Genomic DNA, 57671 nt, shown 5'->3' on the forward strand with positions numbered 1-57671 from the left:
AGTTCATCAAGCTTTTCAGCAATAATCAGTTTCTGTCTTGTATTCAATTTACATCCAGGAACCTGTTCTCCATCGCGCAACGTGGTATCAAAAATTTCAATTTTTTCGGAGTTCATAAATAAAAGTTTTTTACTTAATTTTGGCTCAAAACTACAGCTTGCTATATTTTTTCATTTTCATTTTTTCAGAAAATTACAATATTCAACTGTTGAAGACATAAGCGTATATCACTGATATTTAATTATTTAAATTTTAAAAATTTACAATGGCAGAATTGCAGAAAGATTTCTTGTTCGTACTGGTAAAGTCATTGACCACTTCCGAAAAGCGACAGTTCAAATTGTATGTTAACCGTCTCGGAATTAATGTAGATGCCAAGTTTTTACTTCTTTTTTCTGAAATGGATAAAATGAAGGAATATGATGAAAGTATTATTATTGAAAAAAAGATATCTACGAAGCAACAACTTTCTAATCTTAAAGCACACCTTTACAAGCAAATTCTGGTAAGCCTTCGAATGAACCCAAGCCATCAGAACTACAGAATCCAGCTTCGGGAACAATTGGATTTCGCGAATATTCTATATCAAAAAGGGCTTTATAAACAAGCTTTGAAGATACTCGATAAAACCAAACATTCTGCCCTGGAATTAGACGAAAAGAGCATTGCTTCCGAAGTGATAGACCTTGAAAAAGTAATTGAATCCCAGTTTATTACAAGAAGTATTGAAGGACGTGCTGAAGAACTCATCAGACAATCTCAGGAATTAAGCAAACAAAACCGTTATACTACAAAATTATCCAACCTTTCTCTGAAATTGTACAGTGAAATGCTTACCCATGGGTATGTAAAAAATGATGCAGATCGTGAAGAAGTTTTGGAGGTTTTCAATGCTCAAATTAAAAATATACGGTTTGACAAATTAAATTTCACCGAAAAACTATGGTATTTTAAGGCTCATGTCTGGAAAAATCAATTGTTACAAGATTATAAATATACTTTGAAATATGCCTATCAGTGGGTAGATTTATTTCATAAAAATCCGGAGATGATTTTCAGCCATCCGGTTTGGTATATTAAAGGAAATACTTACCTGTTGAAAATCTTGTTCCTGTATGGAAATATCGACATTCTGGAAGAGAATTTTGAGGAATTCAATATGAGAGTTAATGCTGAAAACTTTGCCCAGAATGAGAATCTTCAATCTCTTATTTTCCTCACTCATTACAATACATTGATGAATATTCATTTTGTAAAAGGTGAATTTTTTACAGGAACAAAACTCATTCCGGAGATCGAGTTGAAAATGGAAAAATTGAGGGAAAGAATTGATGAACACCACTTTATGATTCTTTATCTTAAAATGGCTGCGATGTTTTTCGGAAGTAAAATGTATAAAAAGGCAATCGAATATTCGATGAGAGTCATTGAATCGAAAGGTAATGTGCAGGAGGACTTGCTATTTCATACTCGGATTCTGATTTTAATGTCTAAATATGAATCCGGAAATGATGAAGACTATGATGAATTCATTGCTTCTACGCTGAAATTTGCTAAAAAGATGAAAAAACCTGAAGAATTTCACTTTGAGAGCATTCAGTTTTTCAAAAATGTGAATAACCAGCTGCCGGATCAAAGACATAAAGCATTTGAAATGTTTGATAAAAAGCTTGAAGAATTTTCAGAAAATGAATATTACAGAAGATCATTATTTTATATTGACATTCATGGATGGATTAAGTCTAAAGTCCAGAATGTAGATGTGATTGAGATCATCAAGCAGAAAGTAAAGTATAAAAGGAAGCATTAAATAAAATTACATAAAAACATGTTTAATAGTATTTTACAATATTTTATTTCATGTAAAATAAAACATACAAATCTATTTTCTTTTTAATATAATTTCTCAGATTTAGGTATTAACAGGTCGCTCCTCTGGAGCTTTCTTTTTAAAGGCACTTCATTTTTCTAATAACAGTAGATCCCGATGGGATCAAATCCAGCCCCAATAGGAGCTAACCGTCAATAGGAAGTATTTGGTTTTAAAATTAGAGCTCCAGAGGAGTGACTTGTTGTAATTATGCATTGATTTAATCAGATAAGAATAATTTTATTTATACATATTCTCTATGAAATCCAATGCATTCTTATGGCTAATCTTTTCTACAAGTTCAGCAGAGAATCTTTTTTCAATTTCTTTATTGATAGCTGGATAAACCGATGCATTGGAGTGTTCTTCAAAGAAAAACGGATGACGGGAGGTATCCGGATGATCTTTCCAATAAAAATAATCAGCACCATAGGCAATGTTGTTCTCGCCACCTAAATCAAGTCCATATTGAATATGCTCATAAAGTTTTTCAGGATTTTCAAGGTCAACATAATCTTTGATAAAGTTCAGGCCAATTAAGCCATTTCTTTTAATAACTTCTTTAGCCAATTCGTCCGGAAGATTCCGATTGTTTTTATAAATTGTTCTATAATTGGAATGGCTTGCCAGAATAGGAATTGAATAGTTTCTCTGATCTATATAGCTGAAGATATCATAAGCCAACTGATCACTGGTGTGAGCGAGATCTATGGCAATTTTTCGATCTGCAATGTAATCAATCAACACTTTACCATCTTCTTTAAGTCCGGCAGCAGCATTATTTCCACCTCCGAAACGATTTTCTAAATGATGGGTAATTCCGATATAAAGTACTTTCTGTGTATTTTCAATAATAGTTTCCAGCTTTTTAAATCCAGAGTCCAGACTTTCATGTTCATCACAGAAAGCAGATGCATTTTCAATAGAAGCAATAACTCCTACCCGATTCTCATTTTCAGGATTTTTATAATTTCCATTTTCGAACAGGAAAAAGTTTTCATTTTTGATAAGTTCTGAAAATAATTGACTTTGCTTCAGTCCATAACCCGTACTTCCTTCCCCTGTTCCGGCATACATAGCCATTACCTGAAGTTTTACATTCCCTTCCTGCAGATAAGGCAATGAGCATCCCAGTTCTTTATCATCAATAGTTGAATTTGACCCTAGCAGATAATATAAAAGGTCGCAGTGTAAATCAATGTTTATCGTATTCATAGTAGGATGCAATTTATAATTTTTATTTCTTGTTCTGATCCAATGCATTATTGATAAATTCAATGTTTGAATTTTCAAAAACCTTCAGTAATTGAGGAACAAAGTCTCCAAATTTCTTGTATTTTTTTCTATTGGAATTATACTCTTTTACTTTTTCTTCTAATAAGGGAAGGAAGATGAAATTATTTTTTAAATGATATTCTTCCAGTCTTTTAGCTCTTTCAAAATCTTTCTGAATTCTTGCAGTCTGAATTTCACCCAATCTCACCAAATGTTCAGCAACACAAGTTTGATAGTCTCCATACCCTCCTGTTTTGATCATGACTTCTTTTAAATTTGATTTTTCAAACAGATCTTTAAACTTTTCAAGCTTATCTTTATGCTGATATACTTCCTTATTGACAAAAGAGTGTCCAAATTCATGTACACTTAAAAATCTTGCCTGAAACTCTTCGTCATATCCAAACTGCCCTTTCTTTTCAGCTTTCACAAATGGACTTGCTATTTCATAAATATCTGTATTGCCTGATTTTGAGATTACATTGGCTCCAATTCCTCTTCCTTCTCCATCTGATATAGGCCACATCATCATCGGAGAGATCAAGATCGTATAGGAATGAAAACCTTCTCCATAGAATTGCTCCATAGCATCAGTAAATCCAGCAGGAATATGTTTGTTATACTCATTTTCGCCCCCTTTATAAAAGTCTTTATTTTCATTAAAAAACTGGCTAATATTTTCTTTAGTATAAAATTTTGAAAGTTCGGAGAGGTAATTTTTAATTAATTGAGTAATTTCTTTGTTCTGCACTTCAGTCAAATTATTGCTGCTAAACTGATAATCATTGATCCATTCTGTGGCCGGAAATTCCTGATGATATATTAAAGGAGTCATGAGCATATCATTCCCCTGACCATATTTATCCATTAAAATATCATTAATTTTTGCCGTTTCAATGGCAATATTTGAGTCTTTTAAATACTCATATTTTTTCAACGCATTATTTACAATAGGCTGATAAACAGAACATTCTTTTATTTTATAAAGTTCAAAATCTTTATTATTTTTTCTGTGTTCTGCTGAAAGAATTTCCGCGAGAAAATAAGTCTCAATATTCTTATTGTAATTAACCGAAAACTTGGATGTTTTTTTTTGTGAAAAACCCAATGTAGAACTTAATGAAACTAAAATGAACAGTACTTTTTTCATGACTAATATTAATTCTCATTCTAAATAGTTGCTAATATAGTATTTTATGTAAAAAATGCGTATTTTTGCATCTTAAAATTTCTTAGTAAACAATGATAAAAATTACACTTCCAGACAATAGTGTCAAAGAATTCGAGGGAGCAGTTACTCCCCTTGATGTGGCAAAATCTATAAGCGAGGGATTGGCTAGAAACACCATTTCCGCAATTGTTAATGACAAACAAGTAGAGACAACCACGCCTATAACCACGGATTCTACGATACAACTTTTGACCTGGAACGATGATCTTGGAAAGAAAGCTTTCTGGCATTCTTCTGCCCATCTTTTGGCGCAGGCTATCCTTGAATTTTATCCTAATGCTAAGCTGACTATCGGGCCGGCCATTGAAAACGGATTCTACTATGATGTGGATTTCGGGGATGAAAGTTTATCTGAAAAAGATTTTGAAAAGATTGAGAAGAAAGTTCTTGAAAATGCAAAGAAAGGTTCTACTTTCTCTTTATACCCGGTTTCTAAAGAAGAGGCTTTAAAAGCATATGCAGATAACCCTTACAAAGTGGAATTGATCTCTAATCTTAATGATGGAGAAATCACTTTTGTAACTCATGATAACTTCACCGACTTATGTCGTGGAGGACATATTCCTAATACAGGAATTGTAAAAGCTGTGAAGATTTTAAATGCAGCAGGAGCTTACTGGAGAGGTAATGAAAATAACCCTCAATTAACAAGAGTATATGGTATTTCTTTCCCTAAACAGAAAGACCTTACTGAATACCTTGAAAGATTAGAAGAAGCTAAAAGAAGAGATCACAGAAAACTAGGTAAAGAACTTGGAATTTTCGCGTTCTCTGAAAAAGTAGGTGCTGGTTTACCACTTTGGTTACCAAAAGGTACTGCTTTAAGAAGAAAACTAGAGAATTTCCTTTCTGATGCTCAGAAAAAAGGGGGGTATGAATTCGTTATGTCACCTCATATCGGTGCTAAAGAATTGTATGTAACTTCAGGTCACTGGGATAAGTATGGAGCGGATAGCTTCCAACCTATCAAAACACCTAATGAAGGAGAAGAATTCTTATTAAAACCAATGAACTGCCCGCATCACTGTGAAATCTATAAGACTTCACAATGGAGCTATAGAGATCTTCCGAAAAGATATGCGGAATTCGGTACTGTATACAGATATGAGCAAAGTGGAGAACTTCATGGATTAACCAGAGTTCGTGGATTTACTCAGGATGATGCTCACTTATTCTGTACTCCGGATCAGCTTTCTGAAGAGTTTGAAAAAGTAATTGACTTAACACTTTATGTTTTCAAGTCTTTAGGATTTGAAGATTTTGTTACTCAGGTATCTTTAAGAGACCCTAACAATAAAGAAAAGTATATCGGATCTGATGAAAACTGGGAAAAAGCTGAAAATGCAATCATCAATGCGGCAGAAAAGAAAGGTCTTAAAACTGTAATTGAATATGGTGAAGCAGCGTTCTACGGACCTAAGCTTGACTTTATGGTGAAAGATGCATTAGGAAGAAAATGGCAGCTTGGAACGATTCAGGTAGATTATAACTTACCAGAAAGATTTGATCTTCACTATATCGGAAATGATAATGAGAAGCACAGACCGGTAATGATCCACAGAGCACCTTTCGGTTCTATGGAACGTTTTATCGCTATCTTATTGGAGAATACTGCAGGAGATTTCCCATTATGGTTAAGCCCTGATCAGTTTATCATTCTTCCAATTAGTGAAAAGTACGTAGATTATGCAAAAAAAGTTTCACAATTTTTGGAAAATCACGATATTAGCGGTCAGATTGATGACAGAAACGAAAAAACGGGTAAAAAGATCCGTGATGCTGAATTAAAGAAGATCCCTTTCATGCTTGTCGTAGGAGAAAATGAAGAGAAAGAAGGCACAATTTCTGTAAGAAGACGTGGTGAAGGAGATCTTGGAGTGATGAATTTAGAAGATTTTACAGCTTACTTCAAAAAAGAAGCAGCCATTTAATAAAAAATAAAATTAAAGTATTGAGCGCTTTATTATTGATCTCTCAATACTTTAATCAAATAAATAAGTAGTTAACCAATAAAATTATAATACAATAGCACAAAGATTTAACAACAGGGGCCCACAAAGACGTCCTGTACAGGAGGACTTACACTTGATCAACGATAAAATTCGTGTGAGAGAGCTTCGTTTGGTGGGCGATAACGTAGAGCCGGGAATTTATCCAATTGACAAAGCAAGACAGATTGCCGCGGAACAAGAATTGGATCTAGTAGTAATTTCTGACAAGGCAGAACCTTTTATTGCAAGAGTATTGGAATATAAAAAATTCTTATATGAGCAAAAGAAAAAACAGAAGGAACTTAAAGCTAAGCAGGTAAAAGTGGTTGTAAAAGAGATCCGTTTCGGGCCTCAGACTGATGATCATGATTATGAATTCAAAAAGAAGCATGCTGAGAAATTCCTTGAAGAAGGTTCAAAATTGAAAACCTACGTATTTTTTAAAGGACGTTCGATTATCTTTAAAGACCAAGGAGAAATCTTGCTTTTAAAACTAGCTCAGGAACTAGAGCATGTTGGTAAAGTAGATCAGCTTCCTAAGCTTGAAGGAAAGAGAATGATTATGATGATGAGTCCTAAAAAACCAGCAAAATAATTCAACCATTATTTTATATAAAAAAACCTCAAATTACTTTGAGGTTTTTTTTGTACACGTTTTCATGGTCTTCATCAGAAATAGAAAGAGGGGTTGTTCAGATTTCATTTGTATTCGAATAATTTTCTTTCATCACTCCCTCTGTCTACAGGTTATTTTTTATTATTAGTTTCTACCCTTCAAATTCGCCACACTCATGTTCCTTAAAAAGAGGTAATGCTTTTTTTGTTGTAAAATATTTGGTGACTCTTTTATTATTTAATTCCAGTTTCTGACCTTCTATCGTCAACTCATAGACCGGTGCTTTATCGATTTGAGTTAAGATATAAGTCCTTTCTGATGTTTTCAAAATCGTTTTGTTTTCTTCGCCGGATACAGAGAAATCATTAATTTCAAAGGCATCCTTTTCATCACAGATATTCTTCCATACCATTTTATCTTTTGTTACGGATAAGCCTGCTAAATCACATGAGTAACAGTTTCCGGAAAACTCTATTCCATACTTTTCATATACATCTGTACTTTTGGTATCTAAAATATCAATAGGAACCAATGCTGAGAAATCGCCTGGTATCTCTATTTTTGAAATAGTTTTACTTTCCGGTACAGGTTTAGAAACTCTATCTTTTACTACAGCCGTAGAATCTGTTTTATCTGTTGCTGGTGAACAGGAAGAGAGTAAAACAATCGCGACTGAAAAGCTGGTTATTAGTTTTTTCATCTACTATCAATACTTAGTTTTATCATGGGCAAAATTGTCGAAAATATAGCTTTTAAAATATCCCTGTTTTCAGCTATTTATTGCCCATATTCAGGGGTTTTGTTGGCCACCGTTTTGAATACTGATACATTTGCCAAAAAATATAAAATGAAAGTTTTAAATCAATTTTTTATATCTTCTATGATTGTTTTTGCAGGATGTAATTCTAAAAGTCAAACCTCGGAAACAAACAAGGTAAAAACTGAAGCTACGCAGAAGACTATAACATTTGCTGATTTCAAAAAGATCAAAGGAGTAGAGAATGTACAGGATGTACCTTTTGAATTATCTACCCAACTGGATTCTGTACAATTTTTTGTGTCCCCCAATAAGGATGCCGCCCATCTGAAAATAGCTTATAATAAATTTGATAATTATTACGGATTTGAAGAGTTTGATGGCTTCTACTCTATTCATTACAGCATCAATAATACTATTTCGAACAGCATTGAAGCTTTTGTATTGAAATCAGAATTCACTGCAGCATTTGACATGACTTTAAAAGGTGTAGATCTTGATGAGATCAGAAGCAGTACCTTCAAGGGAGCTCATGATTCAAAAAATAAATCATTCAGTAAATATGGAACAATAACTGAAGTTTCTGAACAGGAATTTGTGACAGCTTCTAAAAATAGAATTAATGAGGTTTTGGTAAAAAATCCTCAGGTTAAATTAAAAGGAGCCAACTGGATCTCTACAGAAAATGCCAAAGAGACCGTGATTACACAACATGAAAATGTATCTACAGAAGACGGAACTTTATCCAATGAATATATTGGACAGTCGCCTTATTTACATCTGGAGGTTTTCAGGGAAAACTCAGTAGAGACTACAGATGTATACTACTCTTTTTATACTGTAAAGTCAACAGCAGATTTTGCTTTGTTTACAGGAGGATACCCACAGATTATTCCCAATAAGAATTGGATCTCTTCTATCTCTTCAAATAGTGAGGTAGGAAGTAATTTTGAAATCAATCAATATAAAGAGCAAAGCCATAATCAGGAAAACCTTTTGTATATCAACTTTACTCATTTCAAGATTGCTGATGAAACAAAAGCTTTCTGGGCGAATAACGAAACGTTCTATGCTGAAGTGTACCCTGTAAATTCAGCTCCATCGAAAGGTAAAAAGCAAAAGACAGCTTTCATAAAAATCCAATTAAAGGCTAATCTATTATAAAGTTGGCTTGGGATGAGATAAAAACCCCTGAAACCAGCCAGTGTGAATACTGGTAAAGACCGATATCTTTGCAGCAGTTATTTAAAGATATACCATGAGAAAAATAAGCTTAACATTTCTTTTTTGTTTACTAAGTTTTATGTCTTTTGCACAAGCATTAAAAGTAGTGATTAAACAGGACGGAAAAGTAATTGAACCTGTAAATGATGTTTATGATCTTAAAAAATCACCTTTTGTATTTGAATTTACGACTACCAATCTTGAAGGTTTTTTAGTAGGAGCAACAACAAATAAAGATATCTATGCAGGAGCTTTAGGGCTTTTCAATACCGAGGTTCCATGGTTTCAGAGCACAGGAATGGCAGAGGAACTTTATAACAAGGATAAAGAACTATTATTAATGGATTCTGCACCATCATACTGGTATTTTACAGATGTAAAAGATCACAGGTTTGATAAAAATCCTAAAGGCAGCTTAAAACAGTGGACAGCTACGCGTACCATTACAAGGTTTTATGATGTGATGGTAGATCAGCCTGTTAATTTAAAAGACTTTGACGGGAGCGTTTATCTATTGATGTATCAGCCAGAATATAACGCTGAATATGATTTAATTGGAAAGAAAAACCTGTTCCAGGCTGCGTTGAGATTCAAAGACTAAAGATTACACACCTAATTATTTGATTATATATAGAAAAGGTCTGCTTTTACGATGTAAGCAGGCCTTTTTGTTGTATTAATACTCTGAATATTTTAACCCATTAAGGTCTCTTTAAGAGGATAAGAAAAGGTAAGGGGATCGCTAAAGCTATTTATCAATCAGTACTTTAAATTCAACTTCGATAAAACTTACCTTATCTGCATGATCTGTGGGAGCTAAAAAATGTTGTCCCTACTCAATCAATTGCTTATTTTATTCTATTATCAAGCCGTATTCTATAGCCAGCTTAATGGCTGAGCTAAGGTTAGAAGTCTGAAATTTTTCGATAAGGTTTTTCCGGTGGCTTTCTACGGTGTGAGGGCTGATAAAAAGCTTTTCCGCCATCTGATTGGTAGTCAATCCCTTCGCCGCTTCGGCAAGAATTTCCTTTTCTCTACGGGTTAATTTAGGAACTTGGCTTAGCCCATCTGATGATTTTTTTTCCAAAACGGTTTTAGTCTGTGAACATAAAAATTTGTTTCCAGAATATACAGCATGAATACCTTCCAGGATCTCTGAAACTGAAGCATTTTTTTGAATGTAACCCAAAGCACCTTCCGCCAAAGTACTGTTGATGACAGGCAGTTCGTTATGAACACTCAGCATAATAATCTGAAGGTTCTCATATTTCTTTTTAAAGGCTTTATCAATTCGATGCTATTAATGTCTGCCAGATTGATATCTAATAACAAAATATCGACAGCCTGCTTTTTCAAACCTGCATTCATTTCTGCAACGTTTTTAAAGCAATCTACAACGTCTATATTATCGTTATTTCCTAAAATATTTTTCAACCCTTCCAATAGAAGCGGATGATCGTCTGTTATGGCTACTTTTATCATATTTAATGGGTAGGAATCTGAAGTTCTATACTCGTACCAATATTCAATTGGGAGTTGATATTCATTGTTCCTTTTAAAAATTGGATTCTTGATTCTATATTATGAAAACCTGCTGTTTTTCTAAAGTCTAAGCTTGCGAGATCAAAACCTTTCCCATCATCTTCTACTGTAAGGTTTAATATATTTTCTTCTTCGCTGATCTGAATAATGATTTCAGAGGCTTTGGCATGCTTGATAGCATTGTTAACCAATTCCTGAATGACTCTATAAATAAGCAACTGTTTCTCTTCTGATATGGAGTTACTATAATTGATAAATTCGGTATGAATGTTTAAAGCACTGTTGGACATTCTGGAAGCAAACTCCTGAATGGCTGCCACTAAACCGTATTTCATTAATAAATCGGGCATTAAATTATGGGCTACGCGTCTCAATTCTTCTACAGCACCATCAATTTGATTAATTGATTTTGAAATCCCTTCTTCTATGTTTTCAGATTGATTAGGATTCAAAATAGACAACTGAAGTTTCGTTCCTGAAAGCAAGCCTCCTAATCCGTCGTGAAGATCCCGAGCCAGACGGCCACGTTCTTTTTCCTGACCTTCCAGCAATGCAGTAAGCGTAGATATTTTAGAGTTTTGTTTCTCCTTTTCCATGGCCAGAGCATGCAGTTCATCTCTTTGCTTAATTGATTTTACACGTTGTTTATTAGCATATAGCAACAGGAAGATCAATATGATAAAAATGAAAATAAAGACAATATAATAGGTGTTGATCTTTTCTTTGAATGCCAGTAGCTTTTTATAGCTGTTGATATCGTTATTTTTCTGTTGGGTTTCCAGTTTTGCTAAACGAAGCTGTTGTTCTTTTTTCTCGGATTCAAGTTCTGAAAACTTCAATCGTTCCCGTTGGTTTTCTTCTACCAGCTTTAAGTTATTGTATACCTGTTCGCGCTGTGCACGAAGAATGTTGATCAGCTTAATCTGTTGTGCTTTTTTATCACTTTCCAGCTGCAATTTTATATACTTTTGTTCCTGTCTTTCTTTCTCAAACTGAGATTCTAATCTTTTGGTAATATCCAGCTTTTCCTGATCATAAACACTTTTGTATTTATCTACATAGCTTTTATAATACGTTAATGCTTCTTTATAGTTACCCTGCTCTTCACTCACTCTGGATAAAGACTCAAGAATAGAGAGTTCTATATTATGATTTCTAACAGGACTTTTCCCGATTTCCATAGAGGCTTTCAGGAAATAAGACTTCGCTAAATCGTAATTTTTTTCCTGAATGGCCAGCTCTGCCAAAATCCCAAACGAAGATGCGATATGAATAGCATCACCAGTCTCCAGGCTCACCTTGTTGGCTAATTGAGCATATTGCATGGCTTTATCCGGATCAAACTCAGTATACAAATTGGCCAGATTAATGGCCGCATAAGAAAGGTTGCTCTTATTAAGCATAGACCCTTTATTTTTATTGAAAGTTGTGATCGCCTGCACATAATATTGTTCTGCTTTATTTCTAAACTGTATATCAGATGGATTCTGAACATATTTTTGTTCATACATATACCCCATTCTCATATAGGCATCGAAGATCAGGTTGGGATCATTTTGTTTAGATGATAACAGCAAAAATTGCTTGCTGTATTTTTCTTCCAGCTGATATTCGTTCAGGTCAGCATAAATCGCAGATAGTTCTTTAGCTGTATTTCCATATCTTCCGTAGAGTGTAGAAGTTGTGGGCGAATTTTCGTAATAATTAATCGCTTTCAGATAAGCAGCAACGGCATCAGTAATTTTATTATTACGGGTAAGAATCCAGCCTTTTGCATATTCCATATATCCTTTCGCTTCATTGCTATTCGTTTTTAAGCTATAGATTCTGGCCATATCCAGACTTTTTGAGGATTCAGCTTGTTTATTGTCAAGTCTGTAATTCATGGCCTGAACTGCATACAGAATAGTGGCGTATTTTCCATCAGCCTGTTTTGTTGCAGTGGAAATATTATAAGCTAAAATCTGATAGGATTTCGGTTTAGAATTATGGAAAAATAAAGCCGTAGCATATTTAGGAGCCAGATTCAGCTGCTCTGTTGTTTTGTCTGAAGCATGGCTGTATTCTTTCTCTAATTTGCTTAAAACATCTTGTGCCTGTACAAAAAACGGACAAATAAATAACGTAAATATAAATAATAACCTGTGCCTCAAACCCTTCTCTTTATTAAGTTTTAGTATCCTAAAGAACGTAAATATAGGTAAAATACTTTCTATTTAATTTCTAAGCCCTATCAGCAAAAATTCCCATTTCTGATTTTTTCATTTTAAATGTCAGATCTTTATTATTGTAATATCCTTGACAAGGATAGGTTACTTAACTATTAATCCCAGTATTGAAAACTTTCTATTTTGATACACTATTCTCCTATGAATTAAAAGATATTTCTGTATACAGTATCTATTTTTATTTTTAATCGTATAGATTACGTGTATTCTAAACAAATGACCGCTTTTTTAAGTTCTTTGTCATAAAATAAAAATACTTGGTCTGCTGAATTTTGTTGAAAATCATAGCCTTCCAAACATGCAATATAATCCATCAGGGTCCCGTCAGGTTTAAAGGGTTTTTCAATGAGGTTTTCACCTCCGAAATTGCATTCTTCTAAGGGGAGCGAATTGGTATTAAGTTCTTCAAAAATACCGAAAATCTTCTTTTGCAAACGTTCCTCCAGGTATTCCGAGTAATCATCTTTCTCCAGATCTTCAACCGTAAGCTTACGTAAACGCTCTAAGCGGCGAATGTCGTAAACCTCTAAACCAGGCCGGTTGAAATCTTTATCATAAAGCTTATTATGTTTTTGGTAGTATTCTTTTTTCAGTTGATACATAGCGGCATTCATGTTGTATTCAATCTCTAGATCTGAATATTTATTTCCATAATCTTCAGGAGAAATCTCGGTATGTGCTGAGAAATAGTTCCAATCTGCATCAAATTTATATTTACCATCAATCACATCAAAACCAAACATATCCGCTTTTGTATATTCTGTATGGTATTCCGGTGTATCTTCTCCAACACAGCCATCGTAAATCTCCTTTACAGAAACAATATGCAGCCATTGATCTTCTAATGGATTCAGAAGTTTTAAATTAATTGAACAAATCGGAAGAAAATATTTTTTATGATTTTCAATATCATCATAGAATACATCTTCATATTCCGGAAAAATTTTTATTAAATCTGTCATTTTATTTTCTTATTAGTTTTAATTGCTTTCCTTCTTTTGTAAGGTCAAAAGTCATATTTTTTGATGGTTTGAAAACCTGTGTCGGTGCATCACAAAACTCAGACTTCCTAATACTATCTATTTCCATTTGTATTTGGTTCTTTCCTGTAAAATAATACTTTCCGCATATTTCTGTAAAACAATCGTTTCCACATTCCCAGGAATCATAACTGTTAAAGTGCTCTGCATCTGAAAAGTTCATCCCATGAAAGTTGAAGATCAATGCCGTATCTCTTGGAGACAGATCATAGTTTTTCCCACCATCCGGAGTGATAAGTCCGCCTTCATTCACAATCCACTCCGTATTTTTCAGATAATTCGGAAAATTTGTTTTTTTTCGTTCAGGTTCTTTGCAGCTGAATACCGCAATTAAAACAGCATACAAAAATGGGAAGACAAAAATCTTTTTCATTGCCATGGTCTTTATAGGTGTTTATTCAAGGTAATCGAATTTTTCGTTTAATTTTTCAAAGGCAATTTCCTGATTAATAATTTTTTCAAGTTCATCAAAAGTCAGTATACCTTTAGCTTCAAATTCTCCACCATTAGGCGTTTTATAGGTGTATTCAAGAATATCCCGTGTATAAATCTCTTCTAAAATTTCAACTTGTTTTGGAGTTAAATATTTCCGATGTGTGCTTAATTGGTTTCGCAGATGAATCTTAATTTCTTCTTCAGAATCTCCTTCAAACATAGAATATTCATCCATTTCTGTCAAAGACTCCAGAAGTTGTCTGAAAATAAAGTCCTGAAGATTTTTAGCTAGAATTTCAGCTTCTGAATCATGACCAAAAAAAGTAATGGGAACTTCACCACGGAACTCCATATCGAACTGAAAAACATACAAATCCCCCGCCCCATTTTTAGCAAAAGGAACCATCCTGTATTTAGGGTGAATATCATAAACTTCATGGTTGATGATTTCTCTGATTCCGTGACGATAAGCAATGGGATCCCAGATCTCAATATCGTTTCCAAATAAAAGCAAAGGTGGGTTTTCCTTGAGAGTAGGAAAAACATTCGTATACCATCCATTCCCTTCTGTACCCCAATCGAGCATTTTATCATCATACAATTGCTTATAGAGTTCGGGATAGGTAAAATTATATTCTTTTTCTAAGTCTTCTAAAGTATTCATATTCATTTGTTTTAAACAGGCATCCTGAAGGTTTTGGGTATTTCCCATACCGTCTTTTTATTTTTATAATCTACTTTTTCATCAGTTTGAGGGTTGTAGCTCAGTATTTCGGGATAATGATTGTTTTCAACCTTATTAATAATTGCCTGTAACATTGTGTTTGTACAGCTATAAAGAGAACACTCGGTATACAATCGCCAGAATACCAGTACTGCAGTTCCTTTGTCACATAGCCGATTCTGTAATATCAATGCTGCATGTTCCGGTTCTTTCATGAAATAAGCGATATTGAAGAGTTCAATTGTAGATTTTGCCCACCTGATATTGTTTTTCCACTCCCTGTCAAACCATACTTCTAGATCATCTTCTTCGTAATATATATAACTTTCTTCACCTTTTGTTTTTTGAAAGATCCAGTCTGGAATGATAAATTCACTGTCACAAAATGATGTAGGATCAAACTTAATCGCTGTTTTTTGATAAAAGTGATTAGGATAATTTTTCAGAAGTATTTTCAAAAGAGTAAATACCTCATTTTGGGATTCATTCTTGAGTGTTTTATCGAATGTATATTGTTGAAAATCCTGCGGCTGTGCCAACCAAAATAACTCCAAAGCAGTTGCTTCAGAGCAAGCAGGGCTTTCTGCAATCCATTGTAAAACTTTCATCCCATTATCCCAGTTATGTTGAGTAGCAAGATAATGCAATTCTTCCGGGGTTTTTAATTGTTTGAATTTTGACTCATCCAACTCATCTTGCAGAATGCCTTCATGGAAATTATTATTAATGAAATTTTGTTGTTCTGAAGTAAGATTAATCATTACATCTTATTTTTTTTAGTGACTGACTACTGTAGCCAATTTTTTTAATCAGAATTCATTTTTCAGGTATTGGAATTACAACTTCATCGCTTCCAAAATCGTTTTCCATCCAGCCATGAAACCCTATGCACATTCCATCGCCATCAATAGTGTTCAGTTCTTTTATTATTTCATCTTCTTTATACAGGACAATATGAGATTCTAAGGCCAGACGATAGTTTTCATTTTCTAAAGGATTAAAAATTCCGTCCATTTGCATCATCATTCCGTAAATGGTATTGTCAATAGCCTTCAAATGAGCTTCACGAAGGGTTTCATCTATCTCTGACGGTATTTTACCGATTGCATATTTCCGGATATTTTCAAAAACAACATACCCTGCTCCATGCTGCATCCACAGTTCACGTTCACGCTCATCTGATGGTGGATTTGATAATTCTTTTTTCATAATATTAATGGATGTGTACCTAAATTTGATTTAATATTCTTCAATAAGAGCGTTCCACTCCGTTAAAAGATAATTCTCGAAATTGGGGAACAGTGTTGAACTTCTCTTTTTTGAGAACATCTCATAATTGTAAATGATTCCGCAATTGGTATCTAAAACCAGAACATCAGACGGAAATTGGAATTTATAACCAAAAAATTATCCGGTAATTGAAATTCCTGTCGTGCATAAACAGTAGCCCCATAAAGCGTGTAGATATGGTCACTCAAGGGATTTTCTGACAAAATCCCATTTGTGTGTAGTAGATCAGGAATTCCGCCACCACCAAATTCCAGGAGATAAGCTTTCAAAAAGACATCAAACTTCAGCTGTAAAGCATGTTCTACTTTGCTGATATTTTCTTCTGAATTGGATCCGTAAAACTCTGGCTTTTCTTCCAGTTTTTCAGCTTTTTTGATCAGTTCTTTAAATTGTTCAAGCATAGTCTTTTCTTATTTATGTTCCGTAATTCGTGTTCTCCTCACTTAAAAAACACGACTTCTTATCAAATTCGGATTTATTAATTCAAATACATCCATGACTGTCCTTTATTTTCAGGATTTCAGATCTTTGCAAAGAAATTAAAAGTTTTTTGAGCAATAAGCTGGGGATGGGTGTCTGATACACCATTGATCCGATCTTCATATACTTCAACTCTTATGATTTTTACATCATTTGGTATTTTGTACGTCTCCTCTTTTGTATAATTATACCCTCTTATATTGGCGCTTTCCTTACCCGGGATCCTCTTGATCTCTACATAATATTTCAGTGTAGTGGTATTGCCATCTTGTTCTCCTTTTTCAAAACGAATTTTTTTCACCTGCTGAATGGTATGACCACCGGAGCTGATATTTCCTTGTATACGGAATTTCAATATTTCAGCGTTTTTGGATAGCATGAAAACTCCGGGATCAAGACGTTCCGTAACTTCCTTTCTGGTTGTAAAAGTATGGATAGATCCCGTTTCCGGTACCTCTTTAGTCACCCTTTTTGGCTCAGTGTAAATGGTAGAAATATTCAATTCCTGAACATTGTTTTTGCATCCCGACAGTGCTAAAACTGAAGTTAAGATCATAAAATGTTTCACCCTCTTATTTTTATATAAATCTTCGAATTAAAGATAACAAAAGACAATGGATACAGATATCCCTGATAACGGTGGTTTTTATAGATGATTTTCACCTAATTCATAAGCATCGTAGAAAAATAAAAAGCTGCTAAACTTAGAGCTATAGTTCCTGAAATCAGAAACAAAAAGAAGTAATAATGTCCACTTTTATTTTTCTTTTGAATAGAATTAATAATAAAAACAAGAAACATACAGAAAAATCCTACTCCGAAGAATATCATTAAAGCAACAATTAACAATGCTCTTTCTAAATGTAAATCTGCAGATGAAAGCATATTTTAAATATTTAAAGTTAGAAGTTAAAAGGGCTGGAAGCTGGGTGCCTGAAGTGGGAAGTTATGGAGGTCATAAAATAACCATTTATCTTTTTAAGTAATTTAATAATACATTTTTAATCAATAAATTATACCCCAAAAGAAACTTCCAGCTTCTATCAGTATTTATTATTCTTTATATTCTTTTCCGGAATACAAATCAATATAGTAATACACAGTTTCTCCTGAATTATTTTTGACACTCACCAGCCCTTCAGAATTAATAGATTTATAAGCTTTTGATCCGATACTCTTCTTAGTCTTATTGTCCAAAAGTGTATACAATCCGTCTTGCTCTTTTTGAAGTGCATAGATTTGTTTTCCTGTATCCAATACTGAAATATCATAATATTCAGGCTTTATCTCCCAGCGTTTTTCATGACTGTTCCACAAGCCCATGGTTCTCAATTGTTTTTCGTTTTCAATCCTGATAAGGTATTGATCATTCATTCCGGTATAAGAATTTATTTTTCCGAATTTCCAGTTTTGGTCAATGTATTGATCGGGGATTATCATTTTTCTATCGGGCCAGACCAGATAACCAACCTGATCCAAAACCTTAAAATCATAAAAACCAATGGAATCTACAACATTACCTTTAGTATCAATATAAAGCCAATCGTACGCCCAAATGTCATGATCATAATTAAATACACCCAGTAAGAAATAAGGTGAATTGGTGATAGAATATACCAAAGATGTTTTCTTTATGAAATCAATCTGTGAAGCTGTAGCTTTTGTAATTTCTTTTGGAAATATCTTTTCATATTGTGGAAAAGGATAAATATTGTTGGTTTTGCTGTCTTCTAAAAGTTTAGGAATTTCCGGCTCATACCTTTCTTTATTGATGTCTTTTAGAGTAATGATTTCCTTACCAAACTTTATTGAAAGAGTTGCTGTACCTTTTAAGCCATTGTGAATTGCTTTTTTTTGATTCAATTCATACATTGAAAATTCTGGATTCGAGCCTTTGAGCCATCGTTTATTTTCTAACAGCTCTGCAATTTTGTTTTCAATTTTATGTAAGCGGTTCTTTTTAACTTCATAAAGAGTTTCGTTCCAAAATACATGGGTCTCGTCCACAGAAATGAAGTTGAGATAATAATTATCTTCTAAGTAGGGAACATCTTCGTTGAGCAGCACTTGTAGACTTTCTACTACTCCAATTTCTATTTTGTGATAGGTCTGTTCTTTTTTAATGCCACTTCCCATAATATTCCAATCCCATTTCCAGACCGGCATTTTCTTCTCATATTCAATATCTTTTTTATAAAATGTAAGCCCGTTGACAACATTTAAATTGATTTCCTCAGCTGAAAAGCCTATTACGATCTTTCCGTTCCCGTCTATGACTCCATATTCGTTTTTTTCATTTATAACAATGGCAAAACCTGTTGGAGTAAACATTGATGCGCTTTTGAATTTTTGATTGATAACAGGTTTCAGACTTATTTTATCTGCGTAAATAAAAAGTTTCTGTCCGGTTAAAAATGGGACACTATTTATGTTTATCATTTTTGAAGGATTGGGTGAAGACTTGTCTGTTTTTTCCTGTGTACAAGCCATAACCGAGGTTAACATAAAAAAGACACTATATACTATTGTTTTCATACTCCGAAATATTCATCAATATTAAAGAGGTGTAAAACATAATACAATCCCGATTATCAGCCATATTTTACAACAAGTAAGGGGATTCCTGTTTCCCTTTTTTTTTACTTTGCTTCTTGATGGCTAGCGTGTTAAATTAACGTTAATGATAGATTTGTCTGCTTTTTTTATTCCGATCAATTATTATCTTAGATCAATGTATTCTGAAGATTTCCTATCTACATTTGTGAATATAAAAAGTTGAATAAACTAATCTAAAAATAAAAACAATGAGCACACTAAAACTAAAAGACGGAACAGAAATCTATTACAAAGACTGGGGGAAAGGCGAAACCTTATTTTTTCATCATGGCTGGCCATTATCCAGTGATGATTGGGATGCACAGATGTTCTTCTTCCTGGAGCAAGGTTACAGGGTTATTGCCCATGACAGAAGAGGACATGGAAGATCTGAACAAACCCCTTATGGCCATGATATGGACACTTATGCTTCAGATGTAGCAGAAATTGTAGAAGCATTGGATCTGAAAAACGTTATCCACATCGGACATTCCACAGGTGGTGGCGAAGTGATCCGATATGTTGCCAAACATGGAAAAGGAAGAGTTTCCAAAGCGGTTTTGGTAAGTGCGGTAACGCCCATTATGGTTCAGAATGAAAACAACCCTAACGGAGTTCCTATTGCTGTTTTTGATGATATCCGAAACAATACCGCCAACCACAGACAACAGTTCTTTATTGATATTACCTTCCCTTTTTACGGGTACAACAGAGAAGGAGCAAAAGTATCTGAAGGAATCCAGAGAAACTGGTGGAGACAAGGAATGAGCGGTTCTATTAAAGCACATTACGATTGTGTAAAAGCTTTTTCTGAAACTGATTTTACAGAAGACCTTAAAAGTGTGGAAATACCTGTATTGGTGATGCATGGTGAAGATGATCAGATCGTCCCTTTTGAAACCACGGGAAAAGTGGCTGCTACTCTACTTAAAAATGGAAAATTAATTTCTTATCCAGGTTTTCCTCATGGAATGCCTACTACAGAAGCTGAAACGATCAACAGAGATCTTTTGGAGTTTATCAAATCTTAAAGATTTATATCACACAAATTTATCCTATGTCTCTATGTTGTTTATTTTTTTAACAACATAGAGACATAGCTCTTTTATTGTATATAAATTATTTAGACATTCCTGGCATCGATAATTACAGACTTCCTCTGAAACTTAAAAAATCCTTTTGGGTGTCACTTTTTTTTCGTACTTTTGCACACTATTATTCCTAACGTCTTTAGGAGTAGCCAAAACAGATATTGATAACAAAAACAATAAAAAAGCAAAACAATGCCAAAATTAAAAACGAAATCAGGTGCTAAGAAACGTTTTGCTCTTACTGGAACAGGTAAGATCAAAAGAAAAAACGCTTACAAAAGCCACATCTTAACTAAGAAAGAAACTAAGCAGAAGAGAAATCTTACTAGCACTTCTTACGTAGCTAAAGTGGATGAGAAAAGCGTTCAACGTCAATTAGCAATTAAGTAGTTTTTATAAATCTATATTCGGTTTATAAGAATTCAAAAACAAATTCAAAATTTTAACCCTGAAACGGTGCAAATAAGAGTAACATCAGTTGCCGCCCTTTTCAAAAAAACAATTTAAATTATGCCAAGATCAGTAAATGCAGTAGCTTCAAGAGCTCGCAGAAAGAAAATTTTTAAGCAAGCTAAAGGTTTTTTCGGTAGAAGAAAGAACGTTTGGACTGTAGCTAAAAACGCGGTAGAAAAAGCAATGCAATATGCTTACCGTGGTAGAAAAGAGAAGAAAAGAAACTTCAGAGCACTTTGGATCACTCGTATCAACGCGGGAGCTAGAGAGCACGGAATGTCTTACTCTCAATTTATGGGAGCTCTTAAAAAGAACAACATTGAGCTTAACAGAAAAGTTTTAGCAGATTTAGCAATGAATCACCCTGAAGCTTTCAAAGCTGTTGTAGATCAAGTAAAATAATGTAGAATACAATTTTTGTTATCAATATAGTCCTGGGCTTTGCTCAGGACTTTTTGTTTTACTGAGATTTCTATTGTAAAGACAAAGAAATTCAATCCCCTCTCCTTTTATTATGCCATACTATTTGGCAAGTAATCTTATTTGTTATTAAAATAGGAAGTTTAATTTATTTATTCCCAATTCTGTGAATTGAATACGATCTCATTTTATATCATTCCCTTTACTTTTAAATTAACAACACTGATTATCAACTAATTACATGTATTGACGGATTTTTGTAGGATCTGTTTTTTTCTTGTTTATAAAATAAATGATGAATTTTACACCATCATTTTATAACTATAAAAACATAAACAATCTCAATCTATGAAAAAAATTATTTTATCAGCAGGTATTATAATGATAGCTGTCTCAAATGTAAATGCCCAAGCAGGGATCAACACCAGCAACCCTAAAACAACAATGGATGTAAGTGCTAAAAGGGATAATACTGGTAATATAACAGATAATACACAGCTTATCGGATTACAAGCACCACGATTAACCCTTGGAGAGCTTACCGCCAATACCGGTACTTATGGAGTTGATCAAAAAGGAGCTCTTATCTATATTACTGATATCAGTACCGGAAATAAAAATGGAACTAGAGTTAATATTGATGCTATCGCTTATTATTTCTTTGATGGAGCATTATGGCAGAAAGTAAATAATGGTAATCCTAATAATATTTATACATCCAACGGTACTATTACGACTAACAGAATCGTTACTATGGCAGATAAGACATTAGCGTTTACCTCTGCGGCAACCACGGGAACCAGTCATTTTACAGTGGATGGCTCTACATTGAATGTAGATGCTGTCAATAATCGAGTGGGTGTTAATGCTTCTTCTCCTAGTTCTATTCTTAATACCATAAATCCTACTGGCGGTGATCTAACAGACGTAATAGCTGCTGGAATCAATAACTGTGGAGTTCCTTGTGGGCAAAATAATGCCAGAAATGTTGTCATTTATAATAATAATCCAACCAATAGCAGTGCAGGCTCCATTGATTTTGTTTCATCGTCTGCTTCAACCGGATTGTCTGGAGCATCTATTAAAGGAATTGACAGAGATGTTACCAATAATTTCAGTGGTATAAGCCTCCAAACCCGTGGTGATACCAATGGTCTACAAGACAGAGTGATTATTAAATCTACTGGAAATGTAGGGATTGCAACAACTGATGCTCCTACAGAGAAATTAGATGTGAATGGCAATGTCCGTATCAGAGGATTAATAAACGGTAGTGATGCTGTTACTTTCCCTAGATCTATTGTTGCCAAAGCAGATGGTACTCTGGGGTACTCCTCTATTTCTGTGTCTTCCTTTCAGTTAATTATTCCGCCACATAACCAATTCGTTAATGACTTTACCAATCATTCCAGTACAGCTTATGATTCTGATGGTTGGTGGGTCATTTCTAAACGTCTACAGCAGCAAGTGCTACTTTTACCACGACAGGAAGTGGTTTTACAGGGAGCAGTAGTCCTTACACAACAACAGCTACTAACCTTACCCCAGCCAGAATGACTGTTGTGTACGAATATCAGGGAAATGCTTTTGCTGATCCTGGAAAAATTTATCCACAGCTAACAACAGGAAATAACCTAAGTTATCCTGATGTATATAATCCTTCTTTTATAAAGCTGGAAACTGTAGGCGGTAAAACAAGAATGACAGTATCTATTGTACGATCTGAAAATATGCTCAACAGCTGGGCTGGATCTTTTCTGTTAAACACTCTTTTTGTTGTAAAGATCTAACTTACTTTTTCTAAATTACTGTTTATTAAATAATAAGGCTGTTTTTGGAGCAGTCTTATTATTTATATTTTGATGATCATCTTCTGAAGCAATAGATTCAGTTGAAAAAAATTAAGAGATATTAGCTAATAAATGAATTTAAAATCAATTTCAATATCAACACTATAATAAGTTATTTTATTATTGAAAAATCGGTTAAACAGGAATTAACAGTAGTAATTATCCAGATTAAATAGTGATTAATTCTTATATTAGCAATTGAAAATAATTCAATTGAATAAATGAAAAAAGTCGCTGTTTTTTTATTCACCTCTTTAGCTCTACAAAATATTGGAGCACAAACACTTATACAAGCTTATAAAACCAGGGCAGATATGGTTTCCCAAGCTAATATTACAAACAATCTTACGGCTCTTGAAAGTCTGGGTGTAAAAACAACTGGATCTGTTGCTAATACGAATACGCTTAACTGGTTGAAGAATAAATATATTTCTTACGGATATAGTGCCAATCAGATGGTTGAAGATCCCTTTAGCTTTGGAAGTACAAACTCTAAAAATCTGGTTATTACAAAGACGGGAACTGTATATCCTGATAAATATATCATTATTTGTGGGCATTATGACACTATTGTTGGCCCTGGAGTAAGTGATAATGGCAGTGGTACCTCTATTCTTCTAGAAGCAGCAAGAATACTAAAAGATGTTCCTACTGAATATTCAATCAAATTTATACACTTTTCCGGAGAAGAGCAAGGGTTGTATGGAAGTTATCATTATGCAAATAATGTTGCTTATCAAGGAAATACACGCCAATTAGATATAAAGTTAGTTCTTAATATAGATCAGGTAGGTGGCCAGTTGGGAAATAACAACACTACCATTGTATGTGAAAAAGATATTAGCGGACTCTCTGGAAACAATGCCGCTTCAGCAGCTGCGACACAGGAATTAGCAATATGTACCGGACTTTATTCTTCCCTTCAAACTTTTATTTCCAATGCTTATAGCTCGGATTATATCCCTTTTGAAGCTAAAGGATATACCATTACCGGATTTTATGAATATATCAAAAGTGAGAATGAACACAGTCCAAATGACACTTTTGCCAATATAGACCCTGTATATGTCTTCAATGTAGGTAAAGCTGCTGTTGGAGCATTACAGCATTTTGCCATTGCTTCTACTACAAATAACATTTTAGGAATTAATGAGGCGGTTACACAAAATAACTCCGATGTCATCAATATATATCCTAATCCTGCTAAAAATCAATTAATGGTTGATTTTCCTCAAAAGAATCAATCTTTCAATATTGAAATTTCTGACATGACCGGAAATGTATTAATGCGTACTGAAAATCAAAAAAACATAGATATTACTACTTTAACAAATGGTGTTTATATGGTATCTGTAAAAACAGCCCAGAATCGTGTTACTAAGAAAATAATCATTGATAAATAATCAGCTTGCATTCTTTTAAACTGTATTAGTAAGCTTTATAACGCTCATACGATGAAAAAAATTACTTCTTTTTTATTAACTGCTATAGCCACATATTCTATAGGAGCTCAAAGTTTTGTACAAAGCTACCAGAACAGGGCTAATGCTGTTTCTCAAACGAATATTATTACGAACTTGCAGGAATTTGCCAGTTGGGGAATAAAAAAAACGGGTACCCCAGCTAATGCTAATGCACTTAACTGGCTTAAGAATAAATATATTTCCTACGGGTATACTGCCAGTCAGATCGTAGAAGATCCTTTTACTTACGGTAATGCAAGCTCAAAAATTTAGTCATCACCAAAACCGGAACGGTTTATCCTAATAAATATGTTATTATTTGTGGTCATTTTGATACTATCGCTGGGCCTGGAGTAAATGATAATGGCAGTGGAACTTCTATTATTCTGGAAGCTGCTAGAATTTTAAGAACAATTTCTACGGAATATTCTATTAAGTTTATTCATTTTTCCGGAGAAGAGCAGGGATTAATAGGCAGTAAGCATTATGTAGATAATGTCGCTTACCAAGGCAGCAATCGTATTTTGGATATTAAACTTGTCTTCAATCTTGATCAGGTGGGTGGTGTAAATGGAAACAACAACACCATTGTATACTGTGATGAAGATCAGGGCGGGCTTCAGAGCAATAATGCGGCTTCTGCAGCTGTCACTCAAGAGCTGAGAAACTGTACAGCTCTGTATTCACCACTTCAGACTGATGTAGATCCTGCTGTAGATACGGATTATGTTCCTTTTGAAGAAAGAGGTGAAGTTATTACCGGTTTCTTTGAAAATATAAGAAGTAGCTATCCACACACTGCGAATGATACTTTTGCCAATACAGATCCTGTATATATTTATAATATTGGAAAAGCCACTCTAGGAGCGCTACAACATTTTGCTGTTGCTTCTGAAACGCTAGGAACCCATGAAACTCTTCCAAAAAATACTTTAGAAAGCATAAAAATCTATCCTAATCCTGCCAAGAATTTGATTAATATTGATTTTCCCGATGCTAAAGTAAAAAACTTCAGTTTTGAGATCACAGATTTCCAGGGACGTTCTTTATTGAAAGTAGCAAATGAAAAAAAGGTAAATATTTCAGAACTTGAAAATGGTGCTTATATCGGAATTCTTAAAACAGGAGATCAGACTGTAGCCAGGAAAGTTATTGTCGCTAAATAATTTTATTCCAAAATAAATAATTAACCCTTCTAATCTATTTCAGAAGGGTTTTTCATGTTCAATACATTCTATTTTTAAATATATACCTGAATACCACCCTGCTTTTCATATTTTCCGACAAATATGTATGGTATCCATAAAATATTACGCACTTCGTTGTGATTTATTTACTACATTCGTCATACCAAATAAAAATTATTTATATGAAAAAAATCACGACATTTTTATGTGCTTCCTTAATTATTCAGAGTATGAGTGCTCAAACGTTTATTCAGGCTTATAAAGACAGAGCAAATATGGTAACTCAGACAAATATTACGGCAAACCTTCAGGATTTTGGTAATCTGGGTATCAAAAAAACAGGTTCTCAAGCCAATGTGAATACGCTAAACTGGATTAAAAACAAATATCTTTCTTATGGATATACGGCCAGTCAGATTGAAGAAAGCCCTTTTACTTTTGGAACAACAAGCTCTAAAAACCTTATTATTACCAAGACGGGAACATTATATCCCAACAAATATGTCATTATCTGTGGGCATTTTGATACGATTACCGGTCCAGGTGTGAATGATAATGGCAGTGGTACTTCTATTATTCTTGAGGCAGCCAGAATATTGAAGAATGTTCCGACGGAATATTCTATTAAGTTATCCACTTCTCCGGAGAGGAACAAGGGTTGATAGGAAGTACTCATTATGTAAATAATGTTGCTTATCAAGGAGGTGTTCGTAAGCTTGATATTAAATTGGTTTTTAATCTGGATCAGGTTGGTGGTGTAAAAGGAAATAACAATAATACGGTATATTGTGATGAGGATCAGGGTGGAATGTCCAGTAATAATGCTGCCTCTGCTGCAGTAACACAACAACTTAGAAATTGCACGGCTCTCTATTCGCCACTACAGACCGCTGTAGATCCTGCAGAATCCACCGACTATATTCCTTTTGAGCAGAAAGGAGAAGTTATCACCGGCTTTTTTGAAAGAATAAGAAGTAACTATCCACATACAAGCAAAGATACTTTTGCCAATGTAGATCCGGTGTATGTATACAATATAGGAAAGGCTACAGTGGGTGCTTTACAGCATTTTGCAAGTGCTTCCACTACACTGGCTGCCAATAAATCTTTTTCACCCAACAGCTTGGAGGATGTGAAGCTCTACCCTAACCCTGCCAATAATGTTTTAAATATTGAATTACCAGATAAGACCGTGAATTTCAGTTTTGAAATAACAAATATATCAGGAAGAACTTTATTGAAAGTCAATAACGAAAGCAAAATTAATGTCTCGGCATTGGAAAGAGGCGTGTATGTTGGAATTTTAAAAGTGGGTGATCAAACCCTCGTTAAAAATATTATGATTGAAAGATAGAACTATCATTAACAAAAAACAGAGCTATTTGCTCTGTTTTTTTATGTATTTAGACTATTTTTCTTCTGTGGCTAAAGTTATTATTCTTTGAATTTCAGAATTAAGCCTTTCAATGCTCCATTTCTGATCTTCTGGAGAGAGCTCTTTTAGTAAACCTCCATTATTTTCATTAAAATCAGTTATAATATCTTGTAAGAACTCTGACTTAATCTCAGAAATACGAAGTGGATTATTGATATCCAAGGCTCCAACTTTAGAAATCACACTTTCTAATCGGTTGTGTGATACATACATTCTTAACTCGTCAATAATAAAGGAAAGACTCTCCGATTTTGACGAAACATCGGGAACAAACGACCATTTTTCTGCCTTATGGAATTTCTCTTGTTCATCAAATTCGGGATTTTTGAGTTTAATGATAGGTCGATTGGATACTAATTCATGATCTCTCAGATTATAAGGCTTGATAACAACTCCTTCAATGAGATTCTGCTCCAATTCAGGAAGTCCAAATTGTTGGGTAGGAATAGGAGAATTTATTCTGGTACTGAAATTCAAAGCTTCGTTAAACTTTCCTATTAACAATGGTTTACATAAGGGACATCAAACCGGTCGAAATAAGAAACTGCCGTTTCATAGTCAAGATAATATTTAATTTCCAGGTCATTTACTATTCCAATATCAAAAGCACAAAAATGAATATCCGGAGCATAATAGACTCCTGTTTGTATGGCTTGTAAATGTTCAGCTGCAGGAACTTCAGGATGGGGATATTTTCCTCCAAACAATTCCCCATAAATAGTATATCTACAACCAGGAATTGCTGTTTTTAAATGTTCAAACAAACTAATTATTTTATTTTCCAGTTTATTGACCACAATCTGAAATCCAAAAAAATCATCTCCCCAGGCTAGATATTCTCTTCTCTTGGCATATTTAAGTGTATGGTTTTCATAGGAAAAACTAAAATTAGCTCCATGAATTTTCTCTGTAACAACCCATTTTAATTTATCTAGCTTTGATAAATCATTTTCATTAAGCCCAATCTTTTTTAAGGAATCAGGCATTTTTTCATATCCGGAAAAATCTCGCATCTGGTTAAAAGTATTATTAATTGGGGTAAATATAATGGTTTTTGTAATGTAAAAATGATGAAATTTATTATTGTAATTTCGATTTGCCTTTCTTGAATTTTATTCCATAGGCATTACATTCATAGAATTATCTAGTTTACAATTCAATGTATCAAGACTATAATATTTCATTTCTTTTTTTTGTTCTTTTGTCTGGAAGTTTCCGCTAGCGGATCAACAACACCCCATCTTCCCAGATCCGGCATATACATTCTCGCCCCATAATCGTACATGCTAGTCTTCTGTAGCTCTTTGCCGTTGTACTTGTATTGATAAGTAACCTCATAAATTACGAGGCTACTTATTATCTTAAATTAGTTGTTGTTACTTTTTCTTAAACTGAATGTTACTACACTTGTTTTTCTCATACCAATCTAGCCAAATCGGATAGTCTTTTTCGTAAATCCCTAATGGATAAGCTCTTGCATAATTTGCCATATCTTCAAAAGAAACTTTAGAATATTTTGCAATAAACTTTAAAGATTGATTTGCTTTTTGAGGGTCTCCTTGTCGATATATATAATTTTGAACAGTCTCTATATTTTTAAAATAATCTTCTTTAAAGTCTAAATTTTCAACGCAGTTTCCATTGACAGATACATTATTGCTTTTCTTTACAGAATTAGCACAATTAATCAATAACAACGACATTATAATAGAAAATATATGTTTCATGCTATGGTAGTTTTGTTTTTTTTACTGTTATTCCTCCTGTACTATTTGGCCAAATAGCTTGATTAGTTTTAGTTCTACCTTTTTCTTCAAACAAATTAATACTCATTGGACCATCCGTTTCTATCCTTCTATTCCCATTTACTTTGTCTTCTGCTTTCTTGCCTTTCTCATGCGCTTTATTAAAATCAGGTAAGTTTACAATGTTTCCAGATTCATCTTTTTCTACTTTTCCCAACTTACCTTTAGGTATTCCCATTTTTGCTTTTTCTAACTGTTCAACATGTTCATGAGTTAACGCTCCTGCGCTGCTTGTTCCTCCTTTTCCAGCTTTGTCAAATTCCAAAATATCTGCAATATCTAATTTACCTGTTTGAAAATTTCCTCCATCTGCCTGTTTATCATTTTCAACAACTTCTTGATTAACAATTTCTTTTGCTCCAACAACTTCGTTATAACTATCATAAAAAGCCTGCTGTTCTTTGGTTATAGAAGTATCTTTATTAACCATATTAAGAGTTACTTTATATGTATCTGTGCCTTCTATTTTAGTATAAGTTGCAGAATATTTGCCACCAAGTGAAGCACTCACTAAATCTTCGTAGGATTTCCGTGCAGTATCTGTTGCAAAAGAAAGAATTAACTCATTCCCGTCAGGATCCATAAATGCAATTGGATTATTTCCAGCATAGGTATAAGGTGATATTGAAAGATATTTTTCTGCTTTATTATCAATCACGCCCCATCTCCCAATATCCGGCATATAGAACCTTGCGCCATAATCATACATTCCACTTTCTTGAAGTTCCTTTCCATTGTACTTGTAATTCAAATACCCTCCCAATTGCCCCTTAATTCCACCTATATGGTTTAATCCAAAAGGATAGTAGTTGTTGGCATCTATTATCTCAAGAGCATCTGCACTGTTTTTAGCATAACTTAATCTAGCGTTGCCAAGGTGATCTCTATATTGATAAATATAACGATTTTCTGTGAAACTGTAAAAACCTTCAGTAGTGGGTACAAAATCAAGAACCCATTCTGGCTGTTTTGGTTTAAAAATATCCTTATTATTCTCTGCCTTAAAGGCTTCCTGTTCAAATGCAACGCTGATTCTACACCACGGACAAGATCCTGCAACTTCATAAAATCTGTATTGAAAACCATCGAGATAATCGGTGATATCATTAGTCTGTGATTGACCTTTTCCGCCACCGCCGGAAGTATTGATCTTACGAAGCTTTATCCCATCGGCACGATAAAGATAACTCAATCCAAAGCTTACAGATCCCCCAAGAGGATTATTCTGAATGATGGAATAAGAATTGGGTAAATTCAAATAATTATAAACAATACTTTGGATTCCCTTATCTTTCATAGTGATCATGTTACCATTCAGGTCATAATCAATCATATTATTGCCACCTTCATAACCTACATCATTCATGGCATTTTCAATCACTTTATTTAATCGATTCCCGGTATATTGATAAACAAGATCATCAACCAATGTAGAGGTTTGTCCTGATACCGGAATTGCTTTTCGTTTCAATGTATTGATATTTCCATTCAAATCATAGGTAAGATATTCATCAAAATTACCATTAGCGGGATTGGTCATATCAGGTTCAGAATAGAATCCGTTTTTTAACCGGTTAAGACTGTCATACTCATAGTTGTATCTTTTCAGGACTCCTTCTGAGTAATTTTTCCAATCTATTTCTGCAATATTTCCATTGAATCTGCCTGGTGATTTTGAAGAGATTTTCGGATTGTTATACCTTATCTCGTAGCCAAACAGCTTTCCATTCAGATTAGCAGGATCATTGATCTTAGTCATCCACCCTCTGATATTGTATTGATAATCCATCTGCTGAAGTGGAGATGCAGCCACTATCCAAAAATGCCACACAAAAGGATTCGTGTGGCAGCGAGGGGATCCTCCATCAAAGGAAAAAGCAGAGTAAGCCATTTTGCAGATAAAAAAATGAAATCAATTCTTCACATAGCTTCTCTTTCTGCTATAAGAAATGATAGTGAAATTAAAGCGTATTGTGAAAGAAAAAAACAGGAGGGAAAACACTCCCTCCTGATATTAAATAATGTGAAATGTAAAATCATAAGTCGTGCATTTGCTGTAATAGCACGCAATAGTCCATTTGTGAATACCTACAAATTCGCTTCTTAAAATTTTAACCTTTTTTATTGCTTTTTGTCATAGAATGCGCTAGCGGGTGAATCCTTTTGTGTGGTAACCGGCTTTTAAACAATATTTTTCTGTATAACAACTAAAACAAACCACATTATAAAAATGGCGTTTAGAATTATTAAACCAAATATGGTTTTTTCACTGATTGAAAATTTAAAAAACAAGAGTATCGCATAGGTAATCATTATAGGAATTCCAAGTACGAAAAAAAACATCATTAATTCTGACAGATATTTTCCTATGCCTAAATAATTAAAAATAGAGATATTACCCTTATCAAGAAATATATCAACATCAATCAAAACGAATAAACCAAATATAAACCACGATATATATTTAAGAATATTTTTTATCATAACATTATCTTTTTTGAGTTAATTGATTAATTAAATTAACGACTGTATCTCTTCTAAATTCATCAATATTTGAATGATTTACTGCTGAAGATTTAGTCTGCCCGGGAGGATAAAAAACTCGTCCAGTATCATTAACATTTTCTACAACCGTCGAATTTCTAGGTGAAGTAATCAAAGGAGAACCATGTGACCTTAATGAAGCGGTCTGTTCATTAGTTTGATAAAAACCATAGGCATTTTTCACATTCCAATGAACATAAGTATTTATTTCGTCAGATTTTGGCCCGTTTGCAGGATCAACAACTAACAAAATTTCAACAGGAACACCTCTTTTTGCAAGCGCTCTTTGCATTTCTAAAATACCTACACCTCCTTGACTATAGCCGTATAATGCAATTTTATCTCCATTATTATACGCTTCTTGAAGTGTATTTGCCCATCCATCAATAATTGATTGCTTAGTTTTGGAATTAGCCCAATAAGGCCAATTTTCATAAGAAACCGTTGTATTGTCTTTCTTAACATTATTTGCAATGTACTTAGTTGTACTTGACACTTGACCGTAAGAGGTTTTTCCTGTTGGATCCAAATCTGCACCACCGAACATTAATACTCTATAGTATGGAGGATTTCCATCGCTAACAGAATTCCCATTTCCATCAGAAAAATTTCCATTTCCATCGTTTGTCCATGTAGTTTTTCCCCCAGTAGACTTACTCATCATTTCATCTATAAATGATTTAGAAAGCATCCCATCAGGATCAATATTAACGATTGGATTATTTACAGCATAATTATAAGGTGTATGTCTTCGTAATTTTTCCGCCAGCGGATCAATCACTCCCCATCTTCCTAAATCCGGCATATACATTCTCGCTCCATAATCATCCATTCCTGTCTCCTGCAACTCTTTACCGTTGTACTTATAATTTTTATAAGTACTCTGTCCAAAAAATGCATTTCCTGACTTCAAATGATTCATTCCAAATGGGTAATAATCATTGGCATCGGTGATTTCAAGTGCGCCTGCGCTGTTTCTTCCAAAACTTATTCTCACATTGCCAAGGTGATCTCTATATTGATAGATATAACGATTTTCCAAGATGAAAAACTTTTGCAAGATTCACAATGGTTTCTTTGTTATTGAAAGCACGAGCATGATGCTAGCGCTAGCGGAGGGAGGACTATCTACTACTATATTTTATTATTGACATACATACAATCCCTTCACAAATTCAGAATAATATAAACTATGATTAGGAGGAAGGATAAAATCACCCACTTCCATTAAATAAGTATTCCCATCATTTTGATGAGGGATAGTTACTTCAAACATTACTATATTATATTTTTTACCCTTATGGATTTTCAACCCGCTATCACAAGCATCCTTTTTATAGGAAAAGAAATAATCTATCTTCTTTGTTTTTATATTTTTAAATTTAAATACATAAGATTTTTCGACTTCAATTATTTTCTTAATCCTAATCTCTATTCTTTGTTGGGAATATAGAGATAAATTTATAATGAGTGCTAGAATCAATTTAATCTTTTTCATACTCAATGTTTAATTTCTTATTCTAATGTCTTTTGCTGTTGCAACAGGTACTTTAGTAACGCTTGTCACTGTCTTTCTTTTATGAGGTGTACCATCACTTTTAATTAAAGGTGTTGTTTTTGTAATATTGATGTAAGTAGTTACTGTTCCAAATTTAGTACCTCCAATCGTTGCATCTATAGAGTCAGTGCTCTGCGAAATCTTATAATTGTTATGTGTAGGATCTAATCGCTTTGCAGCATTATGTGCGTCAAGGTATGGTTTTTCACTCAAATCTCCTCCAATTCCAAACCCAGGTGTTCCTGGATTATTTTTCCCTGCAATATAGGACTCAAGTATTTCGTGTAGCACAGTTCCTCCTTTTGGCCTTCCAGTAGCGTTCTCAATTATTTCTGCCTGATTAGGATTCATAATTTGATTTGTCTGAACAATACCATTATCATCTATTTCACTCCCTCCAAAAGCTCCTCCTAAATCGGTGTATTATCAACACTATTTGAACTTGTTGCATCTAAGTTGACCATAACAGAGGAATCATTTGTTGCCTCTAGCAATTTTAATTCAGCAGCTGTTGCTGTTGCACCGTTTTTAATACTTCCAGTAACTTTTCCCTTTGAATCCATTGCTAAATCAAGATTTCCTGCTTTTGCTTGGAGTTGCTCAAATGCTTTGTCTTTAAGATCTCCCGAAATTATGACATCATAGTTTTGCATTCCATCTGGATCGATAAACCTAATTGGGTTATTGTAAGCATAAGTGTAAGTAGACCAACGTCTGGAAGTTTCCGCTAGCGGATCAACAACTCCCCATCTTCCCAGATCCGGCATATACATCCTTGCTCCATAATCATACATATCAGTCTCTTGCAACTCTTTCCCATTGTACTTGTCACTATATAATCCACCAAAATTGGAAGCACCAAACATTCCCAAATATATAGTTTAATCCAAATGGGTAATAGTTATTAGTATCTGTAACTTCAAGAACTCCTGTGCTGTTTTTTGCAAAGCTCACCCTCGTATTTCCTAAGTGATCTTTATATTGGTAAATATAACTATTTTCTAAGCTAAGTAAAAAAGCCATTGCTGATCTAGCAATGGCTTTTTTATTATAGGACACGAGCATGATGCTCGCGCCAGCGAGGGGGCCCGATTTAAAGACAAATAATTTCTATCCTACTATTTATTTTATAGCTATCTTTATCTGTAACATTACAAAATATTGGAATTTTATCTCCATACCCTACAATACTGATAACATTAGTTACTTTTACTAATTTCCGTTTTAGATTTTCACTCAAATAAGTTGTGTACATCAAATTTGCCTTAGAGTTTCCTTTGAAAATATAAATCTTAATTTCAAATTTTTTAGTATCATTTTTGTTTAAAAACAATTCCAATTTATCAATTTGATCTTTATCTATAAAACGTCCATCCTGATGTCTGAATAAATTTAAAAAAATAGTATCTCCTGATTCCACACTGTCTGGCAAACCAAAACTATAGTTTTTCGTTTGAGAACTATACAAATTGATTATCAATAATAATACTATTGAAAATATTCTACTTAGATAGATATTGTACTGCATCTTTGTGGTTTGTGTTACTTTACTAGGATTAATTATTCTTGGCGAATTATACTTGTGGTCCTTACCACTTGTTCCAAATAGCGTAAATCCCCATTTCACTGTAAATGAAGCTTTACTATTAATAATCATTGAAGACTGAGCATCCCATTTTACTGCTGAAGGAGAGTTTTTATCTGTTTTATCACCAAAGTATTCACGACGGGGAGCATCTTTTAACGTGTTAGACTTTGGAACGTCAAAATATTGTGCTAAAGTAAAGTTTTTTTCACGTTGATTTTCTCCATCGAGACGTTCTTCAATAACACCAGGAACTGAACTTGCTTCACTTCCATCATAATCAGGAGTATTAGATAAAAATGTTTGAAACCATCCAGAATCTGAATTTTTATTTGAAGGACTAAAAGTCATTGATATTTCGGGAGAAATAATTCCGTCTTCAGTACTATTTTCAACCCAAGTATTCATTGTCAGTGAGCCAGAACCGTTAGGAAGATTATAAGTATTTGAATCATCTTTATCACTAGCATAGGAATAACTAGCTTCTTTGCCTTTATAATTATTATTAAATTCTTTTTGACTATTAGTGTTATTCTCCCAAAATATATCTCCTGTTCTCTTATCTTTAATCCATCCTGTCGCTTCCCTACCATCAGGATCGATAAACCTAATTGGGTTATTGTAAGCATAAGTGTAAGTAGACCAACCTCTGGAAGTTTCTGCCAACGGATCAACAACGCCCCATCTACCAATATCTGGCATATACATCCTTGCTCCATAGTCATACATTCCGGTCTCCTGCAGTTCCTTTCCATTGTACTTGTAATTCAAATACCCTCCCAATTGCCCCTTAATTCCACCTATGTGGTTTAATCCAAAGTATAGTAGTTGTTGGTATCTATTATCTCAAGAGCGCCTGCACTGTTTTTAGCATAACTTAATCTAGCGTTGCCAAGGTGACACAATAGATATTCTTTTTTGTTAAGAAACAGACTTATTTTGATCTATTCACATCTATTTTACATTCTTTCATATACCATTTTCCTTTTGATTTTTCAATTATCGTTTCTACAAATACTTCTTCATTTTGAATTTTATATAATAAATAAAATTTATTTGAACTAACTTTTTGATAATTCCAAATTTCTATCCACGTACTTTTATCATTAATATATTTTCTTTCATAGTTCACTTTATAACCAAAACATTTTATTGAACGATTTAAAGGTGCACTTTCTCCTATTAACATATTGATAACTTTGCGATCTTCGACTTCAAAATGATAGTATTTCTTTATTTCCGGGCAAATATTTAGTGCTATTTCAAATAAATTTGAATAATCTTCTTTTGCAACCTCTTTTCTATTGGGGCTACAAGTCATTAATATTATTAATAAATAAATAAATTTCATAATTTAATTATTCTTTTTTAAAATATTCTCTTCTAATTTTTTTTTAAAATCTAATTTATCCTTTTCTTTCTTTTCTTCTATTTTTTTCAATTCCTTCACTAATTCTATATTTTTCTTAAATATTTTTGAATTAAAAGCATTTTTAAAATAATTATCATAACTTTTTCTAATTTCTCCAGAATTAGAATACTGAACACTTTCACCAAAAGCTTGTTGCTCAAAAGCTTCCCCTTGTTCAACCTTATTTTCATGTTCATTAAAGCCAGCAGCATCATTTCCTCTATGAACATCTTCATGCATTATTGTAACTGCAAGTAAAAATATTGCATCTAATTGTGATTGGTCGGAGAAAGTTGATGCATTATCAGTCGTAATTGCATTTATTTCAAATTTCCCCGAACCTTTCCCATTTGGTGTATACTGTCCAAAAGCATGTCCAAATAAACCTTTACTTAAACTCAGCATTGGACCTTTTCCATCGGTAAAGTCTTGCATTATCTGAGAATAGCTTAAGTTACCTTTATCCATCATACTTTTAAGTATATTTCTATTTTGAAGTAGCATTTTCGCCATATTTATTGCTCGTTGAATTATAATCCTTTGCTCTTTTGTAGCATTAGGGTCTATAATAAACCTTCCATCAGGATCAATAAACCTCAAAGGGTTATTGATTACATAATTATATGGTGAATGCCTTCTATATTTCTCTGCAAATGGGTCAACAACACCCCATCTTCCAATATCCGGCATATAAATCTCGCTCCATAATCATACATTCCCGTCTCTTGCAGCTCTTTTCCGTTGTACTTATAATTCAAATACCCTCCCAATTGCCCCTTAATTCCACCTATGTGGCTTAATCCAAAAGGATAGTAGTTGTTGGCATCTATTATCTCAAGAGCCCCTGCATTGTTTTTAGCATAACTTAATCTAGCGTTACCAAGGTGATCTCTATATTGATAAATATAACGATTTTCTGTGAAACTGTAAAAACCTTCAGTAGTGGGTACAAAATCAAGAACCCATTCTGGCTGTTTTGGTTTAAAAACATCCTTATTATTCTCTGCCTTAAAGGCTTCCTGTTCAAATGCAACGCTGATTCTACACCACGGACAAGATCCTGCAACTTCATAAAATCTGTATTGAAAACCATCGAGATAATCGGTGATATCATTAGTCTGTGATTGACCTTTTCCGCCACCGCCGGAAGTATTGATCTTACGAAGCTTTATCCCATCGGCACGATAAAGGTAACTCAATCCAAAGCTTACAGATCCCCCAAGAGGATTATTCTGAATGATGGAATAAGAATTGGGTAAATTCAAATAATTATAATCAATACTTTGGATTCCTTTATCTTTCATAGTCATCATGTTACCATTCAGGTCATAATCAATCATATTGTTTCCTCCTTCATACCCTGTTTCATTCATAGCATTCTCAACCACTTTATCCAGACGGTTCCGGTATATTGATAAACAAGATCATCTACTAAGGTAGAGGTTAGCCCGGATATGGGAACAGCTCTTCTTTTTAGGGTGTTTATATTCCCGTTAAGATCATAGGTAAGATATTCATCAAAATTCCCACTAACACCTGTGGTGGGTTCTTTATAGAAAGCATTGGTCAGTCTGTTAATGTTGTCATATTCATAATTGTAACGTTTCAACAAATTCTCTGATCCATTGTTCCAGTCTATTTCTGCAACATTACCGTTGTATTTCCCGGTAGACTGAGTGTTGACAGGATTATTATATCTTAATTCATACCCAAAAAGTTTCCCATTCAGATTAGCAGGATCATTAATCTTGGTCATCCAGCCTCGGATATTGTATTTATAATCAATTTGCTGAAGTGGCGAGCCTACAGAAACTCCACCGACTTTCTTAGAAGCCAGTTGCGAAATTTCATTATAGGTATTCTGGGTAAGGATTTCCACAGGATTAGAGTCTACCTGATGTTTATGAACCAAAAGCCTGTTCTGGTGATCATACTCAAAACTCTCTGTGATCACTCTTTCTGTATCGGTATCTAATCTCTTATGTCGGGTGATGACCTGCTGAGCTACTCCCGCAAAATCCAGTTTAGATTCTGTCTTCGTATACCCACCCAAATGATTGATAGCATACGTTCCAATCGCTCTTCCTTTGGTATCATAATAGGTATAATTCTTCGTCCAGTTGTCATCTTCAATATTCTTTACCAGGCTCATTACAGGAAGTCCTTTGGTGCTTCTGCCTTCTGAAGACAATGTTTCTGTTAAAGTAGCTTCTCCCTGAATGGTGGATGGAAATGGAGGATTAAAATTATAACCGGGATAAGTGTCATAATAATTGATACTTAGAATGGTTTCTGTATCTACCATGAAATAATTATTGACATAATAAATCGTCATTCCATTTCTGGTAAATCCCTGGGTACTGCGAGGCTCTGTGATCACTAAGTCTTTAATCAGATCTTGTAAAACAGCTCTTTTGGCAGTAGATGCGAGAACTCCTGTATAAATTACTCTTCCAAAAACATCATACTTTGTGAGAAGCCATTTACCTTTGGGTGCCATTACGGCATCCTGTGTCAAAATCAGTCTATCAGCTTTATCATACACCATAAACTCCCAGCCTTTACCGGGAAGTTTCTTTTCTACCAGACGATTTCTGCTATCATAACGATACTGATAACAAAGGGCGTTAAGCAAAGGCTCACCCGTTCCCTTGTTTACTGCTTTGGGCGGAATTACAAAGGCTAACTGGTCATATTCATTATACACATAATAAGTATCTGCATTTTCAGTAGAATTCACCTTCCTTACCATCAGAGTCTGCCCTCTTCCATTCTTAAATTCTACCGTTGGATTTCCGTCTTCATCTGTCACAGTATTTTTATACAATGTTCCGGGAGCATAAGTTGTAGCAGGAGATACACTTAGCTCGCTTTTTGTAGCTCCGTTTTCCCATATTGTCTTGGTTGTATATTGGTATACTTCATTGGCCAGATTGGCTTCATATGAAAATCCTACAGGCTTATTTGCCCAGTCGTTACCTGGCTGAACCTGTTGCAAGATTCTGTCCAAGGGAGATTTTTCCAATACTTTCTCAGAATAGATCTTTTCTGAGCCATAAGAGGTTGTAACATTAGATAAAGGATTAGAAATAATAGCACCGTTCTGAGTTCCTGACTGAGGAATGGGTAAATAGTCTTTGACCTGCCTCCCAAACTGATCATATTCGAAATGCATAACCACATCTTTTCCTTGGGGAGATGCTTTTACATTTACCACCTGCTTAGGTCTTCCCAAGCCATCAAAATACTGAACAGTCTGAGCTTGTTTAGCCGCAGGATCACTCTGGCTCTTCTCCTCCAGATAGGTTCTGGTATACACATAATTTCAGTGGAAGATCCGGCTAAACCGCTAGGCAGCTGAACCTGAGCTTTTATAGTACCCATCAATAGAAGGGTTCCTATGGGGATTATAAGTTTTTTCATCAATTTTAGTTTTTATAGTTGTATTTCAGCTCTTTCAATATTTTACCATTGGCATCAATCACTTTTTCAAGCCTGTTGGCGGAATCATAAAGATAGGTTTCTCTTATTCCGGATGGCGGGGTGATGCTTCTTACTCCAATTAAGGCATCATAACTGTAGGTAGTCACCGTATACCTTGATAAATTGCTTCTGAAGGTTTTGAAGGCATTGAATAAATTGCTCTCGTCATTATTTGACCCGGCAGAGGCATCCAAATCGGAGGCATTCACAATGCTGTCGATCAATGATTGTGAAATATTTTCCAATTTTATATTTTCTATCTTAGCAATAGGCTGAGTCTGGTTATAGCCCCAGATAATGACCGTTGAAATACCATCCTTAGTGGTATACTGTCGGATATTTCCTTTGGAATCATATTTATCATAAGTAATATCAGTAGATGCTACATTTTGCAAATCAGTTGAAAGTACAGCATGTGGTAATACTAGACCTGATGTCTTGATATCCGCTTCCGCTTGATTAAATGGATATAATATTTCTGTCTTGCTAAGCATTTTGCTGTTAACTCCCATGGTCTTGCTTGTTTTGACTTCTAAAGGAACTCCAATCATATTTTTTGAGATCATCAATTGATTCCCTTTTTCATGGGCATACTGATATTGGGATTCGATAACACTACCATCAGGATCTGTGGTGGTACTTGAGAGAAGCAGATGTGGGAATTCTTTAGAATTTTGGAACTCTTTATTTTCTTTTGTAAGAACTGGTTTTCCGTTCAAAATTTTATAATTCCGGGATTCTGCAAGGAATCTTATCCCAGAATCAAATACATAAAAACTGATATTTCCAAGAAGATCATAAAGGTTTGGAAGATCATTAAACTCATCTACTGTCATTCCCTGGAACTAATAGCAGGCGAGAAACCTTTGTGCAACGCGTAACCAATATATTTTCCATAATTATCCGGAGATAACGTATTTTTTATCCTATACGTCTTATAAGAATAAAGGTTATATTCCTGTAAAGCATTCTCTGCATTATAATATTCGATTTTGGATGTATGATTTTTCCAATCATCTATTAATCCATAAGAGAATTCATTTTTTAGTGATGAGAAATTAAATTGACTATTGATAAAATTAAAATATTTTATCCTTCCATGATTAGTACTATTATCTGAAAGAAATTCATCTACCTGGGTATAAAGCACTGAAGATCCGGGATTCAAAGATTGACTATAATTACCATCCGAAGAGATTAAATATTGTTGCATATATTGATATCCTGTTCCCACTCTCACCTTGACAATCCTATCACTTATGAAGGAAGGTAAACCCATCATAATAGCAGAAGTATATCCTAAACTATCAGACATATAACGGAAGTTTCTTTGTTTTGCGAGATTGGAGGTATAATCATAGTAATTTAAAGTTTTTAATCTTAGTCCTCCGGCAGCAAATGTTCCTGTTTTCTCTTCTAATTCAAGATACTCCAAACTCATAAAACATTTTTTATCTCCATAATTATCAATCTGAAATTTATATTCTCCATCATCTAGTAAAGTATTTGTATAAGATACATTATCTGAAAATTGTTTCTTCAATTCGTAGTTCCCAAGGCCGTTTTTCCACCAGATCCTGCCAATGCATATACCATTTTCAAATCCTCCAGAAACATTGTTGTAATCTGTATTGAAATAAACATTTCTATTGACCTTTTCTGGATTTAAGGTCACAAATAAAGGCGGAATATCAGATTCAATTCCTAAAGTCCGTTGACTAACGACTGTTTTTTTACCATAATAATCGTTATTTTCATAAATAATTTCCACAGAGCCTTTGGTTGGATATTTGATCTTCTTTAGACTCATTGCCTTTGTATAGACTCCTGTAAAATCAGGCTCTCTATTTGCCCCTTTTTCAAATACTGTTCCTTTAAAATAAATGTTGGGAATTCGGGTCGTTCCGCCTCTGCCGGTATAATACCCCCAATAATCACTAGTATTTGAATTGATAGCAGGTATTCCCATATCTTCATAATATTCAAACTCATGAATTTCATCATTTATTTTTATAGATTTAAGTTTCAATCGCTTATTCAAATAGCTATTAGTATTTAAAAAATAGGAGGCAGTAAAATAACCATAGGAAAGCGTAATCTTTTTAATTACTTTATCCCCTTTGTCAAAGACAATGATTTCATCTAAGCTTTTAGAAGAAGCATTACCAAAAGGTTCCATATCATTACGGAGAGTATTATATTTAAAAACAATCTTTCCCTGGTCAAATGAAATTTCAGTTAAGAGATTATGGTGTTCTTCTTTGTACGTTTCACAGCTGATATCAACTACAGGGAGATAGGCATTTTCAGAGGAAGGACCCGGTATTGGAAAATTTTTCGTTTCAGAAATATTACGAATAATACCACTCTCCATTTGATTATATTTGAAGAGAATATTGGTTTTGTTTCTGGTTGTAATATTAGAAATTTTATAATTATTAGTTCCAGTAAAATCATTTAAAAGACTAAAACTGGAACATCGGTCTTTCATCACAAAGTTTAGTGTAGGAGTAAACTCATAAATATTAGATTCAAAGTCCTGAATTTTCATAGGCAGAAAAGAAAGAACCTGAATAGGCTGATAAGGAATAAGTCTTGGTTTGAATTCACTATCTCTAAAAAATCTTCCGAATAAACTCCCTAATTTATAATGATACATATCGGGCTGGTTATCATAAACCTGTCCTGTCTGACTATTTTCGAATAAAGCAGTTATGAAATTATAATGTTGCATGAATCCGGTGTAAGATGACAAATTAATGTAAGAGTAATTAAACGAAGGAAATGCATCAGGGTTAGTGGAAGGTATAAAATACTTCTTATCTGGCAAATAAAGCAGTTTGTTATCATCATCGTAACCATGAACCTGTTTGGTCACATCAAATGGAATATTCAATGCCCAGCCCAGCCCCGCTGAACCGGCTCTTTCATCCACTTTTATTCCTCCGGTATTATATGATAAGGAAATCGGAACGTTTACTCCATCTTGAGAAATTTCAAAAATAGGAATAGAGAAATTAGCTGTTCCGGCCATTTTATCTATTTCCACATCTTTTACTTTGTATAAATTATAAGCATTAGGAGAAGGAGGAGTCTTGGGTACATCCTGAGCATGAATGATGCAGTATACAAATACCAGGATTGCTAATATTATTTTTTTTCTTTTCATAGTTTTATGTTTTTATTTTTTAATCAGCTTTGCACTCGCTGTTTTATTATTATCCGTTTTTATGGTCACTAAATAAGCTCCCTGTACCAAGGCTTGGGTATTTATCTTAGTCACTCTGTTCTTTGTTTTGAAGTTCTGAAGCTGTCTTCCGCTCATATCATACAGCATAATATCAGCTTCCTTAAAGTCAAAGCCAATTTCTACATACGCGTAATCAGATACCGGATTCGGATAGATCTTGATGTCATATTTTTCGATCAGATCGTTTACCTGCTTGTCTCCCAGTTTCACAATCTTCCAGTTTTCTTTACCTAATTCTTTTCCACTGGTTCCAGCTAAAATGATAGAACCATCTCTATTGAGTTTCAAATCTGAAAGTCTTTCTTCTTGCTGTCTGGATTCTCCACTCACGTGTTTTCGCCATTGTTCGTTTCCGTTTCCATCCAGATACAGCATCCAGAAGGTCTCATCATCTTTTTCTATTCTTCCTTCTGCCTGGGTATAACCGCCTAACAAAATTCCTTTTGAGGATTTGTCATCCGCTGAATGAATCACACTCATTCCCATCAGAATATCACGGTTTTTGAAATTATAAGACTTTTGCCATTGTTCATCCCCTCTTTCATTAAGAGCAATTAGCCATAGGTCTGTTCCTTCTTCAATCCCTACCGTTTTGTTTCCTGATCTTTCGGATCTGGATTCACCACCAATGATGTAGCCATTTGAAGTTAAAGCCAGCGTTCTGATATGATCGTCTGCTTTACCGCCATAGTTCTTTTCCCATTCGACTTTTCCGTTTTTATCCAGTTTAACGATCCAATAGTCGCCTTCACCGAAGTTCTCTGTGGATTTTGCGTTGCGGGCTGTGGGGGTTGTGGTGCGAGGTTCGGGATTTGGGGTGGTTTCACGAGATTGATCTCCAGATCGCGGATCCCGAACCTCAGAACTTCTTGAATAAATTCCCAGGAGAGCTCCGCCGTCTTTGTTGGAATCATTTTCTCAACTTCGTCTAAACCTTTTCCGCCTAATACGAGTTGGGAGAGTTCTTTTCCATCTTTGTCTAGTCTGATGATCCAGACATCTTTAGAACCGTACCCTTTGGAAGAATTTTGTACATTTCCGGCAACGAAAAATCCTAAATCTGTGCTCTGAATGACTGCTTTGGCTTCTTCATCAGAAGAAGTTCCTAATGTTTTCTGCCAGATTTCATCGCCAAATTCATTGATTCGGATCAGCCAGATATCGGATCCCCCTTTGGAATCCTCTTTCTTATCCAGTCCTTTTCCTGAATAAGAGGTTCCAGCCAGTAGAAATCCTCCATCCTGAGTGCTGACAGTAGCTGACAAGTAATCATGATTATTTCCTGAGAAATATTTCTCCCAAGCTTCTTGCCCTTGTTGGTTTAATTTAACCAAATGGAAATCGTAACCGTTCTTTGGTTTACTTCCAGCCTCCAGCTTCCCGCTTCCTGACTGTATTGAGCTTCCTGTAATAAGATACTGCTGATCGACAGTGGTAGTGACCTGACTGAGGAAATCCTGAGTAGAGGATTGGATATCTTTTTGCCAGAGAACATGCTGGGCAGATACGCCCATAGCCGTGCATAAGGTTAATGCACCGAGATAAATCTTTTTCATTTTGTGTTATTTTTGAGCTGAATACTTATTTTTTCAACTTTTCTAAAATTAATATTTTTTTTTACATAAACTTCACTTTATTATGATTTAACACGTAACATTTGTATAAATCAAGCATTTTTAATTAGTATTTACCATTTTCAATCATCCTTACACAAAGCTAACACAATGGCACGACAGAACCTGTCGCATTTAATTTTCTCCATAAAAAAACCTTTGAAAAATTTCAAAGGTTTATTGATTTCTGCTTTGGAGAACATCTTCAATTTCTTCCAACGAAAATCCTTTTGCTTTTAGTAAGATGAGTAAGTGATATAAGAGATCTGCTGCTTCATTTTTAAAGAGCAATTCATTATCATCCTTCGCTTCAATAACCAGCTCTACCGCTTCCTCGCCTACTTTTTGAGCCATTTTATTCATTCCTCTCTGATAAAGTGAGTAGGTATAAGATCCATCAACTTTACCATCAATCCTTTGAGATATTGTCTCTTCCAGTTCATATAAAAACCCTTTTGCCTCCTTGCCACCAAAACAACTGAAACTTCCTGTGTGACATACTACATTAGTGGGAACGGCTTTAATCAGTACTGTATCCTGATCACAATCTATAGCTATATTTTTCACTGTTAAAAAATTACCGGATTCTTCTCCTTTTGTCCAAAGCCTATTTTTAGAACGGCTGAAAAATGTCACCACTTTTTCTTTTTTTGTTTTCTCAAAAGCTTCTTCATTCATATAGCCCAGCATTAAAACCTGCAAGGTTCGGTCGTCCTGAATCACTACGGGAACTAGACCATTATCTTTATTAAAATCAATATTCATCGTACCTCTATTTTTTGAGTTTTTAATTGTTGTTTTAAATCCTGAATCCCAATTTCATTAAAGTGGAATATACTGGCTGCCAAAGCTCCTGTGGCTTTAGTCTCATTAAATACTTTAACAAAATCATTTACAGTTCCTGCTCCGCCTGAAGCAATAACAGGAATGGTAACTTGCTCTGAAACTTCTTTTGTGATAGCAAGATCAAAACCATTTTTGGTTCCGTCGCCATCCATAGAGGTTAAAAGAATTTCACCTGCTCCTAAAGCTTCAGCCCTCTTAGCCCAGACTACCGTATCCAACTCTGTGGCCTCTCTTCCACCTTTAATGTGAACAAGATTTGTTTCTCCTACTTTCTTGGTATCAATGGCGACAACAACACATTGGCTTCCAAATTCATTCGCCAACTCAGAGATCAGCTTAGGATCTTTTACTGCTGAAGAATTGATACTGATCTTATCTGCTCCTGCTTCCAAAAGCTTTCTCACATCTTCTACAGAGGCAACTCCGCCCCCAACAGTAAATGGAATACTCAATTCTCTGGCTATATTCCTAACCAGCTCCACAAATGTTTTCCGGTTTTCAATAGTAGCTGTAATATCAAGAAAAACAAGCTCATCAGCGCCCTCCTCTTCATATTTCTTAGCCAATACCACAGGATCGCCCGCATTTTTCAGATCCTCAAAATTGATTCCCTTCACTGTGCTTCCATCTTTAATATCCAAACATGGAATAATTCTTTTTTTAAGCATTTTCAATAAAATTTTGAAGTTGTTGAAGGCTAATTTTTCCTTCATAAATCGCTTTTCCGATAATTGTTCCCGAGCATCCTATATCTTTCATTTTATAGACATCTTTAATCCCAGAAATACCACCGCTGGCAACCAGTTGTAATGAGGTTTTATATAAAATTTCAATATAAAGGCCCGTTGAAGGTCCTTCCAGCATTCCATCCTTTGAAATATCGGTGCATATTGTAGTTTGCATCCCATTTTTCTGATAATCAAGAATAAAATCTATGATATCCAGATTACTTTCTTCCTGCCAACCGGAAGTTTTGATCTTTCTGTTTTCACAATCTGCTCCCAAAATAATTTTTTCAGCACCATATTGTTCAATGATTTTGAGACAAAACTCAGGATCCTGTACAGCAATACTCCCTAATGTGATCTGTTTTGCACCACAATTAAAGGCTGTTTCAATGTCTGCTGAAGTTTTTAATCCACCTCCAAAGTCAATGTGTAACGCAGTGGATTTCGCAATATCTTCCAACACTTTCTGATTCACAATATGCTTAGATTTAGCCCCGTCAAGATCCACCAGGTGAAGAAATTGAATCCCAAAGTCTTCAAATTCACGGGCTACTTCTACAGGATCTTCATTGTATATTTTCTTGGTGTTGTAGTCTCCTTTAGACAAACGAACACATTTTCCATCAATGATGTCAATAGCAGGAATAATCTTCATTACGACAAGTTTATAAAGTTACTAAGTATTTGATTTCCTACACTTCCTGATTTCTCCGGGTGAAACTGAACTGCATAAAAGTTATCTTTCTGCAGAGAAGCACTGAACGGAAGAATGTAATCACATACCGAAGTGGTAAATTCAGACAATTCACAGTAATAGCTGTGAACAAAGTACACATCATTTTCAGATTCTATTTCAGAAAACAATAATGAATCTGGATTTGAAACAGAGTTCCATCCCATCTGAGGTACCAGTTCCAGCGCAGGGAATCTTTTAACACGGATATCAAAAATACCCATTCCCTCTGTATTTCCTTCTTCATTTTCCTTACACATCAGCTGCATTCCCAAACAGATTCCCAAAACAGGTTGTTTTAATGTTGGAATAAGTTGATCCAATCCTTTTTCTTTTAATAATTTCATTGTTGATGAAGCTTCCCCTACACCCGGAAAAATCACCTTATCTGCTTTCATGATAAGTTCAGGGTCGTCAGTGATGACTGAGTCGATATTTAGCCTATTTAAGGCGTTCTGTACGGAGCTTACATTGCCACCGTTGTATTTTATTATTGCAATCATAAGGTCTTTACTATTTATTTATCTGCATTTACCGTTATTTTTAAACCATTAAGAATATTAAGAACATACCTGAATCTATATTTCTCAGCCGCATTCTTATTCACTTTTGACGAAACTTAACTTGTATTAAAATCTTCCATTTTCTTAATGATCAAATATTTACAGTTGATGTTATTCAATCTTCTGCTTACTTATAAACTTCCTTTGGTTGAAGGCAAATTATAGTTGCTGTCAGATTGGTTCACTGCCATTTTTACTGCTTTAGCAAAAGCTTTGAAGATAGATTCAATTTTGTGGTGTTCATTCTCTCCTTCTGCTTTAATATTTAAATTCGTTTTTGAAGAATCAGTAAAAGATTTAAAAAAGTGGAAAAACATTTCTGTAGGCACATCTCCTATTTTTTCTCTTTTAAAATCGGCATCCCAGACCAGCCATGGCCTTCCTCCAAAATCAATCGCAACCTGGGATAGGCAATCGTCCATTGGAAGCAGGAAGCCATACCTTTCAATTCCTTTTTTCTTTCCTAATGCTTTTAAAATAGCTTCTCCCAATACAATTCCTGTATCTTCAACCGTGTGGTGCTCGTCAACCATCAGATCCCCATTTACTTTGATGGTAAGATCCATATTACCGTGTCTTGCAATCTGATCCAGCATGTGGTCAAAAAAGTGAAGACCTGTGGAGATTTCCGACTTTCCTTTCCCATCGAGATTCACCTCAATTTCTATTTCAGTTTCATTGGTCTTTCTGGAGACTTTGGCCCTTCTCATTCCTGTCTTTAAAAACTGATAAATGTCTCTCCATTCCGTTGCATTAAGGCTTGCCTCTTCATTAAAGCTTTGGTTTAGAAAAATAGATTTAGATCCCAAATTTTTAGCAAGTTGCACATCAGTACTTCGATCACCAATTACATAGGAATTTTCCAGATCATAATCACCATAAATATATTTTGCCAGCATTCCTGTTCCTGGTTTTCGGGTAGGTAAATTTTCATGTTCAAAACTTTTATCAATCAAAATATCACTGAAAATAATTCCTTCATTTTCAAATGCCCGCATCATTTTTTCATGGGGCTTTGTAAAAGTATCCAAAGGAAAACTTTCGGTTCCTAAACCGTCCTGATTGGTCACCATCACCAACTCATAATCCAGCTCATTGACTATTTTGGAAAGGTTTTGGAAAACTCCCGGATAAAACTCTAACTTTTCCAATGAATCTACTTGAAAATCTGTTGGTGGCTCAATGATCAGAGTACCATCACGATCGATAAATAATACTTTTTTCATCTTTATATATTTTTTAAAAGATTAACCAATTTTTCATTCTCCTGACGATTGCCTACATTGATTCTAATGCATCCAGGGATAGCCGGATCTCTTCTGCTGGTTAAAATTTCCTGTTCCAGCATTTGGTTATATACCTTTTCTATATTTTTCATTTTAATCAAAAAGAAGTTGGCATCTGTTGGAAATACTTTGGAAATACATTCGATATCGTTAAACTGATTTTGAAGCCATGCACGCTCTGCCACAATATTGTTTACATTCTCTTTCAATTTATTTTCATCCTCAAGGGCATTCAGAATCAGCTCCTGACTTAATGCATTGACGTTATAAGGGGCTTTTACGGTATTAATCAGCTGAATAATCTCTTCTGAAGCATACGCTACACCTACTCTTGCTCCCGCAATTCCCCAAGCTTTTGAAAAGGTCTGAAGAACAATAAGATTGGGATACTGAGCCAGAAGCTCCAAGCTAGATTTTTTCCCTGAAAACTCAATATATGCTTCGTCCACCACCACAATTCCGTTAAAGTTCTGCAGGTAGAATTCAATATCATCAATACTGTTTCCTGTTGGATTGTTCGGGGAACATAGGAAGAAAACCTTAATGGATTCTTCTTTAATTATATTTAAAAAATCCTCTTTTACAATATCAAAATTCTCATCCAGATTTAATTGTAAAACCCTATTTTCATTGATAGTAGCATAAAATCCATACATTGCGAAAGAAGGATTCATCATTAAAATAGCATCTTTTTTAGGTTCACAGAAGATCTTAATAATTAAATCGATCAATTCATCACTTCCATTTCCTATAGCGATCTGTTCCGGAGAGAGATTTCTAAGACTTGCTAAACTATTTTTAAGCTTTTTCTGGGTAGAATCCGGGTAACGGTTCCATTCTCCAAAGGGAGATTCATTAGCATCTAAAAAGGTAGGTTCATTAAATTCATTATAATCTCTGAAACTTATGTATGGTTTCAATTTTAAAATATTGTCTCTTACTAATGTATTGATACTGATTGTGTTCATTGTATTATTTTAATCTTATTGATACTGCATTTTTGTGGGCAAAAAGGCCTTCTGCTTCTGCCATTATTTCTATTGTTTTCCCCAGATTCTGAAGTCCTTTCTTTGATAGATACTGAAAGGTAATTTTCTTTACAAAACTGTCCAGAGATACGCCACTGTAATTCTTTGCGTAAGCGTTAGTAGGAAGAGTGTGATTCGTCCCACTCGCATAGTCTCCGGCACTTTCACAAGAATAATTTCCAAGAAATACAGAGCCTGCATTCTGGATCATCGGAATATATTTTTCAAATTCTCCGATGGCCAGGATAAGGTGTTCCGGGGCATATAGATTGCTAAACTCTACAGCTTCTTCAAGACTATTTAATAGTATAAAACTACTATTTTCAAGTGCTTTTCCAGCCATTTCATTTCTTGGTAATTTTTTGACTTGCTGCTCAATAGACCCAATCGTTTCATTAAAAACTTTAAGATCAGTTGTGAGAAAAATAACTTGGCTATCACTACCGTGTTCTGCCTGAGAAAGCAAATCTGCAGCGCAAAATTCAGGAATAGCTTGCTCATCCGCAATCACAAGAACCTCACTGGGACCCGCCGGCATATCGATCGCGACTCCATAATGTTGGGCATACTCTTTGGCTGCCACCACGAATTGATTTCCTGGGCCAAAAATCTTAGATACTTTCGGAATACTTTCCGTTCCCAGAGTCATTGCAGCAATGGCCTGAGCGCCTCCTGTTTTAAAAATCTTTGAAACCCCACAAAGCTTGGCAGCATATAAAATAGCAGGATTCACAGCGCCGTTGTTGTCCGGTGGTGTACAAAGAATAATCTCTTTACATCCTGCGATATTAGCGGGTACTGCAAGCATCAGTACTGTTGAAAATAAAGGTGCTGTTCCTCCCGGAATATAAATTCCTACGTTTTCTATTGCTCTGTTTTCTCTCCAGCAGATCACCCCTTTTGTCGTTTCAATCTTCTGGATCTCCGGATTTTGTGAAATGTGAAATTTAAAGATGTTATCTTTTGCCTTTTGGATGGCCTTTTTTAGTTCCTTACTTATTTGATTTTCAGAATTGTTAATTTCATCTTCTGTAACGCTAACCTCTTTAGTTTCTGCTTTATCAAATTTTTTATTGAATGCTATTAAAGCTTGATCTCCATTCCTTTCAACTTCAGCAAATATTTTGGCAATCAGTCCGGAAATTTCTGCTCTTTCAAAAACAGGACGTTTTACGAGCTCTGACCATGTATTTTTTGTTGGATATCGATATATTTTCATCTGTATTATTTTTTTCTTAGTACCTATTGATTGTTGTCTTTTTAAGCCATTAAGATCTTTATGTGATCTATTAAACTTAACTTATCTTAATTTTTCTTTACTGTACTTGTCTTAACTGTTCCTTAAATTGTGTTTTAAATAACCATCTTATCAATGGGAATAATAAGAATATCCTGAGCTCCGTTTTCTTTCAGCTCATCAATCACTTCCCAGAATCTTTCCTGATCAATTACTGAATGAATACTACTCCAGCCCTCTTCTGCCAATGGAATTACTGTAGGGCTTTTCAACACGGGCAGTACACCTGCTACTTTTTGAATCTTATCATTGGGAACATTCATCAGAATGTATTTTGAATTTTTTGCTTTTAAGACGGCTTTGATTCTGAAAAGAAATTTATCGAGAATCAAAGCTTTTTCAGATGACAATTGTGGAGTCTGAGCCAAAACAGCTTCTGATTTTAAAAGAGTTACTGTTTCTCTCAGTCCATTCTTGAATAAGGTACTTCCGGAGCTTACAATATCACAAATTCCGTCTGCAAGTCCAATGTTTGGAGCAATTTCTACAGAACCGGAAATAACGTGGATATCCGAAGTAATTCCTTTGGTTTCTAAAAAATTCTTAAGGGTGTTGGGGTATGATGTGGCAATTTTTCGGCCTTGGAAGTAGCCCAGATCATCGGTTTCAATCTCTTTGGGAACAGCGATGGATACACGGCATTTTGAAAAGCCCAGCTTCTCAACGATCTGGATCTTTTTTTGTTTTTCAATTAATAGATTTTCGCCGACTATAGCTACATCCACCACACCATCTTCAAGGTATTGGGGAATATCTGAATTCCGGAGATACATGATTTCCATCGGGAAGTTATCTACGGAAACTTTAAGCTGGTCTTTTCCGTTGTTAACAAAGATTCCGCAGTCTTTAAGGAGCTGTAGGGATTCTTCGTATAAACGGCCACTTTTCTGAATCGCAATTTTTAATTTACTCATTTCGTCTTTTTTGAGTCCGAGTAAATAAAAACTGATCTGTTGAAATTTCTGAGGAGAATTCAGGAAACAAAAAAACCGTCTACTTACTCAGACGGTTTTTAATTATTTTTGATTTTAGCATCAACAAATATCAATCAATTCCGCCTAACAGAGATGATGATAATAATGATGTAATGCTAAAAATATTGGTTTCATTGTATTGAATTATGATGCAAATGTAGGATTTATTTTTAAAATCCTACATTTTTTTAGATAATTTTTTGATAAAGATTCATCAGATTCTTGGCAATCCGTTCATCGTTGAACTTCTGAACAAACTCGAAACCCTTTTCCTCACGGCGTTTTCTTTCGGATTCATTTTCCCAGAGAAATTTTATTTTTGCCCTGATATCAAGATCATTATTGGGGTTGATATAAACGGAGTCTTTTCCACCTGCTTCCGGCAAACAGCTTGTATTGCTTGTTATTACTACCGTTTTGGAGAATAGTGCTTCTATCACAGGAATTCCAAATCCTTCAAAGAAGCTTGGATAGACGAAAATATCGGCCAGTTTATAGATCACAGCCAATTCATCCATAGAAACACCTTCCAGGAACTGTACCTGGTTTTCCATTTTGTTTTTCTTCAGGAAGCTTTCGATCTTCTGGTAATATTTGGTCTTTTTTCCAACTACAACCAATGGAATTCCGGTATCTTTAATGGCTTTTACTACGTTCAAAAGATTTTTACGATCTTCAATAGTTCCCACATTCAGAATGAATCTTTCCGGAAGATTAAATTTTTCTTTGGCAGCTTGAATTTGTTCTGAAGATTGTTGCTCTTTAAATGCTTTGTGACAGCCTTGATAAATGACTTCAATTTTGCTTTCAGGAACTTGTAAGAACTCTATAATGTCGCTTTTGGTTTGTTCTGAAATAGCAATAATTTTATCTGCCATATCCGCCGCTTTTTTAAACTTCCAAAAATGTATTTTGCGGTCAAAAAAAGAATAATACTGTGGATATCTTACAAAGATCAGATCATGAATGGTTACGATCTTTTTGATAGGTCTTTGATCCCATTTCAATGGCAATTCACCAGACAGACCATGAAATAGATCTGCTCCTTGCCTCTGAGCATCTTTTCCCATTTTAAGCTGACGTGAAAAATTACCTTTTGAGGTTTCTATGAACTTAACATTAGGACGGTCAAGAATATCCTTCCCGCGCTCAGATTTGTTTTTGTTGAGCAACAGATATTCATTATCCGGCTCATATTGCGAAAGAATTCTTACGAGATCTCTTGAATAATTGCCTAATCCAGAGGTGTTATGGAAAAAACGTTTTGCGTCAAAAGCAATTTTCATGCGTGTATTTGTTTTTGAAATTCCTGAAAAGTACCAAAAGTATGGCCTTTTTCTTTAAGCCATCCTACAAAGGTATCAAATCTTTCCACCATATCTTTCCCTGAATTTTTCACAGTGAAACCCGGCAATTTAAATGCTTCATCTTTAATAGCAGCAAATTCCCACGGATGGAAATAAACATTCAGATACTTGTCTTTTTTCAAGGTATCAGCAGCCAATTTTTTATATAGTGCTAAAGGAAAATTATGAAAACTCAGCCAGAATAAAGGAATTCTGAAATTAGGTGATACAGATGCAGGAACCTGCATTACATTTCCTTCTTTAAAATACGTTCTTGATACTTTAAGATTATTATATCTTCCCGGTAAAAACGTAGGATTGATAGAAGAATTATAAGAATATCCTGCTTTTTCTACTTCTTTTTCATTTACCGGCATCATTCTAGGCATTCTTAGCCCCGTTACTTTTGTGGAAAATAATTCTTCCAGTCTTTCTCGGGATTCTTTCAGATGTTTGTCTTCAAATTCTGAGTGAAACCAAGTGTGAGAAGCCAGTTCGTGACCTTCGTTCAATAGTCTTTCAATAAGATGTTTACTGTTTTCAGCAAAAATAACGGTAGAAAAAAAGGTAGCTTTTGCTCCGTGCTTTTTAAGAATATTTAAAATATTTTCAAGTCCATGCTGAGATATAGAGATTTGTTTATCAAAAGAGATCTCCCCTTTATATTCTAAAGGCATGTCGAACTCCTCGATATCAAAACTTAATAAAACCATTTAAAAATTTTTGTTTTTTATAATATAATTAGGTCTTTCTTTAACCTGTTTAAAGATTTTACCTAAGTAAATGCCAATGATTCCGAGGATGATCAGCTGAAGACCTCCAAAGAATACAATCGTCATAATTAATGATGCCCAACCTGAAATTTCGGTATGAACCACAAATGAATGAATAACATACGCAAGATATCCAATTACTGAAAGTACTGAGAATAAAAAGCCCAGATATGCTGCTAAATAAAGCGGTTTTACACTAAAAGCAGTAATTCCGGTAAATGCAAATTTGAGCATTTTTTTAAGGTTATAACTGCTCTCTCCTGCTATTCTTTCTCCTGCTGTAAAGTCAATGCCGATTTGTTTGTAACCCATCCAACTGGTTAAGCCTCTTAAGAACAGATCATCTTCTTTGAAGCTTCTCATTGCCTCTACCGCATTGGCATCCATCAATCTGAAATCGGATCCGCCTCCTTTGGTAAGATTCACATCGGAAAGACTGGATAGAAGCTTATAGAACACATCAGAAGTTTTTCTTTTAAAATAAGAAATTTGTTTAGGATAAGTTCTTACCGTATATACGATATCATAGCCTTCTTCCCATTTTTTAATCATTTCAGGAATAAGTTCTGGTGGATGCTGAAGATCGCCATCCATTGATATCACAGCATTTCCATCGGCATTATCCATTCCCGCTTTTACGGCTGGCTGATGCCCGAAGTTTCTGGAGAATTCAATAAATTTTACTTCTTCATATTTCTGAGACAATTCTTCCAACTTCTGTTGTGTACGATCTCTGCTTCCATCATTCACAAAAATGATTTCAAAATCATAATTCTCCAGCCCTGAAAAAACTTCTTTTATTTTTTCATGAACTAAAGCAACGTTACCTTCTTCATTATGAGCAGGAATGACAATAGAAATTTTCTTCATACATTAATTTAAAGTGTAGTCCTTTTCAAAATCTTTGGTCATCAGTTCATAAATAACTCTTAACCAAACGACGATACAAGGTACGGCTTTCAATGAATATTTAATGATATAATTTGTTTGATAAATTTTGGGAATAAATCTGATGGTGAGAAACAGGTCAGAATGATCACAAACACCAATAATCCAATAATGAAAGGTGTTTTTTCCTTCTGAAGCGTGAACCATATCATGACTCCTGCCACAGCAATAATATATGTTGGAGATTCGGAACCTGAACTGAATAATACCAAAAACAGCAATGTAGAAGCCAGGATCATCAATTGAAATGCATAGTTTTTATACTGCTTTATTCTGATATATGGCAATGCAAATAAAGGAAGCCCAAAAGCTAAAAATGTAAGGTTTGAAATGGATGCATCACCCAAAATTCTTCTTACAAATCCCATTAGTGAAATGTCCTGCATATTCCCTAGCACCTGATTATCATTATTCTTTGATATTAAAGACGTAGCCCAGTCTGAATAACTCTGAATAACAAACTGCGGACAGGAATAGATCATCGGAATGCATAAACATAATGCGGCAATGACAATTCCCGAAAGAATAAATTTGACCTTATTTTTGATAAAGAAAAACTGCGACAGCCCTACAATTCCGTAAAGTTTTACAAAGATTCCGACAACAATAGTTGTAGCAGACTGTACTTCTTTTCTTTCATAAATGAATATTGCTGATAGCATTAAAAGTCCTACTAATGCGACATTGAACTGTAAACTCACCGCAGCAGTAATGTATTCTTGCAGACATAATAAGGCAAAAAGAGCCTTCTTAGGGTCTGAAAACGGCAATTTGTGAATGGCATACAGGAAAATGGCTGTATTGGCAACATTCCATAGGGCAATTCCCATCCAGTCCGGCATTACCGCAAAAGGAGCGATCAATAAACTGAAAAAGATACCATAATGATTCATATCAGAATATTGCTCAGGATATTGTAAATACAGATTCTTTTCATCAAGGGTATTGAAAAATACTCCTTTAAAAATCAAGTAATTATTAATTGCCTGGTATCCTCTGGAAAATTTGGAAAGTGCAGTCGCTATGGCTACAATAATATAAACCCCAAATATATATTTAGGGTTTAATAGTATTTTAAGAAATTTTTCTTTCAAAATAGGTTGGTATTAGTTTAAAAACTTAATCTTAAACAGCTACATTATTTTCTCTCAAAGCATCATTAAGAGAAGTCTTTTTATCTGTAGATTCTTTTCTCTGACCAATGATCAATGCACATGGAACCTGATATTCACCTGCAGGATATTGTTTTGTATAACTTCCAGGAATAACTACAGAACGAGCAGGAACTCTTCCTTTAATTTCAATTGGTTCACTTCCTGTTACGTCAATAATTTTTGTAGAAGCTGTTAAAACAACATTCGCTCCCAATACCGCTTCTTTTTCTACGTGAACTCCTTCTACAACGATGCATCTTGAACCGATGAAACAATCATCTTCAATAATTACCGGAGCTGCCTGTAATGGTTCTAATACACCACCAATACCTACACCACCACTTAAGTGAACGTTTTTACCGATCTGTGCACAGCTTCCTACTGTTGCCCAAGTGTCTACCATTGTTCCTGAATCTACATAAGCTCCAATGTTTACATAAGATGGCATCAAAATTACTCCTGAAGCTACGAAAGAACCTTCTCTCGCAATGGCATGAGGAACCACTCTTACTCCTTTTTCCGCATAATTTTTCTTTAAAGGAATCTTGTCATGGAATTCAAATGGGCCTACTTCAATAGTTTCCATCTTTTGGATCGGGAAATACATTACTACTGCTTTCTTCACCCATTCATTTACCTGCCATCCGTTTTCCGTAGGCTCAGCTACACGAAGTTCTCCGGAATCTAATAAAGAAATAACCTCTCTAATCGCTTTTTGGCTGTCTTCATTTTGTAATAAATCTCTATTATCCCAAATGTTTTCAATAGTTTGTTGTAACGACATGTTTCTTATTTAAATTAGTTTGAAAAATTATACCGGCCAAAGATACAAAAAAGTTCAGCAAAACTGTTTTTAAGTTTATGCTTTTAATAAAGGTTCAGCATACGCTCAACCCTCTTTTTATAAGCAATATAAACCGAACCATGCTGTCTTAGCAAATGTTCTTCTTCAAGACGAATCTGAATTTGCATTAAAATACTCCCGATTATGAACAAAAAGAAGGTAATCATAGTAGGAAATGCAAAGAAAAATCCGATAAGACTGAGTGTCATTCCAAGGAAAATAGGATTTCGGGAAAATTGAAATAATCCGGAGGTAATAAGTTCTGTTTTTATACTTTGATCAATACCTATCCGCCACGAATTCTTCATTTGAAGTTGAGCGATTACAACCCAGACAAAGGCAAAAAGCATCAATCCAACCCCAAAGTACTGAAACAAAGCACACCTCAATATCTCTATTTTAAAATCCTCTTCTATACTTGGAGACCATAAAGGCAATAGTGTATAGATCCATAATACAGCCAAGATTAATTTGAAATACAAGCCAACCAATGCATAAGCAGAATCATCTTTTGGCAGAACATTAGGACTCTTTCCTATCTTTTTAGCAACGGCAATGCTGATTCCCAGAAATGAAACGGCAAAAAACAGCATAAAATAAAGCGGAATAAAGTATCTGATAAAATCTGTCATGGTTATGTTATTTCAGGCAAATTTCAGAGGTTTTACCATGCAATCCTATTGCAATAATTTCTTTTTATTTACT

Annotated in this window: 59 protein-coding genes and 3 pseudogenes (1 of these 62 running past the window's edge); 15 read left to right on the forward strand and 47 right to left on the reverse strand. The window is 34.5% G+C overall.

Annotation, left to right across the window (positions count from 1 at the left end; translation table 11 throughout):
• Positions 1–116 carry the 5' end (the start) of a 2-isopropylmalate synthase gene (locus QWZ06_RS13715; RefSeq protein ID WP_290298765.1) on the reverse strand. It extends 1048 nt beyond the left edge of the window, so 116 of the gene's 1164 nt are visible here — the first part of the coding sequence; the start codon lies at positions 114–116; its stop codon lies beyond the left edge, outside the window.
• Positions 117–265: 149 nt separating this feature from the next.
• On the opposite strand from QWZ06_RS13715, the gene QWZ06_RS13720 reads away from it, so the two are divergent.
• Positions 266–1810 (forward strand): hypothetical protein, encoded by a 1545-nt coding sequence (locus tag QWZ06_RS13720; RefSeq protein ID WP_290298766.1) that lies wholly within the window; start codon positions 266–268, stop codon positions 1808–1810.
• A 300-nt stretch (positions 1811–2110) separates the two neighbouring features.
• On the opposite strand, the gene QWZ06_RS13725 is transcribed toward QWZ06_RS13720, so the two are convergent.
• Positions 2111–3085: a dipeptidase gene (locus tag QWZ06_RS13725; protein WP_290298767.1), complete on the reverse strand. Its 975-nt coding sequence runs from the start codon at positions 3083–3085 to the stop codon at positions 2111–2113.
• 22 nt (positions 3086–3107) lie between these two features.
• Positions 3108–4295 carry a DUF4932 domain-containing protein gene (locus tag QWZ06_RS13730; RefSeq protein ID WP_290298769.1) on the reverse strand — a complete coding sequence of 396 codons (1188 nt, stop codon included), beginning with the start codon at positions 4293–4295 and terminating at the stop codon, positions 3108–3110.
• 92 nt (positions 4296–4387) lie between these two features.
• Here QWZ06_RS13730 and thrS point away from each other — a divergent pair, with 92 nt between their 5' ends.
• Positions 4388–6307, forward strand: a complete 1920-nt coding sequence (gene thrS, locus QWZ06_RS13735) for a threonine--tRNA ligase (RefSeq protein WP_290298771.1) — start codon at positions 4388–4390, stop codon at positions 6305–6307.
• A 154-nt stretch (positions 6308–6461) separates the two neighbouring features.
• Positions 6462–6962, forward strand: coding sequence for a translation initiation factor IF-3 (infC, locus tag QWZ06_RS13740; RefSeq protein WP_027372223.1), 501 nt, complete (start codon positions 6462–6464; stop codon positions 6960–6962).
• 172 nt (positions 6963–7134) lie between these two features.
• On the opposite strand, the gene QWZ06_RS13745 is transcribed toward infC, so the two are convergent.
• Positions 7135–7683 (reverse strand): hypothetical protein, encoded by a 549-nt coding sequence (locus QWZ06_RS13745; RefSeq protein ID WP_290298775.1) that lies wholly within the window; start codon positions 7681–7683, stop codon positions 7135–7137.
• 147 nt (positions 7684–7830) lie between these two features.
• On the opposite strand from QWZ06_RS13745, the gene QWZ06_RS13750 reads away from it, so the two are divergent.
• Together QWZ06_RS13750 and QWZ06_RS13755 are read left to right on the forward strand one after the other, a co-directional pair.
• Complete coding sequence (locus QWZ06_RS13750; protein WP_290298777.1) at positions 7831–8904, forward strand: resolvase; 1074 nt, start codon at positions 7831–7833, stop codon at positions 8902–8904.
• Positions 8905–9043: 139 nt separating this feature from the next.
• Entirely contained in the window at positions 9044–9565 is a 522-nt protein-coding gene (locus QWZ06_RS13755; protein WP_290298779.1) for a hypothetical protein, read from the forward strand.
• 252 nt (positions 9566–9817) lie between these two features.
• On the opposite strand, the pseudogene QWZ06_RS27885 reads toward QWZ06_RS13755, so the two are convergent.
• The 11 genes and pseudogenes from QWZ06_RS27885 to QWZ06_RS13815 form a co-directional block, all read right to left on the reverse strand.
• A pseudogene (locus tag QWZ06_RS27885) lies at positions 9818–10446 on the reverse strand (response regulator).
• Positions 10447–10448: 2 nt separating this feature from the next.
• Complete coding sequence (locus tag QWZ06_RS13770) at positions 10449–12659, reverse strand: ATP-binding protein (RefSeq protein ID WP_290298783.1); 2211 nt, start codon at positions 12657–12659, stop codon at positions 10449–10451.
• A gap of 272 nt (positions 12660–12931) precedes the next feature.
• Positions 12932–13696 (reverse strand): hypothetical protein, encoded by a 765-nt coding sequence (locus QWZ06_RS13775; RefSeq protein WP_290298784.1) that lies wholly within the window; start codon positions 13694–13696, stop codon positions 12932–12934.
• 1 nt (position 13697) lies between these two features.
• Entirely contained in the window at positions 13698–14147 is a 450-nt protein-coding gene (locus QWZ06_RS13780) for a hypothetical protein (protein WP_290298786.1), read from the reverse strand.
• Between the two features lie 21 nt (positions 14148–14168).
• On the reverse strand, positions 14169–14921 hold the full coding sequence (locus QWZ06_RS13785; RefSeq protein ID WP_290298788.1) for an SMI1/KNR4 family protein: 753 nt from the start codon (positions 14919–14921) through the stop codon (positions 14169–14171).
• Positions 14885–15694: a DUF4274 domain-containing protein gene (locus QWZ06_RS13790; protein WP_290298789.1), complete on the reverse strand. Its 810-nt coding sequence runs from the start codon at positions 15692–15694 to the stop codon at positions 14885–14887. The genes QWZ06_RS13785 and QWZ06_RS13790 overlap by 37 nt, the downstream gene beginning before the upstream one ends.
• Before the next feature lie 55 nt (positions 15695–15749).
• Positions 15750–16142, reverse strand: coding sequence for a hypothetical protein (locus tag QWZ06_RS13795; protein ID WP_290298790.1), 393 nt, complete (start codon positions 16140–16142; stop codon positions 15750–15752).
• Positions 16143–16294: 152 nt separating this feature from the next.
• Entirely contained in the window at positions 16295–16624 is a 330-nt protein-coding gene (locus QWZ06_RS13800; RefSeq protein ID WP_290298792.1) for an SMI1/KNR4 family protein, read from the reverse strand.
• 119 nt (positions 16625–16743) lie between these two features.
• Entirely contained in the window at positions 16744–17271 is a 528-nt protein-coding gene (locus tag QWZ06_RS13805; RefSeq protein WP_290298793.1) for a hypothetical protein, read from the reverse strand.
• A gap of 95 nt (positions 17272–17366) precedes the next feature.
• Positions 17367–17588 (reverse strand): hypothetical protein, encoded by a 222-nt coding sequence (locus tag QWZ06_RS13810; protein ID WP_290298795.1) that lies wholly within the window; start codon positions 17586–17588, stop codon positions 17367–17369.
• 168 nt (positions 17589–17756) lie between these two features.
• A complete protein-coding gene (locus QWZ06_RS13815) occupies positions 17757–19238 on the reverse strand; it encodes a hypothetical protein (protein ID WP_290298797.1) in 1482 nt (493 codons plus the stop codon).
• A 269-nt stretch (positions 19239–19507) separates the two neighbouring features.
• On the opposite strand from QWZ06_RS13815, the gene QWZ06_RS13820 reads away from it, so the two are divergent.
• From QWZ06_RS13820 to QWZ06_RS13865, 10 genes are all read left to right on the forward strand, one after another.
• Positions 19508–20329 (forward strand): alpha/beta fold hydrolase, encoded by an 822-nt coding sequence (locus QWZ06_RS13820; protein WP_290298799.1) that lies wholly within the window; start codon positions 19508–19510, stop codon positions 20327–20329.
• 252 nt (positions 20330–20581) lie between these two features.
• Positions 20582–20779, forward strand: a complete 198-nt coding sequence (rpmI, locus tag QWZ06_RS13825) for a 50S ribosomal protein L35 (RefSeq protein ID WP_034694453.1) — start codon at positions 20582–20584, stop codon at positions 20777–20779.
• Positions 20780–20899: 120 nt separating this feature from the next.
• On the forward strand, positions 20900–21244 hold the full coding sequence (rplT, locus tag QWZ06_RS13830) for a 50S ribosomal protein L20 (protein ID WP_100375628.1): 345 nt from the start codon (positions 20900–20902) through the stop codon (positions 21242–21244).
• A gap of 366 nt (positions 21245–21610) precedes the next feature.
• The gene (locus QWZ06_RS13835) at positions 21611–22819 is read left to right on the forward strand and encodes an autotransporter outer membrane beta-barrel domain-containing protein (RefSeq protein WP_290298805.1); all 1209 of its coding nucleotides are present in this window, start codon (positions 21611–21613) and stop codon (positions 22817–22819) included.
• Positions 22816–23052, forward strand: a complete 237-nt coding sequence (locus tag QWZ06_RS13840) for a hypothetical protein (RefSeq protein WP_290298807.1) — start codon at positions 22816–22818, stop codon at positions 23050–23052. Before QWZ06_RS13835 ends, QWZ06_RS13840 begins: the two co-directional genes overlap by 4 nt.
• Before the next feature lie 281 nt (positions 23053–23333).
• On the forward strand, positions 23334–24515 hold the full coding sequence (locus QWZ06_RS13845; protein WP_290298808.1) for a M28 family peptidase: 1182 nt from the start codon (positions 23334–23336) through the stop codon (positions 24513–24515).
• A gap of 51 nt (positions 24516–24566) precedes the next feature.
• On the forward strand, positions 24567–24848 hold the full coding sequence (locus tag QWZ06_RS13850; protein WP_290298810.1) for a hypothetical protein: 282 nt from the start codon (positions 24567–24569) through the stop codon (positions 24846–24848).
• A 44-nt stretch (positions 24849–24892) separates the two neighbouring features.
• Complete coding sequence (locus QWZ06_RS13855) at positions 24893–25741, forward strand: M28 family peptidase (RefSeq protein WP_290301361.1); 849 nt, start codon at positions 24893–24895, stop codon at positions 25739–25741.
• A gap of 203 nt (positions 25742–25944) precedes the next feature.
• A complete protein-coding gene (locus QWZ06_RS13860) occupies positions 25945–26424 on the forward strand; it encodes a M28 family peptidase (RefSeq protein ID WP_290298811.1) in 480 nt (159 codons plus the stop codon).
• The gene (locus QWZ06_RS13865) at positions 26421–27116 is read left to right on the forward strand and encodes a T9SS type A sorting domain-containing protein (RefSeq protein WP_290298813.1); all 696 of its coding nucleotides are present in this window, start codon (positions 26421–26423) and stop codon (positions 27114–27116) included. The genes QWZ06_RS13860 and QWZ06_RS13865 overlap by 4 nt, the downstream gene beginning before the upstream one ends.
• 54 nt (positions 27117–27170) lie before the next feature.
• Here the strand turns inward: QWZ06_RS13865 and QWZ06_RS13870 are convergent, their stop codons facing one another.
• The 32 genes and pseudogenes from QWZ06_RS13870 to QWZ06_RS14025 all read right to left on the reverse strand — a co-directional run bounded on the left by QWZ06_RS13870 (position 27171) and on the right by QWZ06_RS14025 (position 57598).
• Positions 27171–27701, reverse strand: a complete 531-nt coding sequence (locus QWZ06_RS13870; RefSeq protein ID WP_290298815.1) for a hypothetical protein — start codon at positions 27699–27701, stop codon at positions 27171–27173.
• Positions 27695–28183: an RNA ligase family protein gene (locus QWZ06_RS13875; RefSeq protein ID WP_290298817.1), complete on the reverse strand. Its 489-nt coding sequence runs from the start codon at positions 28181–28183 to the stop codon at positions 27695–27697. The genes QWZ06_RS13870 and QWZ06_RS13875 overlap by 7 nt, the downstream gene beginning before the upstream one ends.
• 227 nt (positions 28184–28410) lie before the next feature.
• Positions 28411–28524, reverse strand: a pseudogene (locus QWZ06_RS28190) (RHS repeat-associated core domain-containing protein); the annotation flags it as partial.
• 49 nt (positions 28525–28573) lie between these two features.
• Positions 28574–28924, reverse strand: a complete 351-nt coding sequence (locus QWZ06_RS13885; protein ID WP_290298820.1) for a hypothetical protein — start codon at positions 28922–28924, stop codon at positions 28574–28576.
• A 1-nt stretch (position 28925) separates the two neighbouring features.
• The gene (locus tag QWZ06_RS13890) at positions 28926–30893 is read right to left on the reverse strand and encodes an RHS repeat domain-containing protein (protein WP_290298822.1); all 1968 of its coding nucleotides are present in this window, start codon (positions 30891–30893) and stop codon (positions 28926–28928) included.
• Positions 30894–31490: 597 nt separating this feature from the next.
• Positions 31491–32588 (reverse strand): RHS repeat-associated core domain-containing protein, encoded by a 1098-nt coding sequence (locus QWZ06_RS13895; protein ID WP_290298824.1) that lies wholly within the window; start codon positions 32586–32588, stop codon positions 31491–31493.
• A gap of 102 nt (positions 32589–32690) precedes the next feature.
• Positions 32691–33044, reverse strand: a complete 354-nt coding sequence (locus tag QWZ06_RS13900; protein ID WP_290298825.1) for a hypothetical protein — start codon at positions 33042–33044, stop codon at positions 32691–32693.
• 9 nt (positions 33045–33053) lie between these two features.
• Positions 33054–33455, reverse strand: coding sequence for a hypothetical protein (locus tag QWZ06_RS13905; protein WP_290298826.1), 402 nt, complete (start codon positions 33453–33455; stop codon positions 33054–33056).
• Positions 33456–33514: 59 nt separating this feature from the next.
• Positions 33515–33970, reverse strand: a complete 456-nt coding sequence (locus QWZ06_RS13910) for an RHS repeat-associated core domain-containing protein (protein ID WP_290301363.1) — start codon at positions 33968–33970, stop codon at positions 33515–33517.
• Between the two features lie 227 nt (positions 33971–34197).
• Positions 34198–35418, reverse strand: coding sequence for an RHS repeat-associated core domain-containing protein (locus QWZ06_RS27890; protein WP_353959968.1), 1221 nt, complete (start codon positions 35416–35418; stop codon positions 34198–34200).
• A 205-nt stretch (positions 35419–35623) separates the two neighbouring features.
• Complete coding sequence (locus QWZ06_RS13920; RefSeq protein WP_290298828.1) at positions 35624–36040, reverse strand: hypothetical protein; 417 nt, start codon at positions 36038–36040, stop codon at positions 35624–35626.
• Between the two features lie 3 nt (positions 36041–36043).
• Entirely contained in the window at positions 36044–36790 is a 747-nt protein-coding gene (locus tag QWZ06_RS13925; RefSeq protein ID WP_353959969.1) for a hypothetical protein, read from the reverse strand.
• Positions 36712–37473, reverse strand: coding sequence for a hypothetical protein (locus QWZ06_RS13930; protein WP_353959970.1), 762 nt, complete (start codon positions 37471–37473; stop codon positions 36712–36714). The genes QWZ06_RS13925 and QWZ06_RS13930 overlap by 79 nt, the downstream gene beginning before the upstream one ends.
• Entirely contained in the window at positions 37470–39419 is a 1950-nt protein-coding gene (locus QWZ06_RS13935) for a DUF6443 domain-containing protein (protein WP_290298829.1), read from the reverse strand. The genes QWZ06_RS13930 and QWZ06_RS13935 overlap by 4 nt, the downstream gene beginning before the upstream one ends.
• 109 nt (positions 39420–39528) lie before the next feature.
• Positions 39529–40419: an RHS repeat domain-containing protein gene (locus tag QWZ06_RS13940; RefSeq protein ID WP_290298830.1), complete on the reverse strand. Its 891-nt coding sequence runs from the start codon at positions 40417–40419 to the stop codon at positions 39529–39531.
• Positions 40416–42752 carry a hypothetical protein gene (locus tag QWZ06_RS13945; RefSeq protein ID WP_290298831.1) on the reverse strand — a complete coding sequence of 779 codons (2337 nt, stop codon included), beginning with the start codon at positions 42750–42752 and terminating at the stop codon, positions 40416–40418. The genes QWZ06_RS13940 and QWZ06_RS13945 overlap by 4 nt, the downstream gene beginning before the upstream one ends.
• Before the next feature lie 12 nt (positions 42753–42764).
• Positions 42765–43319 carry a T9SS type A sorting domain-containing protein gene (locus tag QWZ06_RS13950; protein WP_290298832.1) on the reverse strand — a complete coding sequence of 185 codons (555 nt, stop codon included), beginning with the start codon at positions 43317–43319 and terminating at the stop codon, positions 42765–42767.
• 161 nt (positions 43320–43480) lie between these two features.
• The gene (locus tag QWZ06_RS13955; protein ID WP_290298834.1) at positions 43481–44389 is read right to left on the reverse strand and encodes a hypothetical protein; all 909 of its coding nucleotides are present in this window, start codon (positions 44387–44389) and stop codon (positions 43481–43483) included.
• Between the two features lie 234 nt (positions 44390–44623).
• Positions 44624–45211 carry a bifunctional phosphoribosyl-AMP cyclohydrolase/phosphoribosyl-ATP diphosphatase HisIE gene (hisIE, locus tag QWZ06_RS13960; protein ID WP_290298836.1) on the reverse strand — a complete coding sequence of 196 codons (588 nt, stop codon included), beginning with the start codon at positions 45209–45211 and terminating at the stop codon, positions 44624–44626.
• A complete protein-coding gene (hisF, locus tag QWZ06_RS13965) occupies positions 45208–45960 on the reverse strand; it encodes an imidazole glycerol phosphate synthase subunit HisF (RefSeq protein ID WP_290301365.1) in 753 nt (250 codons plus the stop codon). Before hisF ends, hisIE begins: the two co-directional genes overlap by 4 nt.
• Positions 45953–46675 carry a 1-(5-phosphoribosyl)-5-[(5-phosphoribosylamino)methylideneamino]imidazole-4-carboxamide isomerase gene (hisA, locus tag QWZ06_RS13970; protein WP_290298837.1) on the reverse strand — a complete coding sequence of 241 codons (723 nt, stop codon included), beginning with the start codon at positions 46673–46675 and terminating at the stop codon, positions 45953–45955. Before hisA ends, hisF begins: the two co-directional genes overlap by 8 nt.
• Complete coding sequence (gene hisH, locus QWZ06_RS13975) at positions 46675–47256, reverse strand: imidazole glycerol phosphate synthase subunit HisH (protein WP_290298839.1); 582 nt, start codon at positions 47254–47256, stop codon at positions 46675–46677. The genes hisA and hisH overlap by 1 nt, the downstream gene beginning before the upstream one ends.
• A 191-nt stretch (positions 47257–47447) precedes the next feature.
• A complete protein-coding gene (gene hisB, locus QWZ06_RS13980) occupies positions 47448–48542 on the reverse strand; it encodes a bifunctional histidinol-phosphatase/imidazoleglycerol-phosphate dehydratase HisB (RefSeq protein WP_290298840.1) in 1095 nt (364 codons plus the stop codon).
• Between the two features lie 2 nt (positions 48543–48544).
• A complete protein-coding gene (gene hisC / locus QWZ06_RS13985; RefSeq protein ID WP_290298842.1) occupies positions 48545–49570 on the reverse strand; it encodes a histidinol-phosphate transaminase in 1026 nt (341 codons plus the stop codon).
• A gap of 4 nt (positions 49571–49574) precedes the next feature.
• A complete protein-coding gene (hisD, locus tag QWZ06_RS13990) occupies positions 49575–50849 on the reverse strand; it encodes a histidinol dehydrogenase (protein WP_290298845.1) in 1275 nt (424 codons plus the stop codon).
• Positions 50850–50983: 134 nt separating this feature from the next.
• Positions 50984–51841, reverse strand: a complete 858-nt coding sequence (hisG, locus tag QWZ06_RS13995) for an ATP phosphoribosyltransferase (RefSeq protein WP_290298847.1) — start codon at positions 51839–51841, stop codon at positions 50984–50986.
• Between the two features lie 248 nt (positions 51842–52089).
• Positions 52090–53187, reverse strand: a complete 1098-nt coding sequence (locus QWZ06_RS14000) for a glycosyltransferase family 4 protein (protein ID WP_290298849.1) — start codon at positions 53185–53187, stop codon at positions 52090–52092.
• On the reverse strand, positions 53184–53960 hold the full coding sequence (locus QWZ06_RS14005; RefSeq protein WP_290298851.1) for a polysaccharide deacetylase family protein: 777 nt from the start codon (positions 53958–53960) through the stop codon (positions 53184–53186). Before QWZ06_RS14005 ends, QWZ06_RS14000 begins: the two co-directional genes overlap by 4 nt.
• A complete protein-coding gene (locus tag QWZ06_RS14010) occupies positions 53961–54890 on the reverse strand; it encodes a glycosyltransferase family 2 protein (protein ID WP_290298853.1) in 930 nt (309 codons plus the stop codon).
• 3 nt (positions 54891–54893) lie between these two features.
• A pseudogene (locus QWZ06_RS14015) lies at positions 54894–56062 on the reverse strand (glycosyltransferase family 87 protein).
• Positions 56063–56093: 31 nt separating this feature from the next.
• The gene (locus QWZ06_RS14020) at positions 56094–56906 is read right to left on the reverse strand and encodes a 2,3,4,5-tetrahydropyridine-2,6-dicarboxylate N-succinyltransferase (RefSeq protein WP_047492905.1); all 813 of its coding nucleotides are present in this window, start codon (positions 56904–56906) and stop codon (positions 56094–56096) included.
• 83 nt (positions 56907–56989) lie between these two features.
• The gene (locus QWZ06_RS14025; protein WP_290298859.1) at positions 56990–57598 is read right to left on the reverse strand and encodes a methyltransferase family protein; all 609 of its coding nucleotides are present in this window, start codon (positions 57596–57598) and stop codon (positions 56990–56992) included.
• Between the last annotated feature and the right edge of the window lie 73 nt (positions 57599–57671).

Origin of the sequence: Chryseobacterium tructae, from assembly GCF_030409875.1 — a bacterium.
In the GTDB taxonomy this organism is placed as follows: domain Bacteria; phylum Bacteroidota; class Bacteroidia; order Flavobacteriales; family Weeksellaceae; genus Chryseobacterium; species Chryseobacterium tructae.

What these genes read in the sequence shown, in the direction of transcription:
- QWZ06_RS14005 (WP_290298851.1), bottom strand. Translation starts at nt 53,960, where the DNA reads ATGGTTTTATTAAGTTTTGATATCGAGGAGTTCGACATGCCTTTAGAA.
- QWZ06_RS13875 (WP_290298817.1), bottom strand. Translation starts at nt 28,183, where the DNA reads ATGCCTGATTCCTTAAAAAAGATTGGGCTTAATGAAAATGATTTATCA.
- QWZ06_RS14025 (WP_290298859.1), bottom strand. Translation starts at nt 57,598, where the DNA reads ATGACAGATTTTATCAGATACTTTATTCCGCTTTATTTTATGCTGTTT.
- hisH (WP_290298839.1), bottom strand. Translation starts at nt 47,256, where the DNA reads ATGATTGCAATAATAAAATACAACGGTGGCAATGTAAGCTCCGTACAG.
- QWZ06_RS13890 (WP_290298822.1), bottom strand. Translation starts at nt 30,893, where the DNA reads ATGGCTTACTCTGCTTTTTCCTTTGATGGAGGATCCCCTCGCTGCCAC.
- QWZ06_RS13905 (WP_290298826.1), bottom strand. Translation starts at nt 33,455, where the DNA reads ATGAATCCTAATCAGGCAGAAATAATTGAGAACGCTACTGGAAGGCCA.
- hisIE (WP_290298836.1), bottom strand. Translation starts at nt 45,211, where the DNA reads ATGAATATTGATTTTAATAAAGATAATGGTCTAGTTCCCGTAGTGATT.
- QWZ06_RS13790 (WP_290298789.1), bottom strand. Translation starts at nt 15,694, where the DNA reads ATGATTAATCTTACTTCAGAACAACAAAATTTCATTAATAATAATTTC.
- QWZ06_RS13840 (WP_290298807.1), top strand. Translation starts at nt 22,816, where the DNA reads ATGACTGTTGTGTACGAATATCAGGGAAATGCTTTTGCTGATCCTGGA.
- QWZ06_RS13900 (WP_290298825.1), bottom strand. Translation starts at nt 33,044, where the DNA reads ATGAAAAAGATTAAATTGATTCTAGCACTCATTATAAATTTATCTCTA.
- hisB (WP_290298840.1), bottom strand. Translation starts at nt 48,542, where the DNA reads ATGAAAAAAGTATTATTTATCGATCGTGATGGTACTCTGATCATTGAG.
- QWZ06_RS13860 (WP_290298811.1), top strand. Translation starts at nt 25,945, where the DNA reads ATGAAAAAAATCACGACATTTTTATGTGCTTCCTTAATTATTCAGAGT.
- QWZ06_RS13720 (WP_290298766.1), top strand. Translation starts at nt 266, where the DNA reads ATGGCAGAATTGCAGAAAGATTTCTTGTTCGTACTGGTAAAGTCATTG.
- QWZ06_RS13820 (WP_290298799.1), top strand. Translation starts at nt 19,508, where the DNA reads ATGAGCACACTAAAACTAAAAGACGGAACAGAAATCTATTACAAAGAC.
- QWZ06_RS13755 (WP_290298779.1), top strand. Translation starts at nt 9,044, where the DNA reads ATGTCTTTTGCACAAGCATTAAAAGTAGTGATTAAACAGGACGGAAAA.
- QWZ06_RS14010 (WP_290298853.1), bottom strand. Translation starts at nt 54,890, where the DNA reads ATGAAGAAAATTTCTATTGTCATTCCTGCTCATAATGAAGAAGGTAAC.
- QWZ06_RS13745 (WP_290298775.1), bottom strand. Translation starts at nt 7,683, where the DNA reads ATGAAAAAACTAATAACCAGCTTTTCAGTCGCGATTGTTTTACTCTCT.
- QWZ06_RS13785 (WP_290298788.1), bottom strand. Translation starts at nt 14,921, where the DNA reads ATGGGAAATACCCAAAACCTTCAGGATGCCTGTTTAAAACAAATGAAT.
- QWZ06_RS13780 (WP_290298786.1), bottom strand. Translation starts at nt 14,147, where the DNA reads ATGAAAAAGATTTTTGTCTTCCCATTTTTGTATGCTGTTTTAATTGCG.
- QWZ06_RS13910 (WP_290301363.1), bottom strand. Translation starts at nt 33,970, where the DNA reads ATGTTTGGTGCTTCCAATTTTGGTGGATTATATAGTGACAAGTACAAT.
- hisD (WP_290298845.1), bottom strand. Translation starts at nt 50,849, where the DNA reads ATGAAAATATATCGATATCCAACAAAAAATACATGGTCAGAGCTCGTA.
- QWZ06_RS13940 (WP_290298830.1), bottom strand. Translation starts at nt 40,419, where the DNA reads ATGACAGTAGATGAGTTTAATGATCTTCCAAACCTTTATGATCTTCTT.
- QWZ06_RS14000 (WP_290298849.1), bottom strand. Translation starts at nt 53,187, where the DNA reads ATGAAAATTGCTTTTGACGCAAAACGTTTTTTCCATAACACCTCTGGA.
- QWZ06_RS13955 (WP_290298834.1), bottom strand. Translation starts at nt 44,389, where the DNA reads ATGAAAAAGATTTATCTCGGTGCATTAACCTTATGCACGGCTATGGGC.
- thrS (WP_290298771.1), top strand. Translation starts at nt 4,388, where the DNA reads ATGATAAAAATTACACTTCCAGACAATAGTGTCAAAGAATTCGAGGGA.
- rpmI (WP_034694453.1), top strand. Translation starts at nt 20,582, where the DNA reads ATGCCAAAATTAAAAACGAAATCAGGTGCTAAGAAACGTTTTGCTCTT.
- QWZ06_RS13800 (WP_290298792.1), bottom strand. Translation starts at nt 16,624, where the DNA reads ATGCTTGAACAATTTAAAGAACTGATCAAAAAAGCTGAAAAACTGGAA.
- QWZ06_RS13925 (WP_353959969.1), bottom strand. Translation starts at nt 36,790, where the DNA reads ATGCCGGATATTGGAAGATGGGGTGTTGTTGACCCATTTGCAGAGAAA.
- QWZ06_RS13835 (WP_290298805.1), top strand. Translation starts at nt 21,611, where the DNA reads ATGAAAAAAATTATTTTATCAGCAGGTATTATAATGATAGCTGTCTCA.
- QWZ06_RS13810 (WP_290298795.1), bottom strand. Translation starts at nt 17,588, where the DNA reads ATGCTTTCATCTGCAGATTTACATTTAGAAAGAGCATTGTTAATTGTT.
- QWZ06_RS27890 (WP_353959968.1), bottom strand. Translation starts at nt 35,418, where the DNA reads ATGTATGACTATGGAGCAAGGATGTATATGCCAGATATTGGTAGATGG.
- QWZ06_RS13920 (WP_290298828.1), bottom strand. Translation starts at nt 36,040, where the DNA reads ATGAAATTTATTTATTTATTAATAATATTAATGACTTGTAGCCCCAAT.
- QWZ06_RS14020 (WP_047492905.1), bottom strand. Translation starts at nt 56,906, where the DNA reads ATGTCGTTACAACAAACTATTGAAAACATTTGGGATAATAGAGATTTA.
- rplT (WP_100375628.1), top strand. Translation starts at nt 20,900, where the DNA reads ATGCCAAGATCAGTAAATGCAGTAGCTTCAAGAGCTCGCAGAAAGAAA.
- QWZ06_RS13750 (WP_290298777.1), top strand. Translation starts at nt 7,831, where the DNA reads ATGAAAGTTTTAAATCAATTTTTTATATCTTCTATGATTGTTTTTGCA.
- QWZ06_RS13845 (WP_290298808.1), top strand. Translation starts at nt 23,334, where the DNA reads ATGAAAAAAGTCGCTGTTTTTTTATTCACCTCTTTAGCTCTACAAAAT.
- QWZ06_RS13945 (WP_290298831.1), bottom strand. Translation starts at nt 42,752, where the DNA reads ATGAAAAGAAAAAAAATAATATTAGCAATCCTGGTATTTGTATACTGC.
- QWZ06_RS13950 (WP_290298832.1), bottom strand. Translation starts at nt 43,319, where the DNA reads ATGGGAATGAGTGTGATTCATTCAGCGGATGACAAATCCTCAAAAGGA.
- QWZ06_RS13795 (WP_290298790.1), bottom strand. Translation starts at nt 16,142, where the DNA reads ATGAAAAAAGAATTATCAAATCCACCATCAGATGAGCGTGAACGTGAA.
- QWZ06_RS13725 (WP_290298767.1), bottom strand. Translation starts at nt 3,085, where the DNA reads ATGAATACGATAAACATTGATTTACACTGCGACCTTTTATATTATCTG.
- QWZ06_RS13815 (WP_290298797.1), bottom strand. Translation starts at nt 19,238, where the DNA reads ATGAAAACAATAGTATATAGTGTCTTTTTTATGTTAACCTCGGTTATG.
- QWZ06_RS13885 (WP_290298820.1), bottom strand. Translation starts at nt 28,924, where the DNA reads ATGAAACATATATTTTCTATTATAATGTCGTTGTTATTGATTAATTGT.
- QWZ06_RS13850 (WP_290298810.1), top strand. Translation starts at nt 24,567, where the DNA reads ATGAAAAAAATTACTTCTTTTTTATTAACTGCTATAGCCACATATTCT.
- QWZ06_RS13775 (WP_290298784.1), bottom strand. Translation starts at nt 13,696, where the DNA reads ATGACAGATTTAATAAAAATTTTTCCGGAATATGAAGATGTATTCTAT.
- hisF (WP_290301365.1), bottom strand. Translation starts at nt 45,960, where the DNA reads ATGCTTAAAAAAAGAATTATTCCATGTTTGGATATTAAAGATGGAAGC.
- hisG (WP_290298847.1), bottom strand. Translation starts at nt 51,841, where the DNA reads ATGAGTAAATTAAAAATTGCGATTCAGAAAAGTGGCCGTTTATACGAA.
- QWZ06_RS13930 (WP_353959970.1), bottom strand. Translation starts at nt 37,473, where the DNA reads ATGAATGAAACAGGGTATGAAGGAGGAAACAATATGATTGATTATGAC.
- hisA (WP_290298837.1), bottom strand. Translation starts at nt 46,675, where the DNA reads ATGAAGATTATTCCTGCTATTGACATCATTGATGGAAAATGTGTTCGT.
- QWZ06_RS13730 (WP_290298769.1), bottom strand. Translation starts at nt 4,295, where the DNA reads ATGAAAAAAGTACTGTTCATTTTAGTTTCATTAAGTTCTACATTGGGT.
- hisC (WP_290298842.1), bottom strand. Translation starts at nt 49,570, where the DNA reads ATGAACACAATCAGTATCAATACATTAGTAAGAGACAATATTTTAAAA.